This is a genomic window from Pseudomonas mercuritolerans (assembly GCF_025706525.1).
Classification (GTDB): Bacteria; Pseudomonadota; Gammaproteobacteria; order Pseudomonadales; family Pseudomonadaceae; genus Aquipseudomonas; species Aquipseudomonas mercuritolerans.
Map to the genome: position 1 here is coordinate 57,672 of NZ_JAMSHA010000012.1, position 57,671 is coordinate 115,342.

At 61.5% G+C, this 57,671-nt stretch carries 46 protein-coding genes and 1 tRNA gene (2 of these 47 cut by a window edge); 9 read left to right on the top strand and 38 right to left on the bottom strand.

Annotated features, from left to right (window positions below):
• On the top strand, positions 1-88 hold the final stretch of the coding sequence (locus ND528_RS26985; RefSeq protein WP_137215025.1) for an AraC family transcriptional regulator. It extends 917 nt beyond the left edge of the window; the window shows 88 of its 1,005 coding nt (coding positions 918-1,005); its start codon lies beyond the left edge, outside the window; the stop codon is at positions 86-88.
• 103 nt (positions 89-191) lie between these two features.
• Here the strand turns inward: ND528_RS26985 and ND528_RS26990 are convergent, their stop codons facing one another.
• Together ND528_RS26990 and ND528_RS26995 are read right to left on the bottom strand one after the other, a co-directional pair.
• Positions 192-1,577 (bottom strand): heavy metal sensor histidine kinase, encoded by a 1,386-nt coding sequence (locus ND528_RS26990; RefSeq protein WP_263471646.1) that lies wholly within the window; start codon positions 1,575-1,577, stop codon positions 192-194.
• On the bottom strand, positions 1,567-2,247 hold the full coding sequence (locus tag ND528_RS26995; protein WP_041477440.1) for a heavy metal response regulator transcription factor: 681 nt from the start codon (positions 2,245-2,247) through the stop codon (positions 1,567-1,569). The genes ND528_RS26990 and ND528_RS26995 overlap by 11 nt, the downstream gene beginning before the upstream one ends.
• Before the next feature lie 136 nt (positions 2,248-2,383).
• On the opposite strand from ND528_RS26995, the gene ND528_RS27000 reads away from it, so the two are divergent.
• Complete coding sequence (locus tag ND528_RS27000; RefSeq protein ID WP_130912254.1) at positions 2,384-2,869, top strand: GlcG/HbpS family heme-binding protein; 486 nt, start codon at positions 2,384-2,386, stop codon at positions 2,867-2,869.
• 11 nt (positions 2,870-2,880) lie between these two features.
• Complete coding sequence (gene uraH / locus ND528_RS27005) at positions 2,881-3,291, top strand: hydroxyisourate hydrolase (protein ID WP_039756340.1); 411 nt, start codon at positions 2,881-2,883, stop codon at positions 3,289-3,291.
• Positions 3,292-3,450: 159 nt separating this feature from the next.
• Here uraH and ND528_RS27010 read toward each other — a convergent pair whose 3' ends face one another.
• Positions 3,451-4,128 carry a Crp/Fnr family transcriptional regulator gene (locus ND528_RS27010; protein WP_122698853.1) on the bottom strand — a complete coding sequence of 226 codons (678 nt, stop codon included), beginning with the start codon at positions 4,126-4,128 and terminating at the stop codon, positions 3,451-3,453.
• Positions 4,129-4,212: 84 nt separating this feature from the next.
• Between ND528_RS27010 and ND528_RS27015 the strand changes: the two genes are divergently transcribed.
• On the top strand, positions 4,213-4,737 hold the full coding sequence (locus tag ND528_RS27015; RefSeq protein WP_137215021.1) for an Mpo1 family 2-hydroxy fatty acid dioxygenase: 525 nt from the start codon (positions 4,213-4,215) through the stop codon (positions 4,735-4,737).
• Between the two features lie 82 nt (positions 4,738-4,819).
• Here the strand turns inward: ND528_RS27015 and ND528_RS27020 are convergent, their stop codons facing one another.
• From ND528_RS27020 to dibA, 6 genes are all read right to left on the bottom strand, one after another.
• Positions 4,820-5,809 carry a sulfate/molybdate ABC transporter ATP-binding protein gene (locus ND528_RS27020; protein WP_024011135.1) on the bottom strand — a complete coding sequence of 330 codons (990 nt, stop codon included), beginning with the start codon at positions 5,807-5,809 and terminating at the stop codon, positions 4,820-4,822.
• Positions 5,810-5,812: 3 nt separating this feature from the next.
• The gene (gene cysW / locus ND528_RS27025; protein WP_007917679.1) at positions 5,813-6,685 is read right to left on the bottom strand and encodes a sulfate ABC transporter permease subunit CysW; all 873 of its coding nucleotides are present in this window, start codon (positions 6,683-6,685) and stop codon (positions 5,813-5,815) included.
• A 12-nt stretch (positions 6,686-6,697) separates the two neighbouring features.
• Entirely contained in the window at positions 6,698-7,516 is an 819-nt protein-coding gene (gene cysT, locus ND528_RS27030) for a sulfate ABC transporter permease subunit CysT (protein ID WP_137215019.1), read from the bottom strand.
• A gap of 126 nt (positions 7,517-7,642) precedes the next feature.
• Positions 7,643-8,656, bottom strand: a complete 1,014-nt coding sequence (locus tag ND528_RS27035; protein ID WP_024011134.1) for a sulfate ABC transporter substrate-binding protein — start codon at positions 8,654-8,656, stop codon at positions 7,643-7,645.
• Between the two features lie 139 nt (positions 8,657-8,795).
• Positions 8,796-8,978 carry a sulfur starvation response protein OscA gene (oscA, locus tag ND528_RS27040; protein WP_007917682.1) on the bottom strand — a complete coding sequence of 61 codons (183 nt, stop codon included), beginning with the start codon at positions 8,976-8,978 and terminating at the stop codon, positions 8,796-8,798.
• Positions 8,979-9,264: 286 nt separating this feature from the next.
• Positions 9,265-11,184 carry a phosphodiesterase DibA gene (gene dibA, locus ND528_RS27045; protein ID WP_263471647.1) on the bottom strand — a complete coding sequence of 640 codons (1,920 nt, stop codon included), beginning with the start codon at positions 11,182-11,184 and terminating at the stop codon, positions 9,265-9,267.
• A 147-nt stretch (positions 11,185-11,331) separates the two neighbouring features.
• Between dibA and desA the strand changes: the two genes are divergently transcribed.
• Together desA and ND528_RS27055 are read left to right on the top strand one after the other, a co-directional pair.
• Positions 11,332-12,516, top strand: a complete 1,185-nt coding sequence (gene desA, locus ND528_RS27050) for a delta-9 fatty acid desaturase DesA (RefSeq protein ID WP_039756329.1) — start codon at positions 11,332-11,334, stop codon at positions 12,514-12,516.
• Positions 12,517-12,726: 210 nt separating this feature from the next.
• The gene (locus ND528_RS27055; RefSeq protein WP_130912329.1) at positions 12,727-13,716 is read left to right on the top strand and encodes a GGDEF domain-containing protein; all 990 of its coding nucleotides are present in this window, start codon (positions 12,727-12,729) and stop codon (positions 13,714-13,716) included.
• Positions 13,717-13,851: 135 nt separating this feature from the next.
• Here the strand turns inward: ND528_RS27055 and ND528_RS27060 are convergent, their stop codons facing one another.
• The 3 genes from ND528_RS27060 to gabD form a co-directional block, all read right to left on the bottom strand.
• Positions 13,852-15,063 carry a response regulator gene (locus ND528_RS27060; RefSeq protein WP_130912326.1) on the bottom strand — a complete coding sequence of 404 codons (1,212 nt, stop codon included), beginning with the start codon at positions 15,061-15,063 and terminating at the stop codon, positions 13,852-13,854.
• Between the two features lie 134 nt (positions 15,064-15,197).
• Positions 15,198-16,475, bottom strand: a complete 1,278-nt coding sequence (gene gabT, locus ND528_RS27065) for a 4-aminobutyrate--2-oxoglutarate transaminase (RefSeq protein WP_016772251.1) — start codon at positions 16,473-16,475, stop codon at positions 15,198-15,200.
• Positions 16,476-16,660: 185 nt separating this feature from the next.
• Positions 16,661-18,103, bottom strand: a complete 1,443-nt coding sequence (gene gabD, locus ND528_RS27070) for an NADP-dependent succinate-semialdehyde dehydrogenase (protein WP_024011131.1) — start codon at positions 18,101-18,103, stop codon at positions 16,661-16,663.
• A 432-nt stretch (positions 18,104-18,535) separates the two neighbouring features.
• Here gabD and ND528_RS27075 point away from each other — a divergent pair.
• Positions 18,536-18,612, top strand: a tRNA-Arg gene (locus ND528_RS27075).
• A 77-nt stretch (positions 18,613-18,689) separates the two neighbouring features.
• On the opposite strand, the gene ND528_RS27080 is transcribed toward ND528_RS27075, so the two are convergent.
• Both ND528_RS27080 and ND528_RS27085 read right to left on the bottom strand, forming a co-directional pair.
• Positions 18,690-18,959 (bottom strand): hypothetical protein, encoded by a 270-nt coding sequence (locus tag ND528_RS27080; RefSeq protein WP_263471648.1) that lies wholly within the window; start codon positions 18,957-18,959, stop codon positions 18,690-18,692.
• A 46-nt stretch (positions 18,960-19,005) separates the two neighbouring features.
• Positions 19,006-19,566 (bottom strand): YbhB/YbcL family Raf kinase inhibitor-like protein, encoded by a 561-nt coding sequence (locus tag ND528_RS27085; protein WP_263471649.1) that lies wholly within the window; start codon positions 19,564-19,566, stop codon positions 19,006-19,008.
• Between the two features lie 138 nt (positions 19,567-19,704).
• Here ND528_RS27085 and ND528_RS27090 point away from each other — a divergent pair, with 138 nt between their 5' ends.
• On the top strand, positions 19,705-21,228 hold the full coding sequence (locus tag ND528_RS27090; protein WP_263471650.1) for an FAD-dependent oxidoreductase: 1,524 nt from the start codon (positions 19,705-19,707) through the stop codon (positions 21,226-21,228).
• A 118-nt stretch (positions 21,229-21,346) separates the two neighbouring features.
• Here ND528_RS27090 and pgaD read toward each other — a convergent pair whose 3' ends face one another.
• The 24 genes from pgaD to ND528_RS27210 form a co-directional block, all read right to left on the bottom strand.
• Positions 21,347-21,877, bottom strand: coding sequence for a poly-beta-1,6-N-acetyl-D-glucosamine biosynthesis protein PgaD (pgaD, locus tag ND528_RS27095; protein ID WP_123444120.1), 531 nt, complete (start codon positions 21,875-21,877; stop codon positions 21,347-21,349).
• Entirely contained in the window at positions 21,874-23,229 is a 1,356-nt protein-coding gene (pgaC, locus tag ND528_RS27100; RefSeq protein WP_056786973.1) for a poly-beta-1,6-N-acetyl-D-glucosamine synthase, read from the bottom strand. Before pgaC ends, pgaD begins: the two co-directional genes overlap by 4 nt.
• Position 23,230: 1 nt before the next feature.
• Complete coding sequence (gene pgaB / locus ND528_RS27105; RefSeq protein WP_263471651.1) at positions 23,231-25,228, bottom strand: poly-beta-1,6-N-acetyl-D-glucosamine N-deacetylase PgaB; 1,998 nt, start codon at positions 25,226-25,228, stop codon at positions 23,231-23,233.
• Positions 25,229-25,240: 12 nt separating this feature from the next.
• The gene (gene pgaA, locus ND528_RS27110; RefSeq protein ID WP_263471652.1) at positions 25,241-27,721 is read right to left on the bottom strand and encodes a poly-beta-1,6 N-acetyl-D-glucosamine export porin PgaA; all 2,481 of its coding nucleotides are present in this window, start codon (positions 27,719-27,721) and stop codon (positions 25,241-25,243) included.
• Between the two features lie 236 nt (positions 27,722-27,957).
• Entirely contained in the window at positions 27,958-29,463 is a 1,506-nt protein-coding gene (locus ND528_RS27115; RefSeq protein ID WP_016772258.1) for a YdgA family protein, read from the bottom strand.
• 249 nt (positions 29,464-29,712) lie between these two features.
• Positions 29,713-30,348 carry a hypothetical protein gene (locus ND528_RS27120; protein ID WP_024011125.1) on the bottom strand — a complete coding sequence of 212 codons (636 nt, stop codon included), beginning with the start codon at positions 30,346-30,348 and terminating at the stop codon, positions 29,713-29,715.
• Between the two features lie 93 nt (positions 30,349-30,441).
• Positions 30,442-31,884 carry an efflux transporter outer membrane subunit gene (locus tag ND528_RS27125; RefSeq protein WP_263471653.1) on the bottom strand — a complete coding sequence of 481 codons (1,443 nt, stop codon included), beginning with the start codon at positions 31,882-31,884 and terminating at the stop codon, positions 30,442-30,444.
• Positions 31,881-32,768 carry an efflux RND transporter periplasmic adaptor subunit gene (locus tag ND528_RS27130; RefSeq protein ID WP_076564936.1) on the bottom strand — a complete coding sequence of 296 codons (888 nt, stop codon included), beginning with the start codon at positions 32,766-32,768 and terminating at the stop codon, positions 31,881-31,883. The genes ND528_RS27125 and ND528_RS27130 overlap by 4 nt, the downstream gene beginning before the upstream one ends.
• On the bottom strand, positions 32,765-32,974 hold the full coding sequence (locus ND528_RS27135; protein WP_016772264.1) for a DUF1656 domain-containing protein: 210 nt from the start codon (positions 32,972-32,974) through the stop codon (positions 32,765-32,767). The genes ND528_RS27130 and ND528_RS27135 overlap by 4 nt, the downstream gene beginning before the upstream one ends.
• Positions 32,971-35,034 carry an FUSC family protein gene (locus ND528_RS27140; protein ID WP_263471654.1) on the bottom strand — a complete coding sequence of 688 codons (2,064 nt, stop codon included), beginning with the start codon at positions 35,032-35,034 and terminating at the stop codon, positions 32,971-32,973. Before ND528_RS27140 ends, ND528_RS27135 begins: the two co-directional genes overlap by 4 nt.
• Positions 35,031-35,459: a MarR family winged helix-turn-helix transcriptional regulator gene (locus tag ND528_RS27145; protein WP_016772266.1), complete on the bottom strand. Its 429-nt coding sequence runs from the start codon at positions 35,457-35,459 to the stop codon at positions 35,031-35,033. Before ND528_RS27145 ends, ND528_RS27140 begins: the two co-directional genes overlap by 4 nt.
• Before the next feature lie 363 nt (positions 35,460-35,822).
• Positions 35,823-36,104, bottom strand: coding sequence for a type II toxin-antitoxin system RelE family toxin (locus ND528_RS27150; RefSeq protein ID WP_130912319.1), 282 nt, complete (start codon positions 36,102-36,104; stop codon positions 35,823-35,825).
• On the bottom strand, positions 36,094-36,339 hold the full coding sequence (locus ND528_RS27155; RefSeq protein ID WP_041477418.1) for a type II toxin-antitoxin system Phd/YefM family antitoxin: 246 nt from the start codon (positions 36,337-36,339) through the stop codon (positions 36,094-36,096). The genes ND528_RS27150 and ND528_RS27155 overlap by 11 nt, the downstream gene beginning before the upstream one ends.
• Positions 36,340-36,428: 89 nt before the next feature.
• Positions 36,429-36,674 (bottom strand): DUF2789 domain-containing protein, encoded by a 246-nt coding sequence (locus ND528_RS27160; protein WP_263471655.1) that lies wholly within the window; start codon positions 36,672-36,674, stop codon positions 36,429-36,431.
• 78 nt (positions 36,675-36,752) lie between these two features.
• On the bottom strand, positions 36,753-38,321 hold the full coding sequence (locus ND528_RS27165; protein WP_263471656.1) for an efflux transporter outer membrane subunit: 1,569 nt from the start codon (positions 38,319-38,321) through the stop codon (positions 36,753-36,755).
• The gene (locus ND528_RS27170; RefSeq protein WP_110602297.1) at positions 38,318-39,385 is read right to left on the bottom strand and encodes an HlyD family secretion protein; all 1,068 of its coding nucleotides are present in this window, start codon (positions 39,383-39,385) and stop codon (positions 38,318-38,320) included. Before ND528_RS27170 ends, ND528_RS27165 begins: the two co-directional genes overlap by 4 nt.
• Before the next feature lie 27 nt (positions 39,386-39,412).
• Positions 39,413-40,951, bottom strand: coding sequence for an MFS transporter (locus ND528_RS27175; protein WP_263471657.1), 1,539 nt, complete (start codon positions 40,949-40,951; stop codon positions 39,413-39,415).
• Between the two features lie 222 nt (positions 40,952-41,173).
• Positions 41,174-42,091: a LysR family transcriptional regulator gene (locus tag ND528_RS27180; RefSeq protein ID WP_263471658.1), complete on the bottom strand. Its 918-nt coding sequence runs from the start codon at positions 42,089-42,091 to the stop codon at positions 41,174-41,176.
• A gap of 174 nt (positions 42,092-42,265) precedes the next feature.
• A complete protein-coding gene (locus ND528_RS27185; RefSeq protein WP_263471659.1) occupies positions 42,266-43,132 on the bottom strand; it encodes an ABC transporter permease in 867 nt (288 codons plus the stop codon).
• 20 nt (positions 43,133-43,152) lie between these two features.
• A complete protein-coding gene (locus ND528_RS27190; protein WP_263471660.1) occupies positions 43,153-44,013 on the bottom strand; it encodes an ABC transporter ATP-binding protein in 861 nt (286 codons plus the stop codon).
• Positions 44,014-44,030: 17 nt separating this feature from the next.
• The gene (locus ND528_RS27195) at positions 44,031-44,927 is read right to left on the bottom strand and encodes a TauD/TfdA dioxygenase family protein (protein WP_263471661.1); all 897 of its coding nucleotides are present in this window, start codon (positions 44,925-44,927) and stop codon (positions 44,031-44,033) included.
• Between the two features lie 334 nt (positions 44,928-45,261).
• Positions 45,262-46,629: an HlyD family type I secretion periplasmic adaptor subunit gene (locus ND528_RS27200; RefSeq protein WP_024011116.1), complete on the bottom strand. Its 1,368-nt coding sequence runs from the start codon at positions 46,627-46,629 to the stop codon at positions 45,262-45,264.
• Positions 46,619-48,775 (bottom strand): type I secretion system permease/ATPase, encoded by a 2,157-nt coding sequence (locus ND528_RS27205; protein WP_137215001.1) that lies wholly within the window; start codon positions 48,773-48,775, stop codon positions 46,619-46,621. The genes ND528_RS27200 and ND528_RS27205 overlap by 11 nt, the downstream gene beginning before the upstream one ends.
• 33 nt (positions 48,776-48,808) lie before the next feature.
• Positions 48,809-50,161, bottom strand: coding sequence for a TolC family outer membrane protein (locus ND528_RS27210; RefSeq protein WP_016772278.1), 1,353 nt, complete (start codon positions 50,159-50,161; stop codon positions 48,809-48,811).
• Positions 50,162-50,522: 361 nt separating this feature from the next.
• Here ND528_RS27210 and ND528_RS27215 point away from each other — a divergent pair, with 361 nt between their 5' ends.
• Positions 50,523-57,671 carry the 5' portion of a retention module-containing protein gene (locus ND528_RS27215; RefSeq protein ID WP_263471662.1) on the top strand. It continues 6,690 nt past the right edge of the window, so 7,149 of the gene's 13,839 nt are visible here — the first part of the coding sequence; the start codon lies at positions 50,523-50,525; its stop codon lies off the right edge, out of view.

Consider the following 57,671-nt stretch of genomic DNA (forward strand, 5'->3'; position numbering starts at 1 on the left):
GGGATTCGCTGACACCAGCAGCTTCAGCCGCGCCTTCAAGCGCTGGACCGGGATGACGCCGGGGCAGTTTCGGGATCAGTTGCGCTGATCCGAAATCATCACTGTGTGATCCAGCGCCTTCGCGAGCAGGCTCGCTCCCACAGTTGGAATGCGTTTCCTTGTGGGAGCGAGCCTGCTCGCGAAGAGGCCTGTCAATTCACCACAAACCCCAACTCAAACACCATTCCCGACACATCACTACTCACCCGCACCCGCCCGCCATGCAATTGCATGATCGACTGCACGATCGCCAAACCCAGGCCACCCGAATCTCCCGGTTCCGCACGTGAAGGATCGACGCGGTAGAAACGGTCGAACAGTTTGCCCAGATGCTCAGGCGCGATGACCGGGCCGTGGTTGTGCACTTGCAGCCAGCACATACCCGGTTCATCGAACCGTTGCAGGCTGATCAGGGTGCCGGGGTCGGCGTGGCGTACGGCATTGGCCAGCAGATTGCCGAGGGCGCGTTGCAGCAGTTGCTGGTCGGCGAGCAATTCGCCGTGCATGCGGTTTTGCAGTTTAAGGTCGCGGTCATCGGCCAGCGCTTCGAAGTAATCGCAGAGTTCGTCGCCGACGTTGCGCAAGTCCAGCGTGTGCAGATTGAGCGCACGTTCGGCCTGTTCGGCGCGGGCGAGGAACATCAGGTTCTCGGCCATGCGCTTGAGCCGTTCGAACTCTTCCATGTTCGAGGCCAGCACTTCCTGATATTCGGCCGTGCTGCGCGGATGGTTCAGCGCCTGGCCGTTGCTGGCGAGCAAGGTGTGCAGCGGCGTGCGGATTTCGTGGGCGAGGTCGGCGGAGAATTGCGACAGGCGCTGCACGCTGTCGTCCAGCCGCGCCAGCATGGTGTTGAGCGCGTGCACCGGCTCGCGCAGTTCGGTCGGTGTGCCCTCGGTGGGCAGGCGTCGATCGAGGCTGCGCAGATCGATGCTGCGCACCGCTTCGCTCAACTGATGCAAAGGCCGCAAGCCACGCCGCAGCAATAACAGGCCCAGAGCAAACGCGAGCACCGCGCCGAGGCCGACGGACAGATACAGACGCAGGCGATAACTGCCGAGCATCTGCTCGCGCTCGCTGAGCACTTTGCCGGCGATCACCGTCAGGGTTTCACCATTGGGGCCTTGGGCCAGGCCGGACAGCAAGGCCAGCTCGGCGCCGTCACTGGCCTGCCAGGTGAGCACGTCACGGCGCTGCGGAATTTGTTCTCGCGGTAATGCATTGAGCGCCGGCAATTCACGTTGGCGCGGGTTGATCGCGATCACGCTGGAACCGTCGGCCCGGCGCACCAGCAACAGACTGTCGAGATTGCCGAGCATGTTCTGATACAGCCGTGGCCGTGCCTGCAAGGCGTCGAGGCTGTCGCTGTCGGCGAGCAAGGCGCGTACTTGCTCGAGGCGACCGAGCAGGGCCATGTCGTCACGAAAGGCCAATTCCGAGGCCAGCGAGCGGTAGAGAAACACGCCGATTGCGCTCAGCACCAGCGCGCAGATCATGGCGAAGGCCAGCGCCAATCGCCAGGCGATCGACTTACTCCACATCGTCCGGCGCTTCCAGTTGATAACCGACGCCGCGCACGGTGTGGATAAGTTTCGGCATGTACGGGTCATCGACCTTGGCACGCAGACGCCGCACAGCGACTTCGACCATGTTGGTGTCGCTGTCGAAATTCAGGTTCCACACCTGCGAGGCGATCAGCGTGCGCGAGAGCACTTCGCCCTGGCGACTGGCGAGCAGTTGCAACAAGGCGAATTCCTTGTTGGTCAGGGCAATGCGCTGGCCGCCGCGACTGACCCGGCGGCGCAGCACGTCGATTTCCAGGTCGGCGATGCTGTACGACTCGGCTTCGCGCATCGGCCCGCGTCGCAGCAGCGTGCGTACGCGCGCGAGCAACTCGGCGAAGGCGAAGGGTTTGAGCAGGTAGTCATCGGCGCCCAGCTCAAGACCACGGACGCGGTCTTCAATGGCGTCCTTGGCGGTGAGAAACAGCACCGGTGTGGCGCCGCGCTGGCGGATCAGTTGCAGCAATTGCCAGCCGTTGAGGCCGGGCAGCATCACGTCGAGGATGATCAGGTCGTATTCCTGCTGCTCGATAAAATAGCGGCCGTCGAGGCCATTGAGCGCCACATCCACGGCGAAACCCGACTCGCCCAGGCCCTTGGCGAGGAAATTCGCGGTTTTGGCTTCATCTTCTACGACCAGCAAACGCATGGCACACCTCGATTGATCAGGTACACAGGCTAGGCGTGTTCGCCGCCGTTGCCCATTACAAACTTGTAATCCGCCTGACGGGGTTCTGACGAAGTGCGCCGGTTAAGGTGCTGACCTTCCCAACCGGAGCCTGCACATGACCGTCAAATACGTTGTCGCCAGCCTGATCCTCGGCCTCAGTGGCGCCGCGAGCGCCACGCCAGAACTGCCGCGCCACGCCGATCTCGACCTGAAAACCGCACGCTGGCTGGCGGACAAGGCGATGAGCAGTTGCCCCGGCACGGTGTCGGTGCTCGACCGTGGCGGCAACCTGCTGGTGACTCTGCGTGGTGACGGCGTTGGCCCGCACAACACCGCCGCCAGCCAGCGCAAGGCCTACACCGCGCTGTCGACCAAGACGCCGACGCGGCTGTTCGCCGAGCGCGCCCGCAGCAACCCGGAAACCGCCAACCTCAACACCCTCGATGATTTGCTATTGCTCGGCGGCGGCATTCCGTTGTTCGCCGGCAGCGAACTGGTCGGCGCGATGGGCGTGGCCGGTTCCGGCGGCGGTGAACAAGACGAAAACTGCGCCCGCGCCGCCGCCGACAAAGCCGGCCTGACCATCACCCGTTCCCAATAAGGAGATCCACCATGACCACCCTGCGCATGACCCTCGCCGTGCTCGGCCTGAGCGCTGTTTCCAGCCTGGCGCTGGCCGCCGGCAATCCGCTGAGCGTGCACGTGCTCAACCTGGAAAACGGCCTACCGTCACCGGGCATCAACGTCACTCTGGAAAAACACGTCGGCGAAAACTGGCAGCCACTGGCCCAAGGCACCACCAACGAACAAGGGCGGATTGCCGAACTGTTCCCGGCCAAACAGCCTTTTGAAGCAGGTGAATACCGCGTGGTGTTCAAGACCGGCGAGTACTACCAGAAGATCAAGCACGAGACGTTCTTCCCGGAAATTCCGGTGATCTTCCAGGTCAAGCAGACTGATCAGCACTACCACATCCCGCTGCTGCTGAGCCCGTACGGTTTCTCGACCTATCGCGGCTCGTAATCCAAACGCAGATCCTTCGTAGGAGTGAGCCTTTGTGGTGAGGGGATTTATCCCCGCTGGAGTGCGCAGCAGTCCCTTTTTCAGGGCCGCTGCGCGCCCCAGCGGGGATAAATCCCCTCGCCACAGGTGCCAGTTCCGACATTGGATCGGCGTGAGTTTTTAGATCGTGGCCAGGGCACGCAGTCTTGCGGCATCGAGGATTTCGATCTCGCCGTAGGCCAACCCGATAATCCCCTGCCCCTGCAGATCCTTGAGGATCTGATTGGTGGTCTGCCGCGACAGTGACAGCATTGCGGCCAATTGCTCCTGCGGCAGTTGCAGCACCCGACGCGGTGCGTCGAGTTCGCCGTAGCCTTCGGCGATCATTAACAAGCGATGAGCCAAGCGCGCCGGGGCCGGCAGCAGGCTCAGTTGTTCAAGATTGATGAACGCCAGGCGCAACTTGTGGCTCATCAACAGCGCCAGATGCCGCCAGTACTGCGGCTGTTCGTCGAGCAGTTTGAGCAACGCCGCCTGGGGAATATTCAGCAAGGTACACGGCCCGACCGCATAGGCATCGTGCGTACGTGGCTGGCCATCGAACAGGCAGATTTCGCCGAACCAGTGCGGCGCCTCCACCAGACTCAGCAACGCCTCCTTGCCCTGCTCGCTGACCGCCCCGATGCGTACGGCGCCATCGAGCACCGCGTACAGACCGCACGGCGCATCGCCACGCTGGAACAGCCGTTGTCCCGCCGTCAGCCGCCGCTCTCGGGCCAACGCCAGCAGGCTATCCTGAAAAGATGCAGGCAGATGACTGAACCACTGGCCACTGAGCAACCGTGCACGAATTTGCATAACCACTCCTGGAGTGTCGCCTGCCCGACAGAGCGAGCGCGGATCCCGAGGGATGATGCCTTCAACCCCACTGGAGGAACAACAATGAAAAGCCTCGTCGACCATCTCAGTCAATACGCCGCCTATCACCGCGACCCGCGCAACATCGCCAGCCACTTTATCGGCATTCCGCTGATCGTGGTGGCGGTGGCTGTCCTGCTGTCTCGGCCGCAGTGGGCGCTGGGCGGGTTGTGGATATCTCCGGCGGTTTTTTTAGCGCTGGCCTCGGCGTGGTTTTACCTGCGCCTGGAATTGAAACTCGGCGTATTGATGACCGTACTGATGGGCCTGTCAGTCTGGGCCGGGCATGCACTGGCGCAGCAGAGCACCATGGTCTGGCTGAGCAGCGGCCTGGCGATGTTCGTGATCGGCTGGGTGATCCAGTTTGTCGGGCATCACTATGAAGGGCGCAAACCGGCGTTTGTCGATGACATCAGCGGGCTGATTGTCGGGCCGTTGTTTGTCGTGGCCGAGCTGGCGTTTTTGCTCGGGCTGCGGCAGGAATTGAAACAAGAGATCGAGTTGCGGGCGGGGGTGGTGCGGGTCAATCCGAATCGCGCTGCTGTCTAAATCGTATTCGCGAGCAGGCTTGCTCCCACATTTGGAATGAGTTTTCCCTGTGGGAGCGAGCCTGCTCGCGAAGCTTTTGCCTTTAAATATTGGCGACTTTCTGCCAGACCTTCGGCTTGAAGAACAAGGTCTCACCCTTGGCCAACCCGATCAGGCTGTCGTGATCCTTGACCACTTCCGCTTCGATCAGATCGGTCTGCCCCTCCACTTTCAAGGTCACCCGCGTAGTCGCGCCCAGCGGGCGGATATCGCGCACTTCAGCGGCATGGTGATCTTCCAGCTCATGCCTGGATAATGACACTTCGTGCGGGCGGAACAGCACGTGATTGTCGTCGCTCAGCAGCAAGCGGTTCGAGTCGCCGAGGAAGTGATAAACGAAGTCGCTGGCCGGGTTTTCGTAGACGTCGCCCGGTGAGCCGATCTGCTCGATCACACCCTTGTTCATCACCACGATGCGGTCGGCGACTTCCATCGCTTCTTCCTGGTCGTGGGTCACAAACACTGAAGTCAGGTTGATGTCTTCGTGCAGCCGCGCCAGCCAGCGCCGCAGTTCCTTGCGCACCTTGGCGTCGAGCGCGCCGAAAGGCTCGTCGAGCAGCAGCACTTTCGGCTCCACCGCCAAGGCACGGGCCAAGGCGATACGCTGACGCTGGCCACCGGACAACTGCTCCGGGTAGCGATCCGACAGCCAGTCCAGTTGCACCATGTTCAGCAGTTCGTGAACCTTGGTGGCGATCTGGCTTTCGCTCGGGCGCTGGTTTTTCGGTTTCATGCGCAGGCCGAACGCGACGTTGTCAAACACCGTCATGTGGCGGAACAAGGCGTAATGCTGGAACACGAAACCGACGTTGCGATCACGCACATCGTGGCCGGAAACGTCCTCGCCGTGAAAAACGATGTTGCCCTGATCCGGGGTTTCCAGACCGGCAATAATGCGCAGCAAGGTGGTTTTGCCGCAGCCCGACGGACCAAGCAGCGCGACCAGCTCACCGCTGTGGATATCCAGGCTGATGTTGTCCAGCGCCTTGAACGCGTTGAAATTCTTGCTGACGTTACGCACTTCGATCGACATGAATTATTCCTCCGCGGCGCTGGCGCGCAGGCGGTTGATACGGTTTTCGCTCCACTGCTTGAGCAGCAGGATGAAGAGCGCCAGGATCAGCAACAGGCTCGCCACGGCGAACGCGGCCACGTGGTTGTATTCGTTGTAGAGGATCTCGACGTGCAGCGGCAAGGTGTTGGTCACCCCGCGAATGTGCCCGGAAACCACCGACACCGCACCGAACTCGCCCATGGCCCGCGCGGTACACAGCACCACGCCGTAAATCAGCCCCCACTTGATGTTCGGCACGGTGACGTGCCAGAACATCTGCCAGCCGTTGGCCCCGAGCAGGCGCGCGGCTTCTTCCTCCTGGGTGCCTTGTTCCTGCATCAGCGGAATCAGTTCACGGGCCACGAACGGCACGGTGACGAAAATCGTCGCCAGCACAATGCCCGGCAGGGCGAAGACGATCTGGATGTCGTGATCCTGCAGCCATGGCCCGAACAGGCCCTGAGCGCCGAACATCAATACGTAGACCAGACCGGCGATCACCGGCGATACCGAGAACGGCAGGTCGATCAGCGTGACCAGCATGCTCTTGCCACGGAACGAGTATTTGCTCACGCACCATGCCGCACTGACGCCGAACACCAGGTTCAGCGGCACCGAAATCAGCACCGCGAACACGGTGAGTTTCAATGCCGAAAGCGCGTCCGGCTCAAAGATCGCGGTGAAGAATGCGCCAAGGCCATTCTTCAAACCCTGCGACACCACTATGAACAACGGCAGCAGCAGAAACAGGAAAAAGATCAGCCAGCCAAGACCGATCAGGATTCTGCGCGAAGTGGCACTGCCACGGCGCGCAGCGTTGGCCGAAGAGGCGGCCGCAATGGACGATTGGGACATGTTCGCGCCTCCTTAGGGGGTTTCGATGCGCCGCTGCAGCAAGTTGATCAGCAGCAACAGGATGAAGGAAACCACCAGCATCAGTACGCCGATGGCGGTAGCGCCGGTGTAATCGTACTGGTCGAGTTTGACCATGATCAGCAGCGGCAGGATCTCGGTTTTCATCGGCATGTTGCCGGCAATGAAAATCACCGAACCGTACTCACCGACGCCACGCGCGAACGCCAGCGCAAAACCGGTCAGCCAGGCGGGCAGCAAGGCCGGAACCAGAATGTGGCGAAATACCTGCCATGGCTTGGCACCTAGGCACGCGGCTGCTTCTTCGACCTCACGGGGAATATCGGCCAGCACCGGTTGCACCGTGCGCACCACGAACGGCAAGGTCACGAAGGTCAGCGCGAGGGTGATGCCAAGCGGCGTGTAGGCGATCTTGAAACCAAGGTCGGCGGCGAACTGGCCGACCAGACCGGTAGGCGTATACAGCGCCGTCAGCGCGATACCTGCCACGGCGGTGGGCAAGGCGAACGGCAGATCGATCATCGCGTCGATCACCTTGCGCCCCGGGAACGTGTAGCGCACCAGCACCCACGCCAGTAGCGTGCCGATGATGCCATTGATGATCGCCGCACACAGTGCGGTGCCGAAGCTCAGCTTCAATGCCGCCAGTACCCGCGGTGCGGAGATGATCGTCCAGAACTGATCCCAGGTCAGCTGGGCGGCGTGGACGAACATCGCCGCCAGCGGGATAAGCACAATCAGGCTGAGGTACACCAAGGTGTAACCCAGCGTCAGCCCGAAGCCGGGTATGACGGGGGAGATACGACGCGACATAAAAGTCCCTGGTTGAAAACGCATCAATGTGGGAGTGAGCCCTGTGGTGAGGGGATTTATCCCCTCACCACAAAAGCTCAGTCCCACATGTCATGTGCCCAGACATCAGGCCGGTTGAAGGCGAGATTACTGCGCCTGATAAATCTGGTCGAACACGCCGCCGTCGTTGAAGAATTTCGGCTGCGCGGATTTCCAGCCGCCGAAGTCCTTGTCGATGGTCACCAATTCCAGTTTCGGGAACTGCTGGGCGTACTTGGCCGCTACGTCCTTGTCACGTGGACGATAGAAGTTTTTCGCGGCGATTTCCTGGCCGGCCGGGCTGTACAGATGCTTGAGGTAGGCTTCGGCGATCTGCGCGTTGCCCTTCTTCTCGGCATTCTTGTCGACCACCGCCACGGGTGGTTCGGCAAGAATCGACAGCGACGGCACGACGATGTCGAACTTGTCTGCGCCGCCGTCTTCTTTCAGCGCCAGGAATGCTTCGTTCTCCCAGGCCAGCAACACATCGCCCTGACCGTTGTTGACGAAGGTGATGGTCGAACCACGGGCGCCAGTGTCGAGGATCGGCACATGCTTGAACAGGGTTTGTACATATTCCTTGGCCTTGGCTTCATCTCCGCCGTTGGCTTTCAGGCCATAGGCCCACGCGGCGAGAAAGTTCCAGCGCGCACCGCCCGAGGTTTTCGGGTTTGGCGTGATCACCGAGACATCGTTCTTGACCAGATCGCCCCAGTCCTTGATGCCTTTCGGGTTGCCCTTGCGCACCAGGAACACGATGGTCGAGGTGTACGGCGTGCTCGCCTCCGGCAGACGCTTCTGCCAGTCGGCCGGCAGGCTCTTGCCGAGCTTGGCGATTTCATCGATGTCGCCAGCCAGGGCCAGGGTCACCACGTCAGCACGCAGACCGTCGATCACCGCACGGCCCTGCTTGCCCGAACCGCCATGGGACTGCTGGATTTTCACCGTGTCGCCGGCATGATCCTGCTGCCAGAACTTGATGAATTCGGCGTTGTATTCCTGATACAGCTCCCGCGTCGGGTCATACGACACGTTGAGCAGCTCGTAATCCTTGGCAACGGCGGAACCGGCAAACACGGCACTGGCCAGCGCGGCCAAAGCATAACGGCGAATCGACGACATGGTGAAAGCTCCTGGAATTCCTGGTGGTGGCTTTTTCTTATGTATTGCTGGAATCGGTCCCGTTTCAAAGATCGCCGCCTTCGCCAGCTCCTGCACACAGCCCCCTGTAGGAGCCGCCGAAGGCTGCGATCTTTTGATCTCAGCCCGGTTGCTTACCGGGTTGCTGCAAACGGAATTTCTCTTTGCGTTCGATCTGTACGACTTGCGCGTTGTGCACAGTGATCTCCACCGCGCCGAACCGCAGATCGCGCAGGGCGCTCTGGATTTCACGCAAGATGGTGCTTTCGTCCTGACCGTCAACGCTGCGAAGGGATGCGCTCATGGTGCTGCTCCTTTGAAGGGGATTTGCCTGGCAGTGGGCGGCACTGCGTTCGGCGTGGGAGCAATATAAGAGAGGCATGGATATTCTTAAAAAGACTATTTAAGAATGTTTATATAACCAGAAAATAATATGAGCGAGGGCAAGGGGTTTGCGCTGATTTGAAATCGTCAAGAGAACTCGTGGAGAGGGGATTTATCCCCGTTGGGTCGCGAAGCGACCCCAAAAAATGGGACTGCTACGCAGTCCAACGGGGATAAATCCCCTCGCCACAAGCCATATGGCCTATTCAGCCAATCAATGGCGTTTTCGCCCAATCAAGCCGATCCGCAGACACCGGCCGCCCAAACCAGTAGCCCTGCCCCAGATCGCATTCCTGCGCCAACAGAAATGCCGCCTGCTCAGCCTGTTCGATCCCTTCGGCATGGACCTGCATGCCCATGCTGCGGGCCAGCGCGATTATCACCCGGACAATCGCCACGTCATCCTCATCCCACGGCAACCCTGCGACGAAGCCCTGATCGATCTTGAGCTTCTGTACCGGCAAGCGCTTGAGCCGCAGCAACGACGAATAGCCGGTCCCGAAATCATCGATGGCCAGACGCACACCCAGCTCGCGCAAGCGATGCATCTGTTCCAGCGCCACTTCCGGATCATCCATCACCGCACTTTCGGTAACTTCCAGTTCCAGATACGCCGGATCCAGCCCCGTGTCGTGCAGCACCTGCGCTACCTGCTGATAAAGCTCACGCCGGGCAAACAGCCGCGAGGAGACATTAACCGCGACGAACGCCAGCACCACACCGCTCTGCTGCCATTGGCACATCTGCCGGCAGGCCTGCTGCATCACCCAGGCATCGATCTCGGCGATCAGCCCGGTGCGCTCGGCAATCGGAATGAACTCCGCCGGCGACACCAGGCCGCGCTGCGGATGCTGCCAACGCACCAGTGCCTCAACGCCGATCAGACGGCCGCTTTGCAGGTCATGCACCGGTTGGTAGTAGACACGCAGTTCCTCCTGCTCCAGTGCGCGGCGCAGTTCGAAGGCGATTTCGACCCTTTGCTGGGCATGTGCGGTCAGCTCTTCGGTGTACAGCGCGTAGCCGTTGCGCCCGGCGCTTTTGGCCTTGAACAGCGCGCTGTCGGCGTTGCGCAACAACTGCTCGGCGCTCAGGGCATCGCTGGGAAACAGGCTGATGCCGATGCTGGCGTTGATGAACAGTTGATTGCCATCTACCAGCATCGGCTCCTTCAAGGCGTCCAGAGCCCGTTGCGCCAGCCCAGCGGCCTGAGCCGGCTGTGGACAACTTTCCGCGAGCACCGCGAACTCGTCACCACCCAGCCGTGCCAGGGTGATGCCGGCGCCGAACAGATCCTGCAAACGCGTCGCCACCGCTTTCAGCAAGCGGTCGCCGACGTTATGCCCGAGGCTGTCGTTGATCATCTTGAAGTGATCCAGATCGAGCATCAGTAGCGCGCAGCCACGCTTGTGCGCCTGCGCCGATGCCAACGCCTGCTCGGCGCGGTCGCTGAACAGCAGGCGATTGGGCAGATCGGTCAAAGGATCGTGATGCGCCAGGTGTTTGAGCTCGGACTCGGAATCCTTGATCGCACTGATGTCGGAGAACACTGCCACGTAATGGCTGAGCCGGCCGAAATCATCGTGAATCACCCGGATGGTCTGCCACTGTGGATAAATCTCGCCGGTCTTGCGCCGGTTCCAGATCTCGCCGCTCCATTCACCTGCGGCTTCAAGGGTTGCGAACATTGCCTGATAGAAGCCCGGCGGATGATGACCGGACTTGAACAGACTGGGCTGCTGACCGATCACCTCATCGCGCCGATAACCGGTGATCTCGATAAAGGCGCGGTTGACGTGAACGATCAGGCCCCGATGATCGGTGACCAGTACGCCTTCACGGGTGCAGTCGAACACGGCCGCCGCCTGACGAAGACGCTCACGGTCGCTGTGGCGCTCGCGCAGGCGGGCCCCGATGCCGAGAAACCGACACAGCCGCGCCCGGGCGAGGAAAATCAGCCCGGCGCTGACGGCTGCCAGCAGATAACCGTTGATCAGTTGCCAGTGGGCCAGCGCACTGGAGTCATCGAAGAATCTGCTTAATAAATGATCGGAAACCTGCAGCCATACGGCGGCGAGGACGATGTAGAGCAGCGCTGCACGCAAGGCATCGCGGTAAGTCGCAGACATTCGGTCGTCCATGTCCCTACAAAAAGGTTGGAATTATAGGTGAAGAAACATTCAGCGACTTCTTATCTGAAAGGGCGACTGGTTTTATCTGTGTGCTTAGTGATAATGCAACGGCTGTTTTTATCTTTATCGAGGGCCCTATAGCCTATGTGGTACGAAGGTTTTCTTGGCTTGTCGGCCTGGTCACTGGTCGCGGTCACCCTGCTGATGACCCATGTGACGATTGTTGCCGTCACGGTCTATCTGCACCGTTACTCGGCCCACCGCTCGCTCGAGCTGAATGCGGGTCTCAAGCACTTTTTCCGTTTCTGGCTGTGGCTGACCACGGCGCAGAACACCCGCGAGTGGACCGCCATCCACCGTAAACACCACGCCAAATGCGAAACCGAAGATGACCCGCACAGCCCGGTCATCAAGGGCCTGTCCACGGTGCTGCGCACCGGCGCCGAGCTGTATCGCAGCGAAGCGCAGAACCCGGAAACCCTGCGCATCTACGGCAAGAACTGCCCGGAAGACTGGATCGAACGCAACGTCTACAGCCGCTATCCGCTGCTGGGCGTGGCGATCATGGGCGTAATCGACCTGCTGCTGTTCGGCACCATCGGCATCACCATCTGGGCGATCCAGATGATGTGGATTCCAGTGTGGGCCGCTGGCGTGATCAACGGCTTGGGCCATGCCGTCGGCTACCGCAATTTCGAATGCCGTGACGCGGCGACCAATCTGGTGCCGTGGGGCATCCTGATCGGCGGCGAAGAGCTGCACAACAACCATCACACCTACCCCAACTCGGCCAAGCTGTCGGTAAAGAAGTGGGAATTCGACCTCGGCTGGGCGTGGATCAAGGTCTTCTGCTTCCTGCGTCTGGCCAAGGTGCAGCGGGTCGCACCGATTGCCCACCGCGTCGAAGGCAAGGGCAGCCTGGACATGGACACCGCCATGGCGATCCTCAACAACCGCTTCCAGATCATGGCCCAGTACCGCAAATTGGTGATCGGCCCGCTGGTCAAGCAAGAGCTGGCCAAGGTCGATCATTCGGTGCGCCACCAGTTCCACCGGGCCAAACGCCTGCTGTCGCGGGAAACCAGCCTGCTGGAAGACCGTCATCACCTGCGCATCCAGACCATGCTCGAACACAGCCAGGCGCTGAAAGTCATTTACGAAAAGCGCCTGGCTTTGCAGCAGATCTGGGTCAAGACCAGTTCCAATGGCCACGACATGCTGGCCGCCATCAAGGAATGGATTCACGAGGCCGAGGCCAGTGGCATCCAGTCGTTGCGTGACTTTGCTGATCAGCTGAAAACCTACTCGCTGCGTCCTGCGGCGGTTTGATCCGACACTGGCTGCGATCTTCTGATTCTGAAGATCAAGAGATCGCAGCCTCGTTGCACTCGTCAGCTCCTACAGCTCGCCGCTTGGCGGGACTCGGTAATGGCCGGGAACTTCGCCGAAAATCCTCTATCTCAATGACACTTCGCCATCCCGGCGGGCTGTCCTGTGGCCGTTGTCGACATTGCGGCGCGCCCTTTGAGATTTGTGCCGATGGTCAACAACAACCAGAAAGACACAACCTTCACCCAATGGCCCGAGGCCGCGCAAACGCTGATGGCGCTGATGCACGCGCAAGGCGAAGTCGCGCGCCTGAGCGAGCGCGAACAGTTAATCAGTTCGCTGCTGGTCAGCGTCAACGCCGTGCTCTGGGCTTTCAACTGGGAAACCCGGCAGGTGCTGTACGTCAGTCCGGCATATGAACGGATCTTCGGCCGTTCCGCCGCGCTTGTGCTGGCTGACTACAACCAGTGGCGTGACAGCATTTACCCCGATGATCTGGAGTACGCTGAACAAAGCCTTGCCGAAGTCCTGCACCGAGGTGCGGTGGAAGATCGCGAGTACCGCATCATCGCCGCCGATGGCCAGGTGCGCTGGCTCAGCGACAAATGCTTTATCAATCGCCAGGACGAGCCAGGGCAGCCGGTGATCATCGTCGGCATCGCCGAAGACATCACCGACAAAAAACACATGGAAACCGAGCTGCAACGCTTGGCCACCACCGACGTGCTGACGCAAAGCAGCAATCGCCGCCACTTCTTCGAATGCGCCCACCGCGAGTTCGCCGAGGCGCGGCGCCAGGGCACACCGCTGGCCTTCCTGCTGCTGGACATCGACGATTTCAAAGTGATCAACGACAGCTATGGCCACCCAGAGGGCGACAACGTGCTGCAACGAATCGCCGAATGCGGGCGCGGCTCATTGCGCCGTGGCGACCTGTTTGGGCGAATTGGCGGTGAGGAGTTCGCCGCGGTGTTCCCCGGTTGTGCGCCGGAGATGGCCGTGCAAGTGGCGGAGCGCCTGCAACAGGAGATCCAGCGACTGCGCTTCAACCACGAAGGGCAAGCATTCAGCATCACCGTTAGCCAGGGCCTGACCAACCTCACCGACGAAGACAAGAGCCTGGACAGCCTGTTCGCCCGCGCGGATGCCGCGATGTACGAGGCGAAACGGCAGGGCAAAAACCGGATCATTGCGGTCTGACCCGTATTTTGTGGCTGCCGCAATTCCTGTGAGAGCGGGCTTGCCCGCGATGAGGCCCGCACCTTCAACAAAAATGTTGCCTGCGCTGGCGCCTTCGCGAGCAGGCTCTCTCCCACATCGGAATGTGGTGATCTGTCATTTGCGCATCCGCAGCAACTCCGGCAGCCCGATCTTGAGCAACCGCGCCGTCCGGCTCTTCGCCAGTTCCTCAACGCCTTCATGCTCGGTGAGCCGCGCCATCTGCGCGGCCATGTGCATCACCAGCGCCTCGCGACTGTAAACGCCACCACCGAGCTGGTAGACCGCAGCAATCAACTCGCGCAACTCCAGCGGCAGACGCCAGCGGGTGCGCAATGCCGAGCCATAAGAAGCACCAAACTGCGCCAACGCTTCGCCGACCTCTTCCAGTTCGTCCAGCTCGCCGCCGGCTTGCTGCCATTCCTGCAAGCAGCGCAGCAGTGCCAGATCGCCGAGCCGATGCAACATGCCGGCGCAATAGCAGCGCTCCTGATCCAGATCGAGCAGGCGCGCCAGCGTGCGGGCGTATTCCGCCGTGTGCAGTGACAGCCCCCAATAGCGCTCGGCGTAATCCGCCAGGCATGGATCGCTGAGCCGCGCGCTGCGTTTGAGCGCCAGGCCGAGAATCAGGTTCATGCTCTGCCCGGTGCCGAGTCGGTGCAGCGCTTGGGCCAGGGTTTGCACCGGCGCGCCGTAGTGTTGCGCGGCACTGTTGGCGGCTGCGATCAGCACGGCAGTAATCTGCGGATCGGTGCGGACCTCTTCTTCCAGCAGCTTGAGGTCCAGCCCCTCGGGATTGAGGCTGCGCTTGACCGCCACTTGCACGTCGGTCATCAACGGCGCGCCATCGGCCTGCTCGCGACGCCGCTCAAGGAACACCGACAGGGTCATGCCCGGCGCCAGTGCCGGCACTTCGCAAACCACTGCTTCGCCAGCGTTGAGCAGCAAGCCCTGCAAGCGCTCGGTCAGGCCTTCCATGTTCAACGGTTTGGTCAGGTACGCCGTCGGCGCCAGCGGAATCGCTTCGCGCACGCTGGCGCTGTCGTTGCGGCTGCTCATCAGAATGAACGGCAGCGGCGGATTGCGTTTGCGCTGGCGGACGCTGCGCAGCACATGCAATCCGTCGATGCCAGGCAGCTCCCAATCAACGATGGCCAGGTCATAGGGCACCTCGCTGAGCAACGACATTGCCTGCTGACCGTCGGCACACAAATCCAGCCGCGCATCGCAGCGCACATTGAGCAGCACTTGTTTGAGCAGGTCGCGGGACCAGGGATCAGCCTCGGCAATCAGCACCCGGGGTACGGCGGGTAAATCAACGGCAGTCATGCGCGCTCTCCTTGCAATGCCTGAACCTTAGCCAATGCTGGCGATCCGATACAGCGCTAACAGGTCCGATATGTTTCAAGGGGCAAAAAAAACCCGCCGAAGCGGGTTTTTGTCGAGCGGGTCACACGAGCGGATCAGAGTTCAGAGAAGCACTCTTCGATGATCGCCAGGCCTTTGTCCAGTTGCTCGTCTGGCGACGTCAGCGGAACCAGCACACGCAGCACGTTACCGTAAGTGCCGCAGGACAGCAGGATCAGGCCCTTGTCACGCGCCTTGGCCACCACAGCAGCCACGGCAGTCGGGTTCGGCTTGTGGCTGTCGCCGTTTTCGAACAGCTCGACCGCGATCATTGCGCCCAGCGCACGCACTTCACCGATCACCGGGTACTTGGCCTGAATCGCCTTCAAACCGGTGACCAGGCGCTCGCCGACAGCCTTGCAGCGGTCCAGCAGTTGCTCTTCTTCAAACACTTCCATGACTGCCAGCGCAGCGGCGCAAGCGATCGGGCTACCGGCGTAGGTGCCGCCCAGGCCGCCCGGAGCAATGGCGTCCATGTATTCGGCTTTGCCGCATACGCCGGCCAGCGGGAAGCCGCCAGCGATGGACTTGGCGAAGGTGGTCAGGTCGGCGGCAACGCCCATTTGTTCCATGGCGAAGAAGGTGCCAGTGCGGCCAGCGCCGGTCTGCACTTCGTCAGCGATCAGCAGAATGCCGTGCTGGTCGCACAAAGCGCGCAGACGCTTCATGAATTCTTTCGGCGCGACGTAGAAACCACCTTCGCCCTGCACCGGCTCGATGATGATCGCAGCGATGTCTTTCGGCTCGGCGTCGTTCTTGAAGATGCGCTCGATGGAAGCGATCGAGTCGTCGATGCTCACGCCGTGCAGTTCGTTCGGGTACAGCGCGCGGAAGATGCCGCCTGGCATCAGGCCCATGCCGGCCGAGTACGGCACGACTTTACCGGTCAGACCCAAAGTCATCATGGTACGACCGTGGTAAGCGCCGGTGAACGCGATCACGCCGGCACGGCCAGTAGCGGCACGGGCGATCTTCACGGCGTTTTCCACCGCTTCGGAACCGGTGGTAACCAGCAGGGTTTTCTTGGCGAAGTCACCCGGAACCTTGGCGTTGATTTTTTCGCACAGCTCAACGTACGGTTCGTAAGCCAGCACCTGGAAGCAGGTGTGGGTCAGCTTGTTCAGCTGTTCAGTCACGGCGGCGATGATTTTCGGGTGCACGTGGCCGGTGTTCAGTACGGCGATGCCGCCGGCGAAGTCGATGAACTCGCGACCTTCAACGTCGGTCACGGTGGCGTTCTTCGCCGACTCGGCGAAGATCGGGTGAATCTGGCCAACACCACGAGGTACGGCATTGGTGCGGCGGGCCATCAGTTCAGCGTTAGTCTTGCTCATTACAGTCCTCATTCGCCGCTCATCGGGCGGCGTGGTTCAAGGATGAAGCGGGAGGAATCAGCGGTGGCAGCATGCGATGATCGACTGCCACGGCGTTCCTGGCCGCAGAGAAAATTCCTGTTTGAAACGACGCAAAGGGACAGCGCTCTCGTGCCCTTTGCGTTTGCAGCGATCCCTTTCCCGGCTTAGATGCCCAGGCAGAGGTATTTGATTTCCAGATAATCTTCGATGCCGTACTTGGAGCCTTCACGGCCCAGGCCCGAAGCCTTGATGCCGCCGAACGGCGCGACTTCGTTGGAGATCAGCCCGGTGTTGACGCCGACCATGCCGTATTCCAGCGCTTCGGCGACACGGAACACACGGCCGAGGTCACGCGCGTAGAAGTAAGAAGCCAGACCGAATTCGGTGTCGTTGGACATGGCGATCACTTCGGCTTCGTCCTTGAAGCGGAACAGCGGCGCCAGCGGACCAAAGGTTTCTTCCTTGGCCACGGCCGCGTTTTTCGGCACGTTGGTCAGGATGGTCGGCTCGAAGAAGTTGCCTTCCATCGCCTTGCCGCCCGCCAATACGGTGGCGCCTTTGCTCACGGCATCAGCGATGTGTTCCTGAACCTTGGCCACAGCCTTTTCGTCGATCAGCGGGCCGGTGGTGGTGCCATCTTCCAGACCGTTGCCGATCTTCAGTTTGGCCACAGCCACTTTCAGCTTCTCGGCGAACGCATCGTAGACCGCGTCCTGAATGTACAGACGGTTGGCGCAGACGCAGGTCTGACCGTTGTTGCGGTACTTGGAAATGATCGCGCCTTCGACGGCCTTATCCAGATCGGCGTCGTCGAACACGATGAACGGCGCGTTGCCACCCAGTTCCAGCGAGACTTTTTTGATGTCCTTGGCGCATTCGGCCATCAACTGGCGACCGATTTCGGTCGAGCCGGTGAAGGACAGTTTGCGCACGATCGGGTTGCTGGTCAGCTCGCTGCCGATGTCGCCGGCGCTGCCGGACACCACGCTGAACACGCCCGCAGGAATGCCCGCGCGCTGAGCCAGTTCGGCCAGGGCGAAAGCGGAAAAGGGAGTTTGCGAAGCCGGCTTGAGCACCATGGTGCAACCGGCGGCCAGTGCTGGGCCGGCCTTGCGAGTGATCATTGCTGCCGGGAAGTTCCACGGAGTGATCGCAGCGGTGACGCCGATCGGTTGCTTGATCACGATCAGGCGCTTGTCCGGCTGATGGCCCGGAATCACATCACCGTAGATGCGCTTGGCTTCTTCGGCGAACCACTCGATGAACGATGCGGCGTAAACGATTTCGCCCTTGGCTTCGGCCAGCGGCTTGCCCTGCTCGAGGGTCATCAGGCGCGCGAGGTCGTCCTGGTTCTCGATCATCAGTTCGAACCAGCGACGCAGCTTGCCGGCACGCTCCTTGGCGGTCAGTGCACGCCAGGCCGGCAGCGCCTTGTCGGCGGCTTCAATGGCACGGCGGGTTTCAGCGGCGCCCATCTTCGGCACGGTGCCGAGGATTTCGCCGGTGGCCGGGTTGTTGACCTTGATCGTCTGACCGTTGTCGGCATCGACCCAAGCGCCATCGATGAAGGCTTGCTGGCGGAACAACTGGGTGTCTTTAAGCTGCATGTCGGCTTTCCTTAACAGCACCGCGGCCTGCGCGGAGCAAATTATGATTGTAGAAAGGCGCCTCGCAAGGCTGCCGTCAGGGAAATCAGTGAACGGATTGTGGCGCATCAACAGTGCACGACCGGGCGCACCTGCGCTGCAAAACCCGCCAAAGAGCGTTTGAAATCTCAAACGGATCGTAGGTTCAAAGGGGGTAAAGGACAATAGGTCGTTCGAAAAAAAGAACAAAAATGCCGCTTTTCAGATCAACGCACCGAAAACCCGTGCCGCAGGAAAAACCTTAGATCAACCCCGGCAAAGCGCCAAGCGAGGGTTTTGCAGGACGTTACCGCTTTAAGGAATGCAGCGATTTTGCGCCGACACGCACACTGACAAAACCCGCCAAACCCGGCATGGACGCCCTGAGCCGACCTAGGTATGATGTCGCCCGCTGCACCAGTAGCTCAGCTGGATAGAGTACTGCCCTCCGAAGGCAGGGGTCGTGGGTTCGAATCCCGCCTGGTGCACCATGAATCAAACGAGAAAGCCCCGGACTGTGATGGTCCGGGGCTTTTTTGTGGGCGATGACAAGATCGCTGGAACGCCGTCACTCCGTCGTCCAGTCAAACTCGTCATATTCATCGTCGTCATCCCCCTCCTCCTCAACCTCGTCAAACACCTCGTCTTCTTCAACGAGGTCTTCTTCCGGCTGATTCAGCAGAAATTCCTTACGTGTCTCGGTTACTGCACGCCGCATTTGTTCGCCCTTTTCCGGGCAGTTGAGTAGCTGGGCGATGCGGTCGATTTTTGCTGCCACGGTGTCCTCCAGCGCATTGGCAATGGCTCGATAGTGCGCGTTTTCGCGGGGCAATGCCAAATGGCTGGAGAATCAGGGCAGTCAGCCGCCCGAGAGCGGCCGAACCTCAGCGGTGATAACGGCGCACCGCGCTGCTGTTGCGCAGCACATGGCCTTTGATTTTTTCCATCAGCTCGGCGCGGGTCAGGCCAGCCGGCATGGCGTCCGGGGCGAGGTCGAGGGCGTAGATCTGGATGATGTAGTGGTGCGCGCTATCGCCCACTGGCGGGCATGGGCCCATGTAATGGGTGTTGCCTTTGCTGTTGGTGCCGCCGACGCCTTCGAGGGCGGATTTGGCACCGACGCCGGCCGCGATCTGGTGGGTGGTGGGTTTGATGCCGTAGTGAATCCAGTGATCGACGCCCAGGCCTTTCTGGCCATCCGGGTCGTGCATGACGATGGCGTAGCTCTGGGTCCCGGCCGGGCCGGCGTTCCAGCTCAGCGCCGGCGACTGGTTCTTGCCGCCGCAACCGGGTGCGTCACTTGCCGCTGCCGAGGTGAACAGACGGTTATCCGACACGCCGGGGATGCTCAGGGTGAAGCGCTCCTGGGCCTGTGCCGGGAACTGCACGCAAAGGGTCACGGCGATGGCCGCCAGCCATGGGTTGAGAGAGGTCAATCGGGTCATTCCGGGAGCACCTTGTGCAGTGAGGCCGTCGTCGGCCCGCAAACTATAGCTGTACCGTTCGTGCCTTGGCAGTAGCAAATGGCTGAACCTCGCGCCGCAGCGCCAACTCACAAGAAAAAGCCTGCGAGGAAGCCGAAGATGTCCCTGCACCGTGTCGCCCGTTTCGCCGATGTCCCGCAAGACCGTGGCCTGCAAGTCGAAATCGGCGACTGCAAGATCGTCCTGCTGCGTGCCAACGGCGAGTTGCGGGCGTTTCAGGGCCTGTGTCCACATGCCAGCGCACCGTTGGCCGAGGGGGCGTTGTGTCACGGCAGGTTGATCTGCCCCTGGCACAAGGCCGCGTACCGCGCCGAGGACGGTGGCCTGTGCGAGCCGCCATCGCTGGACAGTCTCAAGCGCTATCCGCTGGAGTTGCGCGGCGATGAAGTCTGGGTCGATGACCAGCCCCTGCCCGATCCGCACACCCCGCCCGCTGACGACCCAAGAACGTTCGTGGTGGTCGGCGCCGGGGCGGCGGGCACGGCTTGCGCGGCGGCGCTACGGGAGAAGGGTTTCGGCGGACGCATCGTGCTGGTCGACGGCGAACCGGATGCCGGCTACGACCGCACGGTGCTGAGCAAATTTGTTCTCGCCGGGGAGATGTCGCCGAAAGAAGTGCCGCCGCTGCGCGATGAGGCGTTCTATCAAGCGCAACGGATTGAGCGCGTGCAAGGCGAAGTGACTTCACTCGACGCCCCAGGCAAAACGCTTCATCTGCACAACGGCGGCATCCTGCGCTACGACGCCGCTGTACTCGCCACCGGTGGCGCGCCCAATCCGTTGAAGCTGCCTGGTGCCGGGCTGGCCAACGTCTTCGTCCTGCGTTCGAAAGCACAGGCTGAACAGATCATCAACGCCGCTCAACCGGGCCAGCGCGCGGTGATCATCGGCGACAGTTTTATTGCTCTCGAATGCGCGTCAGCCCTGCGCGAGTTCGGCCTCGACGTCACCGTGCTGGCACGCCACCCAGTCCCGTTTGCCAAACAATTCGGCGAGGCCGTGGGCAAGGCGATTCGCGCCCTGCACGAAGAGCACGGGGTGAAGTTCATCAGCGAACACGAGGCTACGCAGATCCTTGGTGAGGACAAGGTCGAGGGCGTGCTGCTCGACAACGGTCTGCGCTTGGCAGCGGATCTGGTTCTCGCCGGCGTCGGCGTTCACCCGGCCACTGAACCTTTCGAATCATTGCCCAAGGAAGAAGACCAATCGTTGCGTGTCGATGACGGCATGCGCGTCAGCGATGGCTTGTGGGCCATCGGTGATATCGCCACGTTCCCGTTGAGCGGCCAGCCAACCCGTATCGAGCATTGGCGCCTGGCCCAGCAACACGCGCGCATCGCTGCGGCCAACATGCTCGGTGACGAGGAACATTATCTGGATGTGCCGTTTTTCTGGACCTACCACTTCGGCAAGAACTACGACTATCTCGGTCACGCGCAGGAGTGGGACGAGGTCGAGTTCAGCGGTGAGCCGGAACAGCCGCCGTTCATTGGCCTGTTCGCAAAAGACGGCATCGTCGTTGCGGCGGTGGCCTGCGACAAGCAACGCGCAATGGCGCTGCTGGCCGAGCGAATGAAGCAACCTTTGCGGATGAAAGAGGCCTGGACGCTGATCCAGGCCTGACACCGGTCCTGTAGGAGCTGACGAGTGCAACGAGGCTGCGATCTCTTGATCTTGTTTTTACATAAGCAAAATCAAAAGATCGCAGCCCTCGGCAGCTCCTACACAGGCCGCGTGGAGATCAGGTCAGGCGCTTCACCGGCTCGCGACTGTCGTCTTCTTCGGCATGCAGAAAGATCACCCGTGGATGCTCCAGGGGTGCCAGCGGCGCCGGTAGTGCTTGCTGCTGAAGCGGCCAGAAATGCGTTTCCACATGGCTGATGTCGCCATCCTGGTCGTTGTGAATGGTCATCACCCCCGGCGTGCGCAGTTTCTGGAAACGCTCATCGCACAGCTTGAAACTCTTGCTCAGACCTTCATCGCCAATCACCGGTGACGGCAAACGGCGCTGGGCGAAGCTGCGGCTTTTGCGTTGTTGATAACGTGCCCAGCCGATCAGGATCACCGCGTTGACCAGCGCCACCCACATATAAACTTGCAAGGTGCCCAGGGCATCGAACGCCGAATGATCGATACGCGGGCCGCCGCTGGTTTCGATCAATGGCCATAGTCCGCGCACCAGCAGGAACAGCAGGCCAACCCAGGCCAGGACGGTGAGGATCACGTCGATCACCACCAGAAAGGGCCGTTGGCGAGTCCGGATAATTTTCATTTGATGACTTCCTCCTGGTCGTCGCCCAGCGGTTTGATACCCCGATCAGGACTGACCCAGCGCGCGCGTTTTTTGTGTTGGCTGAACAACACCTTGGGGAAACTGACCAGGGTGGTCAGCAGACTGACGAGCCAGAACACCAACGGATACCAGACCACCCAGAACATGGTCTTGCCCAGACCCGGTTCATAGCGTCGATCGATGATGATGCTGACAGCGAACTGCACCAGGCAGACGAACGCCAGCAACAGACCGGTGAAGGCCGGCGGCATCAGGTGATCGACGGCGATCGCGTCGGGCATGACCATGAACTTGCCCATGCCCCAGAAAATCACCGACAGCAGGAAAGTGAACGCCCAACCGGTGGACAGGCAGTATTCGAACAACAGCGGCCACAGGTAGCGATGGCGGTACTGCCAGATGCCGCGAATGTTCTTGAACAGCACTTCGGCACCGCCCTGAGCCCAGCGCAGACGCTGCTTCCACAGGCCACCGAGGGTTTCCGGCATGAGGATCCAGCACAGGGCGCGCGGTTCGTAGAAGATGCTCCAGTGATCGAGTTGCAGCTTCCAGCTGATGTCGATGTCTTCGGTGATCATGTCCGGGCTCCAGTAGCCGACCCGGTTCAGCGCGGTGCGGCGGAACGCGACGATCACACCGGAGACGGTGAAGATGCGTCCGAACACCCGCTGCGTACGTTTGATCAGGCCGATGATCGAGGAGAACTCGCCGACCTGCACCCGCCCGATCAAGGTCGAACGCGTGCGGATGCGCGGGTTGCCGGTCACGGCGCCAAGGCGTGCGTTATCCAGCATCGGCGCGACCAGATAAGCCGCAGTGTTCGGGGCCAGCAAGGCGTCGCCGTCGATGCACACCAGATACTCGCTGCGCGCAGCGATCGCGCCCATGCGCAGAGCCACAGCCTTGCCCTGGTTTTCCGCCAGATGCAGAACCCGCAGTCGCGGATCTTCCTTGGCCAGCGCATCGAGCACTTCGGCGGTGTTGTCCTTGGAGCCGTCGTTGATCGCGATCACTTCGATGTTCGGGTAGTGCTGGGCCAGTGCCGCGTAAATGGTATCGGCAGCGTTATCGCCTTCGTTGTAGCAAGGAATCAGGATCGAAATCAGCGGCTCGCCTTCCAGCGGCGGCGGCAGCGTGTCGTCCTGCCATGGCCAGTGACGCTCCCAGTGCAGCCAGAAATACAGGCCGCCAGCGATCCACAACCCGGACATGAACAGTGGGTAGAAGAACACGAACGACATCAGGAACTGGCCGGTCACCAGGAAGATCAGCCCCAGCGGAACGCCAAGGACAATCGCCAGAACAAGCAGGGCTAACAGTCTATCCAGCATGTTATGGATTCCATTTGTTGGAGAGTGCAGGCCTTACGGTTTTCAGGTCTGGCAGGTTGTCGAGGAAGTTGTCCGGGTAGTAACCGAAACTGGTCGCGCCCTGACGCTTGAGCCGGCCCATCCAGTCCGCCAGATGCACGGCGTCGATATCGGCCTGATCCTTCTGGTTCCAGTCACGCGCCTGCAATTCGAACACGGTGCGGTTGAGTGCGCCGGGGCGTTTCTTCACCGTGGCGACCAGTTCTTCCAGCCATGGGCCGGACTCGGCCAGCGTCTGTTTTTCCATCAATGGCATGGCCATCGGCGCCGTCCAGTCGTAGGTGGCGAGGAAGTCATCGAGGTTCTGCGCGAACCACGCTTCGCTGTCGGGATTGAGCATCGGCTCAGCGAAGATGTTGCGCGCGGTCAGCACTTGCGGGCCGCGAATCGCACGGACCTTCGCGGTCAGTTCGTTGGTGAAGTCGATCAGGTAGCGGCTCTTGAAACGCGTCCAGCGTTGCATCGCTGCCGGATCGTCGCGCAGCGCGGCAATCGAACCCGGCAGACCTTGAGCGGCGTAGGCCTTCAGGGCATCCGGGCTGGCGTCTTCGAAATCCGAAAGCACCGCATCGTCGTGGTAGAGAATGCCGTCGACCGAGGTCAGCCGCGCCACGTCTTCATAGATTTCACCGATGATCTTGCGTACTTCAGGATTGAACGGCGAGAGACGTTTGTACTGCTTCGGGTCGACCGACGTTGTGGCGGTTTTCGGGTCCCAGCGAGTCACCCGCGGCAGCTTCGAATCCAGCTCGAAACTCAGCACCGGCATCCACGCAAAGACCTTCACATGAGCACGGGTGCGCAACTGCCAGGCGACGCGGTCGAACAGGTCGGCGCGCATCGGCAGGTGGCGGTTGGGGAAGTACAGCGAATGCACCAGACCATCGCCCTTGGGATCGGCGAAGGCTTGCAGGAACACCGTACTGGCGCCGAGGTCAGCCATGCGCTGCACCAGTTTGCCGAGGTTGATGTCCTGCTGGGCCGGGTCCGGGTCGTAGACGTTGTCGAGATCGACATGCACCACGCGCATCGGCCCTTCGGCCTGCACCGAAACGATGCTGTTGGCGAAATGCTCGCCGTCAGGATCGGACGCGACGAGGAAGCGCGGCCCGCTCATCAGGTTATCGAGGGTGTCGAGGCCGTCGTCCAGCGTCAGGGCCATTTCATAGCCCTCCTCGCCGACCACGGCCAGCGATGTACCGTCGGCGGTGCCGTACGGCCAGACCCAGACGCGTGGTTTGTAACCAGTGGCCTTGCGGATCTTCTCGGAAATGTTCTTCACGTCGGTACGAATGCGTGCCTGGAAATCGGCTTCGGATTCATAGCGCTTGGTCACCGGGTCATAACGCCGGGTCGCGGCGGCCGGCTGCAGGTTGCCCTGCGGGTTGGCAAGGATGCCTTTGTGGTTGGCATCGGTGTGAGCGGCGATCTCTACCAACCCGGACTTGGAGATTTCGCGGATCTGCTGCCAGGTCAGGAAGTTGTCACGGTTACGCGGCGTGCCGGCAAAATCCACCGGTTGATTGAGCGGCGTGTCGATCCAGGTACCCACCGGCGCCAGCAAGGCTGGCCAGTTGTAGGCGCGCAGCACCGGCAGCACGCGGGTATAGAAGCTGGCGTAACCGTCGTCGAAACTGAGCAGCACCGCTTTCGCCGGCAGCTCCGGGCCACCGTTACGCGCGGCCATGATCTGGTCGACGGTCACTGGTTTGTAGCCGTTCTCGCGCAGCCAGGCGAGCTGCTCGATCATGCGCTCGGTGCGCACCGCCACCACGGCCTGATCGGGATCACGGTCTTCGACATCGTGGTAGGCAATGCCGAGCACATGGTTTTTTGGCCACGGTTGTTCACTGGCCGCGGCCGGGCGCTCGGAGGGCGGCGCGAAGGCCGGGGCTTGCTGGGCGCAGGCGCTGATCAGCAGCGCTCCCAGCAGAAGGATGAAACGCGAGATAAAAGGCATCTTCAAACTCTTCTAGAAGCGGAAAGTGAGGTCGACGAGCAGACGCAGATCAGTTTCCCGATCACCGTCGTAAGGCCGGTTGATCACACTGAACATGCCGCCCACATCGAACACGTCGTTCCAGGCGTACCGTTGGCCGTAACCGAGCAACGCCATGCCGCCGGTGCCGTGGTCGCGCTGGCTGTAAGTGCCCGCGCCGGCCTGGAATTGCTGGCTCCAGGAAGTCTCGTAGCGGTGGTAGAGCACGTGGTTGACGTTGACCAGCGGCATCACGCTGAAGTCCGACTTGGGGTTGAAGTACGGCACGTCGTCGGATTTCGAGTTGTGGCTGGTGCCAACTTCCAGGCCGGCGTCGACCTGAATGTTCGGCGCGGTGTAGATGCCCTCGCGCCCGGTCACCAAGGCTTCGACGCGGTTGTTGCCATCGCTGAAGTGCGATGGGCTGACCGACACGCGCCACTCGCGGCTTTCGTTGGCGCGCCAGCGCAGGAACGCACTGCCGCCGTTGGCCTTGATGTCGCTGTTGAGCGCGCGCAGCGGGGTTTCCGCCGAGAGGTATTCGAGGCTGCCGCCGTATTGCCAGTGATCGTTGATGTCGCGGGCAATCGCCAGGCGCGCGCCCTGTTTGTCACCGAAGCCGTAATCGTGATTCGACACCTCGGCTTCGAGGGTCATGTCACGGGTGCGCCGTTCCAGGCCGACACGCTGGAAGCGATGGTGGCCGGTGCCTTCGGCGAAATCACCGGTGGCATAACCGGCGCCGGCAAACACGCGCCAGTCTTCGTTGATCGGTGGGCTGTACAACGTGCTCTGGATACCGAAATCACGGCTGCCGCTGACCGCACCGGCATCGCCGCTGCCGCCACCGTTGGCCTTGCCGCCGTAGGCTTCGACGCGCAGTTCGGCCATGTCATGCACTTCCCGTTCGCGGGCCAGGCGCTGCACCTGGCGGTTGTCCGGATAACGCGCGACCACATCGTCGACCAGCGCATCGTTCTGCCGCCACTCCTGCAACTCCATCGCGGTGCGCGCCTGAGCGACCTCCAGGCCGGCATCGCGCGGGGCCATGCTCTCGGTTTCCTTGAGCTGGCTTTCCGCGCGGCGCGGCATCTGGCGGGCGAGGTAGAGATCGGCCTGGGCCAGACGCAAGCCAAGGTTGCCCGGTGCCTGCTCGACCAGAGTCTGCAGGCGCTCCTCGCCGTGGGGCAGGTCGGAACCGTAGGTGCCGGCCTGCGCCGCGAGCTGCTGGGCGTCCATCCATTCGTCGTTAGGGTTGCCGATCGGCAAGCCCTTGAGCTCGACGCGCGGTCGCTGGGCTTTCGCTGCGTCTTCGGCGACCTTGCGCGCCTCATCGGCGCGGTCGCTTTCCAGCAGCGAGTAGTACAGCGCAGTGGTGTCTTCGAGGCGATCACCGACATCGGCGTCCGGCGCCGAAAGCACCTGGCGATACAGATCGGTAGCAATCTCAGGCTCGCGCTGATCCAGATAAGACGCCGCTACCCAGCGCAGGGCGTAGGTCGGAATCTCCACGCCTTCGGCTTGCAGTTTCTGGTATTCGCTGATCACGTCGGCGGTGCGCGCACGGGCCTTGAGCGCGCCCATACGGTCGATGCGCCAGCGCGTCACGTCATCGTGGGCAGTGGCGTCGGGCGTCCAGGTTGCGAGCAGTTTGTCGTAATCGGCCAGCGCGCGGTCGGCGATGACATAGCGTTCCTTTTCGCTGCGGGTGGCCAGTTCGGCAAGGCGCACGCGTTCGGCGGCGAGATCGCCTTCGAGCCGGCGCAAGGTCACCGGATCAATCAGGCCGGGACGTTGACTGGCCAGACGCAGCGCCGGTTCAGGCAGACGGGCCTTTTGCAGCGCGACCACGTACTCACGGGCGACTTCCGGTTTGTTGCCGGCACGGATAAACGCCTGATCAAATTCAAACAATGCGTCGTACTGTTTGCCGGCGCGACCGAGGGCGTAGCCCAAGGCGAGGCGGCGGGAAGGATCATCGGGTTTGGCGGCAACCAGCGCCTGGGCGCGGGTGACGGCCTGATCGGGCTTGCCGGCATCGGCCTGAGTCAGCGCGAGGCCCAGTTGCAGGTCGGCGTTGTCCGGCTCCAGCGCCAGCGCTTTGTTGTAGACCTGGGTGGCCTGATCCCAGCGCTTGAGGTTGCGATAGGCACGCGCGGCGGCGGTCAGTGCCTGCACCGGCAGGACGCGGTCGCGACCCTGGGTTTCATAGACCTTGACCACTTCGGCATCGAGCCCGGCCCAACTGGCGATTTGCAGGTGATCGCTGACCTGGCCGTCGCTGGCCTGGCCCGGCGGCACCTGACGCAAAACCGTCAGCGCAGGCGTGTAGTGCCCGGCGCGGGCATCGCGCACCATCTCGTCGTAGGGTGTGTCGGCCAACGCCAGCACTGGCCAGAGCAACTGGCTGCACAGGGCGAATCGGAACAAAGGGCGCAAACCACGATGTAATACAGGGCCATCAATACGCGGCATTTGTCAGCATCCTTACATGGCCAGCCGGGTCGCAATGCCCTCCTTGCCCATTCGTAACGGTGGCCGACGATGACAGCCCTCGGCCAAGCTTGGTGAGGCAGTCTGCACGCAAGCGTAGTCGAATTTTCACAACGCAATAATTGTTCAGAATCGGCCTGTCTGTACAAAACCCGCACAGCAAAACGCCCGGCGCCTGTTTACACAGGGGCCGGGCGTCTGGAGGGCGCGCGGTGGGCTTATTGCTCTTGGGTGACGCCGGCAAACTTGCTCATGAGAAAGCCGATGAACTGCTCGACGGTCATCTTCTGGCCGTTGAATTCGACCTGATTGGCCGCGTAATGCAGTTTGGTCACCACGTTGGTGCCGTCGGCGACAGCCAATTGCGAGCCGACCGCCATGCCGGCGAACATGTCCGCCGCTTCCTTGGACTGATCGACGATGGCTTTGGCGTCAGTCTGGCCATCGAGCTGCGCCTGCACGCTGAGCAGATCGACGAGCATCGGCTTGGACACCTGAATGTTCAGGTCGAGCAGCGCGATCAGCTGCTTGCCGAGTTGATCCGGCGGCAGATCCATCGATTGCGGTTTGGTCAGGTCGATCACCAGATTGGCGCGGCTTTCACCGTTGGCGGTGTTGAACGACAGGTTCTCCAGCGCCAGTTGCGGGCCGGCAGCCAGCAGCTTCTGCAGATCGGCTTTGACCTGGGCGTTTTCCGCTTCGGTCAGATTCAGCTCCGGTGCCGGCAACCCCTGCGCAGCGGCCTCGGCGGCAGCTTTTTCATACGGCTGCAATTTGGTCTGGTAGATCTGCATCAGCGACATGGTCGACGGAATGTCGAGGTTCTTCAGGCTCATGGCCATGGCCGCCGAACCGACTTTCTTGTCGTTGAGCGTCACTTCGCCGATTTTGTAGTCGGCACGCCCCGAGGCGTTGCTGCCGCTTTCTTCGGTGCGGTTCTTCATTTCGAAGTTCTTCACGCCCAGCACCATCGGCTTGGCGCCGAAGGTGGTTTTGCTGCTGGTCACTTCCAGGGTGTTTTCCCCGGTGTAGTAGCCGTAGCTGCTCTTGGCGAGGTTGCTGGCCAGGGTCAGGCCGTTGAGCTCGACCTGCACCGGCGCCTGGTCTTCCGACACGGTGACCAGTTTCAGATTGTCCATGTAACCGTCGGCCTTGACCTTCTGCGCCTGGGCGCTGGCGGCGATGTCCATGCTCAGACCGGAAAACTTCAGGCTCGATTGCTCATCCAGCGCGGTTTCGAACGGCACCAGATTCAAAGTGCTGGTGGTCGATTCGTCGTAGCCGATGTTGGTCACGCCCTTGAGCGGCGCGGCGCCGTTGGTGGCGGCGAACCATTTTTCCGTGGACGGGCTCTTTTCCAGCTCGTAGTTGCTGGTGGCCATGACCGGCAGCCACTTCAGCGAAACCAGACGCGAAAACGGCAGCGGGCCGTGTTCGATGTGGTCGACGAACAGCAGCTCGACCGGCGCATCGCCGAACATCTCGCCTTCGCCCTTGAGGCGATAGTGCGCGGTGCTGGTGAAGGTGTGGCGTTCCAGCGATACCAGTTCCAGCGACGCGGTGCCGTTGGAGCCGGCCATGGCGGTCTGCAACTCTTTGTTGGCGTTGGTCACGGCGTTGTTCAGTACGCCTTCGATCTTGGTCCCGGTGTACCAGGCCCCGCCTGCGCTGATCGCGCCAATGGCAACAACAATTCCGAGAAGCACGCCTGCTGATTTATTCATGAATGACCTGATCGGTTTCCGTGGCTGTGGGTGAAGTCGTCTTCCTTGAACCCGGGATCGGGTCGCGGCTCGACTGTGCGCAATTAAGCGGTGGAGATTAGCACCGGGCGCGGGCGACGGCCCAATGTTTAAAGGTTAAAGAGTGTCTATGGACACTTGGGAGAGCAAAAAGATCGCGGCCTTCGGCAGCTCCTACATTTGGAATGCGATTCTCCTGTAGGAGCTGCCGAAGGCTGCGATCTTTTGATTTCAGGAATACTGGACTTCGATTTCATCCAGTTGATGATCAAAACTCTTCAGCCGCGCCGTCCAGGTATACACCAGCACTTCGAAGTCACGATCGATCACCGCTCCGCCGGTGGTATCCGCCCGGACATCGCAGAAATCCAGCTGATAGCGTTCGCGGGCCATGGCCGTGGCGACGTCGGACAGCTCGCGGGCGTTGTTCAGCCAGTGCCAGCCGTCATCGGCGATCTGCTTGTCGAGTTCCAGGCATTGCTTCTTCAGGGCTTCGAGGCTTTTTTCCAGCGGCGTGCCGGTGAGCTCGCCCATGACTTCGGCGAAGGTTCGCCCGGGCTGCCAGTAACTGCCCCAGAAGTAGCGGTCGAACACGGTTTCAACCCGGCGCAGGGCGACTTTGGTGTCCCAGATCAGCACGAGCATCTTGCCCCGTTCGAGCTGGCGCTTCTTGACCCGTTGCAGCTGAATCGAGGTCCACGCGACGACGACGATCGCCATCACCGCGATCAGCGCAACGGCGCTGTCGAGGAAGATCATCGCCGTGTCGATCTGGTGGGCCAGCATGATCCCGTAGAAATACGTGGCCGAGAGCAGCACCAGTGCGACCAGAGCGCACCAGAAGCCGAGAGCGTAAGGGTTTTTCATTATTGGTTTCCCCTGGGCCAGCACGAGCAATGTGCATTGCAGGAGCGCTTGGCATGGGGCGCCCCTCCAACACTTCAAAGCATAGCAACGGCCTCAGGGTTTGCTGGCGCCCGAGGTGTGCGTTCGTCCGCTTTCCCAGCCACCGCCCAGGGCGAGGAACAAATCGATCTGACTCATCGCGACCTGGGTGTTGGCGGCGGCCAGTTGCGCGGTGACATCGGTGTAGGTGCGGGTTGCTTGCAGGTCGGCAAGGAACGACTCGCGGCCGGCCTGGAAGAAGCGGTGCGTCTGCTCGGCGGCGAGCTTGGCCGACTGCTCGGCTTCAGCCAGCGCATCGCGGCGTTGCAGCAGCGCGCTGTACTGGGCCAGACCGGTCTGCGTTTCGCGGATGGCGTTGAGCACCACGCCGTCGAAATGCGCCAGCGCGCCTTGAGTGTTGGCCTCGGCTTCACGAATGCGCGCACGGGCGCCGTTGGTCGGTACTTTCCAGCTCAGCGACGGGCCAAAGCCCCAGCGGTTGGTCGACGGGTCGCCAAGGTCATCAATGATGCCGACGGTGCCGATGGTCGCACCGATGCTGATGTCCGGGTACAGCTCGCCGGTGGCGATGCCGATGCCGGCGGTTGCCGCTGCAAGACGCCGCTCGGCCTGACGAATATCCGGGCGGCGCTTGAGCAGCGCAGCGCCGTCACCGACCGGCACCAGTTGCGCGATCTTCGGCAACTCAGCGCAACTGGCCGTGCCCGCTGGCAATTGCTCGACCGGTTTGGCCAGCAGCATCGACAGACGGAACAGCCCGGCCTGACGCGCTGCTTCATAGCGCGGCAAGTCGGCGCGCAGGGATTTGAATTGGGTCTGCGAACGGGTGACCTGAGTCTCGTCGCCCCGTCCGGCGTCACGCAGACGCTGGATCAGCGTGGTGCTCTGCGATTGCAGGTCGAGAGAGTGCTCGGCGATTTCCCGCTCTTCGTTGGCAGCGCAGACCTGGGTGTAAGCACGAACCACGTCCGCCACCAAAGTGATGCGTGCGGTATCGGCAGCAGCCTGAGTCGCATCGGCATTGGCTTTGGCCGCTTCGATGCCGCGTTGCAGAGTGCCCCACAGGTCGAACTGGTACGAAGCGCTGATGCCGATATCGGCAATGTTGGCCACCGGGACTTTCTCCGGCAGCAGGAACGCCTGACCGGATTCCTGCAAACGTTGCGCGCCCATTTTCACCCCGCCGCTCCAGCCGCCAGCGGCCTCGGCTTCATCCACCTGAGCACGTGCCCGCGACAGGTTCGCCGCCGCTACACGCAAATCGGTGTTGGACGCCATGGCCTGCTGCACCAGTTGATCGAGGCGCGGGTCTTTATACAGCCGCCACCAGTCCGCCGGCACCGGCGCCGAGATTACCGGTTTGCCGGCGACTGCCAGCTCGCCCTGAATGTCCTTGCGCTGCACCGCCGCGTCGGTGGGCAGCTGATAATCCGGGCCGACCATCTGACAGGCCGAGAGCATCACGCCCAACCCGGCGATCAACCAGGCCCTGCTCATGGCTGCGGCTCCTCATGCTGATCGTCGATGATCGACACAGTGGCGGTACGCCCGGCGATCATGCGGAAGTCGGCCGGCACCTCATCAAAAGCGATGCGCACCGGAATCCGCTGCGCCAGACGTACCCAACTGAACGCCGGGTTGACGTTGGGCAGCAGGTTGCTGCCGCTGGTGCGGTCGCGGTCTTCGATGCCGGCGACGATGCTTTCGACATGCCCGCGCAACCTGGCGCGGTCACCGATCACGCGAATATCCACCGATTGCCCGACGTGGATGCCGTCGAGTTTGGTTTCTTCAAAATAGCCGTCGATGTGGAAGGAGTTGCTGTCGACCACCGACAACACCGGACGGCCGGCGGTGACGAATTCCTGCGGACGCGGCGCGCGGTCGTTGACGTAACCGTCGACCGGGCTGCGGATCACCGAGCGATCAAGGTTGAGCTGCGCACTATCGACCGCCACCAAGGCTTCGGCCAATGCCGACTGTGCACGGGCGACGCGCGACTGGCTTTCTTCCAGCTGTTCGGCCGGCACCAGATTGCCGAGGCCACGGTTACGCTTGGCTTCACGCTGGGCCTGGGCGAGGGTTTCCTGGCGATCGGCAACGGCGGCCTTGGCCTGACGCAGGGCCAGTTTGAAGCGATCCTGGTCAATGCTGAACAGCACCTGGCCACGCTTGATCAACTGGTTGTCCTTTACCTCGACCTGCTGGATCAGCCCGGACACGTCCGGGGCGATCTGGATGATGTCGGCGCGAATGTGGCCGTCGCGGGTCCACGGCGCGAACATGTAATACATCACCATGCGCCAGACGAGGACAACGGCAAAAGTCACGATCAGCAGGGTCAGGACCACGCGACCGATGGTCAGAAACGGTTTTTTCATGTCATCAGGTATCGACTGAGTGAGTCCACGCCGTACAGCAGCACGGCGTAGAGCGCCACGTTGAACAATGCCCGGTGCCAGACCAGACGGTAAAAGTGCAGGCGTTGCAGCACGCCATGCACCAACAAAAACAGCACGTAAGTGATGCCCATCAGCACCAGCAGGGTCGGCAGGAAGATGCCGCTGATATCCAGATCACCGATCATAGGGGCGCTCCATCGGGCAGCGGTTCTTCGGGCTCGGCGCTGGAGACGAACTCGACGCCGGGCAGCAAGGCCAGACGCAGACCGCTCAAGGCGTGCAACAGGTGTCGACGGGTTTCATCGTCGCCCTGGCCGTTCAGCGCTCGGCGGGTACGATCGAGTGTCATCAGCAGACCGCTCGGTGCCGGCAGGCGTTTGTCGGCTTTGAGGCACGCGCGAAAATACTCGCCGACCTCGCTCACCACTTGTCGCAGCAGGGCGTTTGGCACGCCAGTGACGCGCGGGGTGTAGGCAAGCAGATCGAGCATATTCAGACCGACACGCACTTCGCGCATGGCGATGCCGGTGTCCTGACCGGTCAGGGCCAGACGCGGCAGGTGCTGCATCAACCGATCGAGCAACTGCACACCCAACTGCCGATGCTCGGCGAGGCTGGCCGGCTCGGTCATGCTGACGATGTCTTTCCAGCTGAATCGGGTCAGGCGTTTGGCCGCCAGTTCGGCGCCGAACGGTCGCGCCACCAGCGTCCAGATGAAAGCGAACAACAGCCCCAGCGGCCCGGCGAGGTTGGAGTTGGCAAAGGCGAAAAAGTCCGCGTCGTATGCACCCTGAATACTGATGAACGACGAGGTATTGACCAGCGTCAGCAGCATGCCGAGGTAGAAACGCGGCTGCACCGTCAGCGTGCCGATGCAAATGAACGGCACGGCAAACGCCAGCACCAGCATCGGGAAGTCGTGCAGGTTGGGCAGAATCAGAAACAGATAAAGGCTGGCGAACAGCACCGACATCCCGGTCCAGAAAAAGAACCGATAGATCTGCGGCGCCGGGTCGTCCATCGAGGCGAAGAAGCTGCACGCCACCGCCGCCAGGATCACCGCACTGCCGCCGTCCGGCCAGCCGAGCAGGATCCACAGCACCGAAGCAACGATGATCGCCAGAATGGTCGAGGTCACCGAGTAGAGCATCAGCCCGCGATCGATGAACGGCGTCAACCGGCCCAGGCGCCAGTGCCGATACACCGCGCGCCAGCTGTCCTGGCGCTCGCACAGAATCGCATCCTGCAGGCTGCGACAGTCCTGCCACAGATCGATGAACTCACCGAGGCGGTAGATCGCATTGGAGAACAGCAACTGTTTGCGCTCCTCCAGCGCTTCGGCGCTCGGTTGCAGCGCGTCGAGTTGATCTCTCAGTGCTTGCCAGCGCTCGAGGTTGGCGTCTGCGTGGCCCAGCCATTCACGGGTCGCGGTCAGCAACGGCTGGAATTTTTCCACCAGTTCCGGGGTGCGGCGTTCGAGGGCGTATAGGGAATCCTCAAGGGCATCGATCACTGGCAGCAGGTGAATCATCCGCCCGCGCAGTTCCTTGGTATTGCGCACGGTCTGTGGCCGCGCGCCTTCGTGGGGCAACTGGCCGATCATCAATTCGAGGCTGTTGAAGTTGGCGACCATGGCCATGCGCAGCGCGGTGACTTCTTCCGGCTGCACATCGCGGCTGAGAAACTTCAGGCTGTAGCTCGTCGCATCGGCGAACCACTTGCTCACGGCATCGTTGAACACCGGCGCCAGCCGACGCGGCCAGAACATCGCACCGACCACCGCAGCGACGGCGATGCCAAGGAAAATCTCTTCGGTACGAGCCTCGGCCACGTCCCACACCGCCAGCGGATTATCGACCACCGGCAGGGCAATCAGCGGCAAGGTGTAGCCGGCCAGCATCAGCGCATAACTGTTGGCCGTGCGCAGATGCAGGGACATGAACAACAAGATGCCGGTCCACAAAGCAATGACTACCACCAGCACATAGGGGCTCTGCACGAACATCGGCACGAACAGCACCGCCGCCGCCGCGCCGAGAAAAGTGCCCGCCGCGCGGTAGAGCGCTTTGGAACTGGTCGGGGCGAGAAACGGGCTGGAGACGATGTACACCGTGGCCATCGCCCAATACGGACGCGGCATTTGCATGAGCAAGGCGATGTACAGCGCAATCATCGACGCTGCAAAAGTACGGACCCCGTAAAACCAGTCACGGGCCGGCGGCATGCCAGTGAAAAAACCGTTCAAGAATTGACCACCACAGGCGAACTCGCCGCCTCAAAAGCCCTCAGTACCCGAAGCGTAGCTTCCAGATCGCTGCGCTCGATGCCTTCCAGCACTTCGTGGCGCAGGCGCACCAACTCGGCCTCCACCGCCTGCACCAGCTCGCGACCGGTGTCGGTCAGGCTCAGGCACTTGGCGCGCCGATCCTGGGCATCTTCGGTGCGACAGACGTAACCGGCATGGCACAGCTGATCGAGCAAGCGCACCAGCGAAGGACTCTCCATCCCCGCGGCCTGGGCGACTTGCACCTGACGCACGCCCTCGCCCAAGCGGCCGATCATCAACAAGGGCACGGCGCAGGCTTCGGAAATTCCATAGTTGACCAGCGTGGTCTGGCAGATCTTCCGCCAATGCCGGGCGGCCACCACCATGGCGCTGCTGATGTTCATCTGGAGACTGTCGAGGGAATCGGACACGGGATAACGGACACTGTTAGTTTGCTAACTATCAATATCGCATTGGAGGGGAATTTCAGTCAAGTTTTGAAACAAATCTCCCCACGCTTGGCCGAGGCGTACCACGAGTTGGATTTGTAATTTTTCGAAGAAAAAATCTAATGCGACGGACAGAACCAAATTTTTTTTACAGTAAGAAGGTTTTTTTTACATCTGAGCCTTTTCGCGCAATTTTTTTTACATGCTGCGCCTCATGCCAGACGATACATCAACTGATCCCACACGTTGGCGGCCCAGTCCGGTCACTCAAGAATCTCATCGACAAACATCGGCCATTTGAATAAAGCGGGGGCTCGTTCAACGGTTCTTGGCAGTATCGTAAACACTGCTGCGTTCGCGCTTGCCAACCGCTAGCACGGAAACCACGACTCGTTCGTCGATGACTTGGTAAACCAATCGATACCCCGAGGCTTTGAGTTTGATTTTGTAGCAGTCGGGCATGCCGTGGAGTGCGTCAGCCGGGATTCTGGGAAGCTTCAGCCTCTCACCCAGCTTCTTTTTGAATTGCTCACGCAATGTATGACCCAGCTTGTTCCACTCTTTGTGCGCAGACGGCAGAAACTCAAGCTTATAAGTCATCCAGGCTTACCGAAATGGGCGTTTCGTGGAGGCGCGAACGAACAATGTCAGCCAGCTCAAGATCATCAAGCCGCTCCATCATTGCTTCATAAACTTCGGCCGGCACCATATAGCCCATGACGCGATTGTGGTTGAGGACAGCGACGGCCCCCCCATGTGCACCGTTCAACACGGCAGTAGGATTTTTCTTTAATTCAGAGACACTGACAGCCATATCGGCGAGAACGCTTTGCATAATAAGAACCTCAAATTAGGACGTGATTTTGGTCTATTTATGCCATGCGGACAACTGTGGCGTTCAACGAGGATACAACTTCGCGATGATCACCCCACCCGCCCCTTACGCAACATCACATTCAACTGATCCACCACCTCCGCCCAATCCGCATCGTCGAGAATCTCCTCACGCAGAAACTGCGCCTGACCTGCCGTCCAGAAAAACGCGTCAGCCAGATGCAGATCCGGCTTGAGCGGCGAATGGGTAACAATGAATTGGTCGATGCCGGTCGGATCGTCGGCGAGGCCGAGTTGTTTGAACAGGGCCGGGAGGCTGTGCTGCGGATTTTCCATGATGCAACTCCTCTGCAATTCAGGTCCGGCGTCACGCCGTTTGCTGCAGTGGAGTTGAGCATAGCTGTCGCCGTGGGTTCAGGGTCTGGCGACGTCCGGCGAGCCTGCGGCCAGTTGCGCTGCCGGATAGACCGATTGCCATCCGCCGCCCAGCGCCTTGTATAAACCGACCATCGCCAGGGAAACGCCGGTCGAGCTTTCCACCCATTGTTCCTGCGTGGCGAGCAAGGCGCTCTGCACGGTGAGGACGTTGACGAAATCGACCACGCCTTCGACGTATTGCTGTTGCGCGGTGCGCAGGGCGATCTGGTTCTGGCGCACGGCTTCGGCGAGGCTGTCGCGCCGGCGCTGGCTGGCGTTGTAGGCGGTCAGTTGGTCGTCGATTTCATGCCAGGCACGCAGCACGGTCTGCTGGTAGGCGATGGCCGCTTCCTGCTGTTGGGCTTCACGCAATTGGAGCATGCCGCGCAGGCGTCCGCCGTCGAACAACGGCAGGCTGAATTGCGGGCCGATGGCAAAGGCGCGCGAGCCCCATGAACCGAAATCACTCAGTTGCATGGCCTGTGAACCGAGGTTGCCGGACAGGGTGATGCGCGGATAGAAACCACCCTTGGCCACACCGATGTTGGCGGTGGCGGCGTGCAGACGCGCCTCGGCCTGGCGGATATCCGGACGACGTTCGGCCAATTGCGACGGCAGGCCGATGGCGACTTGCAGTGGCGACTGCGGCACTGCCGCGTCTGTGGATAACGCTTGAGCGAGGGCCTGCGGCGGTTCGCCCATCAGCAGACTGATCGCGTTGATCAGTTGCGCCTGACGCTGCTCGAGTGCCGGCAGCCGTGCCTCGATGGCGGCGACTTGCGCGGCGGCTTCGGCGACGTCCAGGTCGGTCGCCACACCATCGGCCAGCCGCAGCTGCGAGAGTTTCAGGCTGTGGCGGGCGACGTCGAGGTTCTGCTCGGTGACGGCGCGGGTGTTCTGCACGCCGCGCAGCTGAATGTAGTTTTGCGCGGTGTCGGTAAGCACCGTCAGCAGCACACCGCGACGATCATTTTCTGCCACTTCGAGATTGGCATCAGCGGCTTCGGTTTCACGGCGCACGCGGCCCCAGAAATCCAGTTCCCATGACGCCGAGAAACCGGCATCCCACAGGTTAAAGGCCGAATCACCTTTATTCCCCGACGGATCGTTCAAGCCTTCGCCGCTGTTGCGTTTGCGTGCGTAGCTGCCGCTGGCGGTGCTGTTCGGATAACGTTCGGCGGTGATTACCTGGCGCGCGGCGCGGCTTTGTTGCAGACGGCTGCTGGCCAGTTGCAGGTCGAGGTTGCTGTTCAGTGCGCGCTGGGTCAGCGCGGACAGCTGCGGGTCGTGGAAGGTTTCCCACCAGCGTTCGTTCAAGGGTTCGCTGACGGCCTGGCTCGGGGCGGACCGGGCGGGTTTGGCCCAGTCGGCCGGCTGCCTGGTTTCGGGTTTCTGGAAGTCCGGGCCGACGGTGCAGGCGGTGAGACTCATTGTGAGCAAGGCACTGAAGGTTAGCTGCTGCCACTGGCTTTTTCGCGTGCAGGCTCGCTCCCACAGGGAGAACGCATTACACAATGTGGGAGCGAGCCTGCTCGCGAAGGCGGCAGCCGATTCAACACCGATCATCGCTGCGTCACCTCGCGCCCGGACGCCTTTGAGCTGGCGGTATCAATACTCGCCTCCACCGACATTCCCACCCGCAAGCGCTCAGCCAGTGGCTGGCCCGGTTCCAGCACGATCTTCACCGGAATCCGTTGCACAACCTTGGTGAAATTACCGGTGGCGTTATCCGGTTTCACCGCCGCAAAGGTCACGCCAGTTGCCGGCGCAATACTCTCGACGCGGCCGGTCAGGGCTTCGCCACCGAGACTATCCACTCGGACTTGCACATCCTGCCCGGGCTGCACATCGGTCAACTGGGTTTCCTGAAAATTGGCCACCACATAGGCCTGCTGCAACGGCACCACCGCCAACAGTTTGCTGCCCGGCGTGACGTAGGCGCCGACGCGCACCGCACGCTCTCCGATCATGCCGTCCTGCGGCGCGGTGATACGCGTGTAGGACAAGTTGAAACTGGCAATCTCCAGCGCAGCCTGCGCGTGTTTCAGATTGCCGTCGGCGGCGTTGCGCTGGGCAGTGAGGATTTCGACTTGTTTGCGTTCGGCCGCCAGTTTCGCCGTCGCGGTGTCGAGGCGCGCCGAGGCCTGATCGATGCGCGTGCGCGCCTGCTGCGCGTTCTGCACGGTGCCAGCGCCGACACCGGCGAGATGGTTGTAGCGGTTCAGTTCCTGCTGCGCAAAAGCCATTTCCGCTTTGGCCGAGACCACGGTGGCCTGCGCCTGAGCAATCAGCGAAGCCTGCCGCTCGAGAGTCGCGTTGGCGTTCTGCAATTGCGCCCGCGCGACCAGGGTTTGCGCGTCCGCCGCTTCCGCCGCTGCGCGCAAATCACGGTCATCGATCAGCGCCAACAATTGCCCGGCCTTGACCTGCTGGTTGTCTTCGACCAGCACCTGCTTGATGAACCCGGCCACGCGCGGCACCACCAGCGTGTAGTCGGCGGAGACGAAGGCGTCATTGGTGGTTTGCTCGGTGCGTTGGCCGAACAGCCCGGGCATCGCCAGGTACACCAGCACGCCCACCGCCAGCGCGGCAGCCACGGCCACCGCGAGTTTTTGCTTGGATTGAGTCATAAAAAACCTTCAGTTTCAGTACAGCGATCAGGTCGGCGCGCGCGGCGGATAAATCCGCGTTGGCAGCCAGAAAATCAGCAGAATCAACGCCACGGCAACGCCGGCCATGCATACGTAGAGATCGGACGAAGTCAGCACCAACGCCTGCTCGTGCACGCGGTGAGCGAGGCCCGGGTCGCTGTGATCGGCCAGCGGCGAATTGCCGAGGCTGTCGACCAACATGGTCGAATGGAAATGCAGGCGCGCGGTGGTCAGCGCTTCGATGACGCCGGTGGCAACCACGGCGGCAAGGCCTTTGACGGTGTTGAACCACGCCGACGCGAACGGCCCTTCCATCGGCGTGATACTGCCGGTCGACAACATCAGCAGCGGCAACACCGCCATCGGCTGGCCGAAAATCTGCAGCCATTGCAGGACGTAGAAATCGTCGCGAATCCACGCCGAAGTCAGGTGCGAACCGCCCAGGCAGGACAGCGCGAGCATGCTCAGACCAATGCCGAGCACCCAGCGGCAATCGACCCAGCGCAAATTGCACAGCGCTGCCACCAACGGCAGCGCAATCAGCTGCGGCAATGCGGCGATGAGCATGATCGGCGCGGTTTGCGCCGGGCGATAACCCTGCACCTGCGCCAGATAACTCGACGGAATCAGCACCACCGCCAGCAGCACGATCAACACCCCGGCGAGGGTGATCAAGGCGAACAACAGGTTGCGGATGCCGAGCATCTGCAGCTTGAAAAACGGAATCGGCTGCGACCATTCATTGATCATGAAAGCCACCAGCAGCAGCGAACCGGCACCGAGTAATCCACAGATCAGATTCGACTCGAACCAGTCCAGTCGATTGCCCTGCAACAAACCGATCACCAGCATGCAGATCGCCGGAAAGCCCAGCAGCAGGCCTTTCCAGTTGAACGTCTTGAGACGTTCCAGCCGCAGCGGATCCTGGGGCAATCCGTAAGCCACTGCGGCCATGGCGATCAGGCACGGCACGATGATCTGCCAGAACGTCCACTGCCAGCCGACGTATTCAGTCCACAGGCCGGCCAGCGGCGTGCCGAGTCCCGGGCCGAAAGTCGCGGTCAGTGCGTAGCCGGCCAGTCCGTACAGTTTGATGTTCGCTGGGAGAAAGCGCAGTGCGACGGTCATCAGCATCGGCGGCAATGCACCACCGGCGAGGCCTTGGAGGATGCGCATCAGCAGCAGACTTTCGTAGTTCGGGGCGAACGGGCACAGCACCCCGAGCAAGGTAAACAGACCGATGGCGCACAGCGTGAAGCGACGCAGCGAGAAGGTCACCGAGCACCACGGCGCGAAGGCCATGGCCGCGACCGACGTCGCCGTGTAGCTGGCGACCAGCCAGGTGCCTTCGTCGTAACCGATGTGCAGCGCGCCGCGAATGTCGGCGAGTGCGACTTTGGTGACCATCTCGTTGAGGCCCGAGACCAGCACGGCCAACAGCACGCCGACCAGACCAATGATGATCCGCGCCCCGAACACCGGAGGCGCAGCCGCCGTCGCCGGGCTGGTCGCGGCGAGAGGCGCCGAGACCGTCAGGGATGTCATGAATGAAAAGCTCCGGGGTGAAATACCGGAGCATTTTAGTGGGGCTTGATGCTGACGAAAATTGACTTATTGGCAGGTTATAAGTGCATCAGACACAACGATAAATGCATATGTGGGAGCGAGCCTGCTCGCGAAAGCGGTGGACCAGTCGCCATTGAGGTGACTGATTCGACGCCTTCGCGAGCAGGCTCGCTCCCACAGGATTCGATGGTGTCTGATGATTTATGGCTGTGCCGCCAGCCACGTTTCATCGCAGCAGGTCTTAAGGGTTTCACGCAGCCAGCGGTGGGCCGGGTCCTTGTCGAAGCGCGGGTGCCAGGCCTGGGTCAGCATCAGCATGGGCAGCGGAATCGGCAGGTCGAACGAACGCAGTTTCAGGCCCAGCCGCCGCACGCTGAGCAGTGCTTCTTTGGGCGCCGGCAGGATCAGGTCGGAGTCGGGCAGGGCAAACATCGCTGCATGGAAACTCGGCGCGATCACCGCCACTCGACGCTCCAGCCCCAACGCATTCAACGCCGTGTCGATCGGGCCGCGAGCGATGCCACGGCGCGACATGCTGATATGGGAAAAACCGGCGTAGCGCTCGGCCGTGATTTCGCCATCGAGCAATGGATGATTCTCGCGCACCAGGCCAACGAAATGCGTGGAGAACAGGTTCTGTACCTTAACCTCCGGGGTGAGCGGCCGGGTGTTGCTGACGCTCAGATCGATGCGCCCTTCGCGCAGCGCCTCATCGTCGCCGTCGCCTTCCGGGACGAAGCGCAATTCGCAATGCGGAGCGAGCTGGTCGAGGGTGTCGAACAGCTTGCCGCCGTATACGCCGACGAAGAAATCATTGGCGCGGATGCTGAAGCGCCGGCGCAAGGTGCCCAGCTCGACGCTGTCGGCGGAGCGAAACAGCAGCGCCGCCTGCTCGACCACATCGCGCACCTGTTCGCGCAGTTCGAGGGCTTTGGGGGTCGGCACCAGGCCACGCCCGGCGCGCACCAGAATCGGATCGCCGATGGCTTCGCGGATCCGCGTCAGCGTGCGGCTCATGGCCGCCGGGCTGAGGTTCATCCGCCGCGCCGCGCCGACCACACTGCCCTCGTCGAGCAACGCATCGAGGGCGACCAGAAGGTTCATGTCCGGGAGTTGCATGCTGAGCACTCTTGGCTGATCTGGATTGATCCGGGCGCAATGCTAACAAACATCCCTCAAGAGTGACGATGCCAGCGCTGGCCTCTTCGCGAGCAGGCTCGCTCCCACCTTGGAATGCGTGCTCATGTGGGAGCGAGCCTGCTCGCGAAGAGGCCGGCCCAGCCAACGAAGGGCTCAGCGCTGCATACCCCAGCGCTTGACGGTCACCCGCTCAAGGGTGGCAAACACCAGATTCTCCACCAGCAGACCAATCAGGATCACCACCGCCAACCCGGCGAACACCTTGTCGGTGTACAGCTCATTGCGATTCTGGAAGATGTACCAGCCCAGCCCGCCCTTGCCACTGGTCGCGCCAAACACCAGTTCGGCAGCGATCAAGGTGCGCCAGGCGAACGCCCAGCCAATCTTCAAACCGGCGAGAATCGAAGGCAGCGCCGCCGGGATCAGGATGAACAAGACCAGGCGCAATCCCCTGAGGCCATAGTTACGCCCGGCCATGCGCAGCGTCTCGGACACACCGAGAAATCCGGCATAGGTGTTCAGCGCCAGCGCCCACAGCACCGAATGCACCAGCACGAAAATCAGACTGTTCTGGCCCAATCCGAACCAGAGCAGCGCCAGCGGCAACAGGGCAATCGCCGGCAACGGGTTGAACATCGAAGTCATCGTGCTGAGCAGATCACGTCCCAACTGGGTCGAGACCGCCAATGTCGTCAGGGCGAACGCGAGGACGATGCCGATCAGATATCCCTTGATCAGCACCACCAGCGAGATCCACACCTTGGCCAGCAGCTCGCCACTGAGCAGCCCGTCGAACAAGGCATGTGCGGTTTGCAGAAAACTCGGCAGCATCAAGTCGTTGTTTTGAATCCGCGCGACCACTTCCCAGACGATGGCCAATACGATCAGGATCAGGCTTTTGCGCAGCCAGCCCTGTTGCCACAGGCGTGTGCCGAGCGGCAATTCGCGCTCGACCGGCACGGCGGTCAGCGGCTCGAGCACGGTTTCAAACTCTTCACGCACGGACGATGAATGGCTCATCGGGTAGTCCTCCTGGCCGCTCAATAGGCGATGCGAATATCGTTGAAGTCGTGGTCACGCTCGGTTTCCGGCGCCTGGCCTTCATCGAACAGCAGACGATGAATGCGCCGCGCCGATTCCTGAAATGCCACGCCACCGAGGCTGTGCAGATCGTATTGATGGCTGTGCACTTCGGCGCGCACCCGCCCCGGATGCGGCGACAGCAAGAGGATGCGATTGCCCACCACTAGTGCTTCTTCAATCGAATGAGTGACGAACAACAAGGTGAAGCGCACCTCTTCCCAGAGCAGCAGCAACTCCTCCTGCATCTTGCGGCGGGTCAACGCATCGAGTGCAGCGAAGGGTTCGTCCATTAAGAGGATTTTCGGTTGCATGGCCAACGCCCGGGCGATCGCCACCCGGGCTTTCATGCCGCCGGACAAGGTGTGCGGATAGGCGTCGGCGAACGCAGCGAGGCCGACCTTTTCCAGGTAGTGCAGCGCGCGTTCTTCCGCGTCTTTCTTGTTCAAGGTGCGCGAGGCGAGCAGCGGGAACATCACGTTCTGCTTGACGGTTTTCCATGGCGGCAACTGGTCGAATTCCTGGAACACCACAATGCGGTCCGGCCCCGGCGCATCGACGCGCTGCCCTTGCAGACGAATCTCGCCTTCACACGGCTGGATGAAGCCGGCGACCGCTTTGAGCAGAGTGGATTTGCCGCACCCGGACGGGCCGAGCAGGACGAAACGATCAGCCGGGTCGACGGCGAAACTGACTTGATGAGTGGCGCGCACCACGCGTTGCGGCGTGCGGTATTCAAGGCTGACATGATCGACGGCCAACAACGCTTCGCTGCGGGCGATCGGGTTGCTGGCCGCGTGGCCTGGCAAAGGGGCGTTCATGATCGATCTCCGGCAAATCAGAAAGGCGCGTCGCCCTGAATGGTCGTGCGATACAGCTTGCGGCGCAGATGCGCGGGGCAGCCGGCGGCGAGGTGGATCAGCGAGCGGTTGTCCCAGAACACCAGGTCATGCGGTTCCCACTGATGGCGGTAGATGTTTTGCGGCAGCACGCTGTGAGCGAAGAGTTCGCCGAGCAACTGACGACTTTCGTCTTCCGGCAGACCGACAATTCGCGTGGTGAAGCCTTCGCTGACGAACAAGGCCTTGCGGCCGTTTTCCGGATGAGTGCGCACTACCGGGTGCACCACTTCGGCGACCTGAGCCAGCTGTTCCGGGGTCAGGGTCGGGCGCCAGTTGCCTTCGAACTTGGTTTCGCTGTAGCGCGCCGTGTAGGAGTGCGCGGCAAAGCGCCCTTCAACCGCAGTGTGCAACGCAGCGGGCAAGTCGTCCCAGGCTTTGTGCATGTCGGCAAACAACGTGTCGCCGCCCTCGTTGGGCAGCTCCTGGGCGTGCAGCATCGAGCCGAGACTTGGCAGCTCTTTATAGGAGAGATCTGAATGCCAGAACTTGCCGGCGTCACCGAGACCGATGTTCTGGCCGTTCTCGATGATGTTGGAAACGATGAGGATTTCCGGGTGATTGGCCAAGAGGAATTGCTTGAGCACGTGGATCTGCAACACGCCGAAACGGCGGCTGAAATCGATTTGCTGTTGCGGGGTGATCTGCTGATCGCGGAAGACCACGACGTGGTGATCCAGGTGCGCGCGATGAATGCGCGCGAAGTCCTGATCATTGACCGGCCGGCGCAGGTCGAGGCCAACGATCTCGGCGCCGACGGCACCGCTGAAGGGGCGAATTTCGAAAACTTGTGGCGCGGCAGTTGCGGCGCTTTCGGTGGCAGTAGCGGCGGACATCAATCATCTCCCACGCACGGCGCGCTCACGGACGCGCTCGTCGATCAGACACTCACGCTGGATTGCGTGTCGGTTCAGGTCGTGCGGCGCGCCGATTGATCGGCAGGTACGCAGGAGGGTGACTTTATAGCTATAAGAATTGGAAATTAAATACCGTTAACGAATAACGATATGGCGAATGGTGAGGGGGTGGAGTGACGATTTGTGTCACTTACCGACAGCTTCGTAGCGCCTCAGCGGGCGCCTTCGCGAGCAGGCTCGCTCCCACAGTTGGAATGCAATCTCCTGTGGGAGCGAGCCTGCTCGCGAATAGGCCGTCACCAGCGCTGAAGACCTAGCGCTCGTGCAACGCCTCGGCCCGCGCGCGAATGATCGGCTTGAGCAAATAGCTCAACACCGACTTCTTGCCAGTGATGATGTCCACCGAAGCAACCATCCCCGGGATGATCAGCAGTGGCTTTTCATCCGTGCCCAGATGGCTGCGCTCGGTGCGCACTTTGATCACGTAGTAGGTGGTTTTCTTGTCTTCGTCGGTGATGGTGTCCGCACCGATCTGCTCCAGCTGCGCCTTCAGTCCGCCATAAATGGTGTAGTCATACGCAGTGAATTTGACGATCGCTTCCTGCCCCGGATGCAAGAAGGCAATGTCCTGCGGGCGAATCTTGGCTTCGACCAGCAGGGTGTCGTCCAGCGGCACGATTTCGACCATGTCGCTGCCCGGCTGGATCACGCCGCCGATGGTGTTGACCAGCAACTTGTTGACGATACCCCGCACGGGTGAGGTAACCAGCGTACGGCTGACGCGGTCTTCCAGCGCCTTGCCGGTGGCCTGGGCCTTGTTCAGATCGGTGCGCGCTTCGTTGAGCTGGGTCAGCGCTTCGCTGCGGAATTTGCCGCGGGTTTCGTCGATCTTGCGCTGCACTTCCTTGATCGCCGATTCCGCGCGCGGAATGGCCAGCGTGGTCGCATCGAGCTGGCCCCGGGTTTCCACTTCGGCACGCTTGAGGCGCAACACTTCCACTGGCGAGACCGCGCCCTGCGCCACCAGCGGCTCGGACATGTTGATTTCCTGACGCTGCAAGCCGAGTTGCTGACGGTACTGCGCCTGCTTGGAGCTGAACTCACGCAGCTCCTGCTGGCGCTGAATCAACTGCTCCTGCAAGCCGCCGATTTCATCGTGCAACTGCTGACGGCGGCTGATGTACAGCGACTCTTCGCTTTTCGCCTGGCCCGGCACGGCTTTGAGTACGTCCTCGGGGAAATTCAGCGGACGATCATCGACTTCCGCGCTCAGACGCTCGACCCGCAGCAGCATCGACAGGCGATCAGCCTCGGTTTCGCCGACGTTGGAGGCAAAACGCGTGTCGTCGAGACGAATCAGCGGCGCGCCGGCCTCGACGATCTGGCCTTCCTTGACGAACAGCTCGGAGACGATACCGCCCTCCAGGTTCTGGATTTTCTGGATCTTGGAAGACGGAATCGCCTTGCCGTCGCCCTTGGTCACTTCGTCGATTACGGCGAAGTTGGCCCAGAGCATGAGGAACACGAAGAAGCCGATGATCGCCCAGATGGTCAGGCGCACGACGCGCGGGGCGTCTTCGATCAGCGCCTTGTTGACCTCTGGCAGCGGCTGGCCCTGCAGCGAGGCAGAGCCCTTGAAGTAGCGACGGATCGACTCCTTGACACCGGACTTAAGCAACACTGATCTGCCCCTTCTTCAACGCTTCCATCACGGCGGCTTTCGGGCCGTCGGCGAGAATCTGCCCGCGATCGATCACCAGCAGGCGATCGACCAGCGACAACAGCGATGCCCGGTGCGTGACCAGCACCACGGTCTTGTTTTCAATCACTGCTGCGAGGCGTTGCTTGAGACGTTCTTCGCCGGTGTTGTCCATCGCACTGGTTGGCTCATCCATCAGCAGAATCGGCGGATTGAGCAACAGCGCCCGGGCCAGGGCGACGTTCTGCCGCTGGCCGCCAGAAAGGTTCTGCCCGCGCTCACCGACTTGCAGCTCGTAGCCTTGCGGGTGCAGACGAGCGAATTCATGGACGCCGGCCAGTTCGGCGGCTTGCAGCACCAGCTCGTCTTCGACGTAACGCGCGCCGGACACCAGGTTGTCACGCAGGGTGCCGGACAGCAGCTGGATGTCCTGCGGCACGTAGCCGATGTTGTAGCGCAGTTCGCTGACGTCGATCTGGCGGATGTCCACGCCGTCGACCAGCAAGGCACCGTCGTCCGGTTGGTACAGGCCCACCAGCAGTTTCGCCAGCGAACTCTTGCCCGAACCGCTGCGGCCGATGATGCCGATCTTCTCGCCGGGACGGATCACCAGGTTGATGTTCTTCAGCGCCGGGTTCTGCTGGTCCGGGTAGGTGAAGCTGAGCTGACGGCATTCGATCGCACCCTGCAAAACCTTGCGGCTCAGCGGGCGCTCTTCGAAATTGCGCTCCTGGGGCAGTTCCATCATCTGGTCGACCGAGGTCATGGTCACCCGCGCCTGCTGATAGCGCGTGAGCAGTCCGGACAGCGAGGCCAGCGGGCTCAGCGCACGGCCACTGAGCATGTAGCAGGCAATCAGCCCGCCCATGCTCAGGTTGCCGGCGATGATCTGGTACACGCCGAAGACGATCATGATCACCCCGGCCAGTTGCTGGATCAGCAAGGTGATGTTCATCGCCAGGCCGGAGAGCATTTTCACTCGCAGCTCGAGACGGCTGAGGGTGCCGATGGTCTGCTCCCACTGATACTGGCGCTCGCTTTCAGCGTTGTTGACCTTGACCGCATCCAGGCCGGCGAGGGTTTCGATCAGGCTCGACTGGCGCTCGGCGCCCAGCGCCATGGTGCGCTCCATGGTCGCGATCAGCGGCTTCTGCAAGGCGTAGCCGATCAACAGGGCAATCGGGAACGCCAGCACCGGGATCCACACCAGATGCCCGCCGAGAATGGCGATGACGATGAAAATCAGGATGGTGAACGGCAGGTCGATGAGACTGGTCAGGGTCAGCGAGGCGAGAAAGTCGCGCAGACTCTGAAACTCATGGATGTTCTGGGCAAAACTGCCAACCCGCGCCGGGCGGTATTTCATCGCCATGCCGACGATGCGCTCGAACAACGTGGCAGAGATGATCAGGTCGGTTTTCTTCCCGGCCAGATCCAGGCACAGACTGCGCAGGCTCTTGAGGATCAGGTCGAAGATGTACGCGCCAGTGATGCCCAGCGCCAGTACCCACAGGGTTGCTTCGGCCTGATTCGGCACCACGCGGTCGTAGACGTTCATCACGAACAGCGGCGCGGCCATGGCGATGATGTTGATCAGGAAACTCGCGGCGATCGCATCGGCGTAGAGCCAGCGCGAACGCTTGAGGGTGTCGCGAAACCACGAGCGTGCGCGCGGGATCAGCGTGCCGTGGTTGACGTCGAATTTGTGCTGCGGCTGGGCGAAGAAGACTTTGCCGGTGTAATCGTCGGTCAGCAGTTCACGGCTGACCACCGACTCGCCGCCGTCGCTTTCGCTGAGCAGCACGCGTGCTTCGTTGTCGCCCTGCCAGCCGAGCAGGACGGCGCTGCGGCCATCCTTGAGCAGCAACAGCGCGGGCATGGCGATCGCCGGAATTTCTTCGAGCTTGCGCTGCAACACCCGCCCCTGCAGGCCGGCGCGAGCTGCTGCGCGCGGCAGCAACTCGATACTCAAACGTTGTTTGGGCAGCGGCAGGCCGGTGGTCAGCATCGCCGCACTGGCAGGCTTCTGGTGCAGCATGCACAGGGCGAGCAGACCATCCAGCAACGGATCGTCGTGCAACGCGCGTGGATCATGGCTGAGTTGAACTCGACTGACTTCTGATTCCACGCTCGACACTCTTTAACAGTTGAAAGGGATAACTCAGTTCATCCCAGGCAGCTGGACCTTGGGCTTCACGTCGTTCTGCACAACGGATGCCAACGGCGCGACCACTCCCTGGCTTTTGAGCAATTGGCCCATGGTCGCCTTGATTCGGTATTGAGTAAATAACTGAATGTTCTTGATTTCAGCCAGACGCCGCGAGGCGGTGAACAGCTCGTTTTCGCTATCGAGCAAGTCCAGCAGGGTGCGTTCGCCGAGGCTGAATTGACGCTGGTAGGCAGTACGCACCGAAGTGCTGCGATCGACGTATTGCTGAGCGATCGGTACCTGTGCGTTGGCGTTGTTCAGGGCGTTCCAGGCCAGGCCGAGCTCTTCGTTCAACTGACGCAGGGCGTTGTTGCGGATGTCAAGCGCCTGGTTGGCCAGGTACGACTTGGATTCCAGATCGGCCTTGTTGCTGCCACCGGAATACAGGTTGAAGCGCATGCGCAGCATGGCCTGCCATTCATTGTTGTGGCCGTTCTGGCCGTCGATATCGTTATCGGCGGTACGGCCCAGCTCAGCGTCGAAGCGCGGGTAGAAGGTCGATTTGGCGGTGGCGAACTGCTTCTCGGCAGCCGCAATATCCGACTCGGCGGAACGCAGGATCGGGCTGTTTTCCAGCATCTGCGCGCGGGCTTCATTGAGGTTGGCGGGCATCATCGCCATGAACGGCGCCGGGCGCTCGAGCTGGTCGGGCATCTGGCCGACGGCGCTGAGGAAGTTGGTTTCCGCGTCGGCGAGGTTGGTCTGTTCGGTGATCAGGTTGTTGCGGGCCTGGGCCATGCGCGCTTCGGCCTGATCGAGGTCGGCACCGCTGCCGACGCCGCGCTGGGTGCGCAGCTGGATCTGGTCGTAGATGCGCTGGTGGCTCTTGAGGTTCTCCTCGGCCAGACGGACGAATTCGCGACGGGTGAGCACGTCCAGATACACCTGAGCGACAGTCAGTGCAGTACGCTCGGAAGTGCCAAGCAGTGAGTAAGCACGGGAGCTGACGTTGGCTTGTTGACGCGCAACTTCGTTGGACGTCGCGAAACCGTCAAAAACCATTTGCGAGAGACGTAAACTTGACTCGCTGCGGTTCAACGTCTCCCAGTGATTGCTTCCACCGTTCGCTCGAGTGGTCACACTGTCAGTGCCTTCACGGCCATAACCGCCGAGCAGATCGACCTTGGGCAGGTATCCCCCTTTCGCAGCCTTTAACTGATAATCCGCCGCCAATCGACTATTGACCCCCGCCTGAATCTCCGGATGGACATCCAGCGCCTGTTGCATGGCTTCTGGTAAGGATTGTGCTTGTACAAATGAGGCGGCGAGAGCGAAGGGAGCGGCAAGGAGCAAAAGCGAACGCATGGTTGGAATTTTCCCGGAACTTCTTGTCTTGAATCACAGCAGAAACGTGGTGCTGCGTCGGATGATGGCAACCCGAAAGACCGTATGTCGGAAAGTTCAAAAGAGGAACTGGATGACAGGCTGAAGGACAGGTCGCCGCTGAAATATCAATGTGACATTAGTGGGGCGATTGTTTAGGATGGCTCCCAGAAGGTCAATAGTTTGGCATAAAGTTAATCGCGATAATTTATAGCCAGATTATTGACGGAAATACAGCGTCAATAAGTTATCCATTTATAGAAAGTACGTCCAGACTGAAGTGGCGCCGACGCCCGTCAGGTCCATGGAAGTCAACTGAATGTGACACCCCGGAGAGTCTTCAATGAGCAGTGTTGTTGCCATCGTCAAAAGCATTGTCGGTCAGGTTTTCGTGGTGTCCCCAGAGGGCGTGCGTCGCGTACTCGTTGAAGGCGATCGCCTGTATGTCGGCGACCAGATCGATACCGGCCTGTCCGGCGCGGTGTCGCTGGAACTGGCCGATGGCCGCATGCTCGATCTGGGTCGCGACACCCAATGGAGCGCCAGCTCGCCTGACTCCAGCACTGACCTGGCCGAAGCCACGGCGCAGGCTGCGCCTTCTGTAGAAGAACTGCAGCAAGCCATCGCCGCCGGTGTCGACCCGACCACCGCACTCGAATCCACTGCGGCCGGCCCGACCGCCGCAGGTACCGGTGGCGCCGCCGGTGGTGGTCACAGCTTTGTCATGCTCGACGCCACCGCTGGCCGCGTCGATCCGACCATTGGCTTTCCGACGGCGGGCATCAATTCTGCCGGCCAAGTCGCGCAGGACACCACCGGTGGCCTGACCACCGACACCACCACCAACGCGCTGCGCGACTCGACCCTGAGCCTCAGCGCCACGCCGACCATCACCGAAGCCGGCGGCGTGCTGGTGTATACCGCGACCCTGACCCAGGCGCCGCTGACCGACCTGACCATCACTCTGTCCAATGGCGCAGTGATCGTCATCCCGGCCGGCGCCACCACCGGCACCGTCAACGTGCCGCTGGCGCCGAACGACACCGTTTATAACGACCCGAGCCAGATCGACGTTACCGTCACCGGCACCAGCGGCGGCAACGGCATCACCGTGACCCCGCCGACTATCCCGGCGACCACGCAAGTGACAGACACCGTCGATACCACTACCGTCACGTTGACGACTGGTTCGAGCGTGACCGAAGGCGGCCAGATTACCTATACGGCGACTTTGACTAATCCAGCGCAGACGCCGGTAACAGTCACTCTGTCGAACGGCTCGACCATTACCATTGGCGCTGGCCAGACTATCGGCACCGTCAACGTGCCGACCCCAGCGAATGACGTTTACAACAATGGCAGTACCGTTACGGCCACGATCACCGGCGCTACCGGCGGCAATTTCGAAAATCTGGTGCCGAACCCGACGCCAGCCGTTACCACCATTACCGACTCGGTCGACAACACCGGCCTGACCCTGACTGCGACCAACAACATTGTTGAAGGCGGTCAGATCACTTACACCGCGACGCTGACTAATCCAGCGCAGACGCCGGTAACCGTCACTCTGTCCAACGGTTCGACCATCACCATCGCGGCTGGCGAAACCGTGGGCACCGTCAACGTGCCGACTGCGGTCAATGACGTTTACAACAATGGCAGCACCGTCAGCACCACAATCACTGGCGCTACCGGCGGCAATTTCGAAAATCTGGTGCCGAACCCGACGCCAGCCGTTACCACCATTACCGACTCGGTCGACAACACCGGCCTGACTCTCACCGCGACCAACAACATTGTTGAAGGCGGCCAGATCACCTACACCGCGACCTTGACCAACCCGGCGCAAACCCCGGTGACCGTCACTCTGTCGAACGGCTCGACCATCACCATTGCGGCTGGCGAAACCGTTGGCACCGTCAACGTGCCGACTGCGGCCAACGACGTGTACAACAACGGCAGCACCGTCAGCACGACGATCACCGGGGCTACCGGCGGCAATTTCGAAAACCTGGTGCCGAACACCACGCCAGCCGTTACCACGATCACTGATTCGGTTGATAACACCGGCCTGACGCTGACCGCGACCAATAACATTGTTGAAGGCGGTCAAATCACTTACACCGCGACACTGACCAACCCGGCGCAGACGCCGGTGACCGTCACCCTGTCGAACGGTTCGACCATCACCATCGCGGCCGGCGAAACCGTGGGCACCGTCAACGTGCCGACTGCGGCCAACGACGTCTACAACAATGGCAGCACCGTCAGCACCACGATCACTGGCGCTACCGGTGGCAACTTTGAAAACCTGGTGCCGAACACCACGCCTGCCGTTACCACGATCACTGATTCGGTTGATAACACCGGCCTGACGCTGACCGCGACCAATAACATTGTTGAAGGCGGTCAAATCACTTACACCGCGACACTGACCAACCCGGCGCAGACGCCGGTGACCGTCACCCTGTCGAACGGTTCGACCATCACCATCGCGGCCGGCGAAACCGTGGGCACCGTCAACGTGCCGACTGCGGCCAACGACGTCTACAACAATGGCAGCACCGTCAGCACCACGATCACTGGCGCTACCGGCGGCAACTTCGAAAACCTGGTGCCAAACACCACACCTGCCGTTACCACGATCACCGATTCGGTCGACAACACCGGTCTGACCCTGACTGCGACGAATAACGTCGTCGAAGGCGGCCAGATCACTTACACCGCGACGTTGACCAACCCGGCACAAACCCCGGTAACCGTCACGCTGTCCAACGGCTCGACCATCACCATTGCCGCTGGCGAGACCGTCGGCACCGTCAACGTGCCGACTGCGGCCAATGATGTGTACAACAACGGCAGCACCGTCAGCACGACGATCACCGGGGCTACCGGCGGCAACTTCGAAAACCTGGTGCCAAATACCACGCCAGCCGTTACCACGATCACTGATTCGGTTGATAACACCGGTCTGACCCTGACTGCGACGAATAACATCGTCGAAGGCGGTCAGATCACCTACACCGCGACCCTGACCAACCCGGCGCAAACCCCGGTAACGGTCACCCTGTCGAACGGTTCGACCATCACCATTGCAGCCGGCGAGACCGTCGGCACCGTCAACGTGCCGACTGCGGCCAACGACGTCTACAACAATGGCAGCACCGTCAGCACCACCATCACTGGCGCTACCGGCGGCAACTTCGAAAACCTGGTGCCAAGTAACACGCCAGCGGTGACCACGATCACCGACTCGGTTGATGACACTGGCCTGAGCCTCAGCGCCACCGGCTCTGTGGCCGAGGGTGGCCAGATCACCTACACCGCGACGCTGACGAATCCGGCCGGCACCCCGGTAACCGTGACCCTGAGCAACGGCTCGGTGATCACCATTGATGCCGGCAAAACCACCGGCACCGTTACCGTTCCAGCGCCTGCCGATGACGTCTACAAAGACGCCGGCCAGGTCGAAGTCAGCATCAAGGACGCCACCGGCGGCAACTTCGAAAATCTGGTGCCGAACACTACGCCAGCAGTGACCGAAATCACTGACACCGTCGACACTTCGACAGTGAAGCTGAGCGCAGACACCTCGGTTGCCGAAGGCGGCACCGTGACTTACACCGCCACCGTCGGCGCGCCAGTCACCGGCTCGCCTGTGGTCGTGACGTTGGCCAACGGTCAGAACATCACCATCGCCGTCGGCCAGACCACCGGCTCCGTCACTTACACCGCACCGAACGATGCCTTGACCGGCAACGCTCCGCTGACCAACTCGATCACTGGCGTAAGCGGCGGCAACTTCGAAAATCTGGTGGCGGACAAAACTCCAGTCTCGACTTCTGTCACGGACGTTACCGACACCACCAACCTGTCGCTGAGTGCGACCGGTTCTGTGGCCGAAGGTGGTCAGATCACTTACACCGCGACCTTGACCAATGCTGCCGGTTCGCCAGTGACCGTGACCTTGTCGAACGGCGCCGTCATCACCATCCAGGCAGGCGAAACCAGCGGTAATGTGAGCTTCCCGGCTCCGTCCGACGACGTTTACAAAGACTCCGGCTCCGTGCAGGCGACCATCACCAGTGCCACCGGCGGCAATTTCGAGAACCTCGTTCCGAGCACCACGCCAGCGGTCACTCAAGTCACCGACACCATCGACACCTCGACGGTCAAATTGACCGCCGACACCTCGGTCGCGGAAGGCGGCACCGTCACCTACACCGCCACTGTCGGCGCGCCAGTCACCGGCTCGCCTGTGGTCGTGACCCTGGCCAACGGCCAGAACATCACCATCGCCGTCGGCCAGACCACCGGCAGCGTTACCGCCCCGGTATCGAATGACGTGCAGATCGGTCACGCACCGCTGACCAACTCGATCACCAACGTCAGCGGCGGCAACTTCGAAAATCTGGTCGCCGACAAGACCCCGGTCAGCACCACCGTGACCGACACCGTCGACACCACCAGCGTCGCGCTGACTGCCACCGGCAACGTCAATGAAGGCGGGCAGATCACCTACACCGCGACGCTGAGCAACCCGGCCGGTACGCCGGTCACCGTCAACCTGAGCAACGGTTCGGTCATCACCATTGAAGCCGGCAAGACCACCGGCACCGTGACCGTTCCGGCACCTGCCGATGACGTCTACAAAGACGCCGGCAAAGTCGAAGTCACCATCAAGGACGCCACCGGCGGCAACTTCGAAAATCTGGTGCCGAGCACTACGCCTGCGGTGACCAACGTTGCCGACACGGTCAACACCACGCACCTGACCCTCAGCGCAGAAAGCTATGTGCTCGAAGGCTCTTCGATCACTTACACCGCAACGTTGACCAACGCCGCGCAAACGCCGGTAACCGTCAACCTGAGCAACGGCCAGACCATCACTATCGAAGCCGGCAAGACCAGCGGTTCGGTGACGATTGCCGCACCGAGCGATGACGTCTACAAGGACGTCAGCAAGCTCACCGTAACCATGACCGACGCCAGCGGTGGCAACTTCGAGAAACTCGACGTCAGCAAGACTCCGGTCAGCACCACGGTCAACGACACCGTCGACACAACCGCACTGACCCTGACCGCCAGCGATACCGTCAGCGAAGGTGGCCAGATCACCTACACCGCGACCCTGAGCAACCCGGCCGGCACTGCGATGACCGTAACCCTGGCCAACGGCGCGGTGATCAACATCGCTGCCGGAGCTACCAGCGGTTCGGTGAATTTCCCGGCGCCCGCCAATACGCCGTACATCGATGGCAGCAACGTGCGGACGGCGATCGCCAGCCACAGCGGCGGCAATTTCGAGCGCGTCGAGGCCGATCGTTCGGCTGTGGTGACCAAAGTCACCGACGCCGTCGACACCACCGACATCAGCCTGAGCGCCACCGGCAGCGTTGCCGAGGGCGGCTCGATCGTCTACACGGCAACCCTGAGCAATCCGGCCGGCACCGCCATGAGCGTGACCCTGAGCAACGGCGCGGTGATCAACATTGCCAAGGGTGCGAGCACTGGCACTGCAACCGTCGCCGCGCCTGGCGATGACGTGTACAAGGACGCCGGCAAGGTCGATGCGAGCATCACCAAGACCAGCGGCGGCAACTTTGAAAATCTGGTGATCGACAAGACTCCTGCGGTAACTGATGTCACCGACACCATCGACAACAGCACTGTTGCGCTGACCGCCAGCGCCAGTGCGGTAGAAGGCGGCGTGGTTGTCTACACCGCGTCCGTGACCGCACCGGTCACCGGTTCGCCAGTGGTGATGACCCTGTCCAACGGCCAGACCATCACCATTCCGGTCGGCGCCAGCAGCGCCAGCGTCAACTTCACCGCGCCGAACGATGCACAGGCCGGCGGCAACACCCTGAGCGTGAAAATCGACGGCGCCAGTGGTGGCAATTACGAAAATCTCGTCGCCGACCAGACCCCGGCGGTGACCTCGGTAACCGACGTCGCCGACACCACCAACCTGTCGCTGTCCGCGACCGGCTCTGTGGCCGAGGGCGGTTCGATTGTCTACACCGCAACCCTGAGCAACCCGGCCGGCACGCCAGTGACCGTGAGCCTGAGCAACGGCGCGGTGATCACCATCGAGGCCGGCAAAACCAGCGGCACCGTCACCGTTCCGGCACCTGCCGATGACGTCTACAAAGACGCCGGCAAAGTCGAAGTCACGATCAAAGACGCCATCGGCGGCAACTTCGAAAACCTGGTGCCAAGCACCACGCCAGCGGTTACCGATGTCACCGACACCGTCGACACCTCGACGGTCAAACTGACCGCCACCGAAACCGCAGCCGAAGGCGGCACCGTCACCTACACCGCCACCGTCGGCGCGCCGGTCACCGGTTCGCCTGTGGTCGTCACCCTGGCCAACGGTCAGAACATCACTATCGAAGTCGGCAAGACCAGCGGCAGCGTGAGCACCACCGCGCCGAACGACGTCCTCGCCGGCCACGCGCCGCTGACCAACTCGATCACCAACGTCAGCGGCGGTAATTTCGAAAATCTTGTCGCCGACCAGACCCCGGTCAGCACCACCGTGACCGACACCGTCGACACCACCAACCTGTCGCTCAGCGCGACCGGCGCGGTGAACGAAGGCGGCCAGATTACCTACACCGCGACTTTGAGCAACGCCGCTGGCACACCGGTCACCGTGACCTTGTCGAACGGTGCGACTATCCTCATCGAGGCCGGCAAAACCACCGGCAGCGTGACCGTCGATGCACCGAAAGACGACGTCTATAAAGACGCCGGCAGCGTTGAAGCGACCATCCAGAGCGCAACCGGCGGCAATTTCGAGAACCTCGTTCCGAGCACTGCTCCGGCCGTGACGTCTGTCACCGACACCATCGACACTTCGACGGTCAAACTGACCGCCGATACTTCGGTGGCTGAAGGCGGCACCGTGACTTACACCGCTACCGTCGGCGCTCCGGTTACCGGTTCGCCTGTCGTCGTGACATTGGCTAACGGTCAGACCATCACCATCGGCGTCGGCCAGACCACTGGCACTGCAACTGCTGTTGCTGCGAACGATGCGTTGGCCGGTAATGCGCCGATCACCAACTCGATCACCAACGTCAGCGGCGGCAATTTCGAAGATCTGGTTGCGGACAAAACTCCAGTTTCGACTTCTGTCACCGACGTTACCGACACCACCAGTCTCTCGCTCAGCGCCACCAACTCTGTTGCCGAAGGTGGCCAGATCACCTACACCGCGACATTGACCAATGCTGCTGGCTCACCAGTGACCGTGACTTTGTCGAACGGCGCCGTGATCACCATCAAGGCTGGCGAAACCACTGGCACCGCAACCGTTCCTGCACCGTCCGACGACGTCTACAAAGACTCCGGTTCCGTCCAGGCGACGATCACCAGCGCTACCGGTGGCAACTTCGAAAATCTCGTGCCGAGCACCACGCCAGCGGTCACTCAGGTCACTGACACCATCGATACTTCGACCGTCAAACTGACAGCTGATACG

Bases quoted from the DNA above. Each gene is read 5' to 3' on its own strand.
- desA (WP_039756329.1), top strand. From the start codon at position 11,332: ATGTGGTACGAAGGTTTTCTTGGCTTGTCGGCCTGGTCACTGGTCGCG.
- ND528_RS27195 (WP_263471661.1), bottom strand. From the start codon at position 44,927: ATGTCCGCCGCTACTGCCACCGAAAGCGCCGCAACTGCCGCGCCACAA.
- ND528_RS27165 (WP_263471656.1), bottom strand. From the start codon at position 38,321: ATGATCGGTGTTGAATCGGCTGCCGCCTTCGCGAGCAGGCTCGCTCCC.
- uraH (WP_039756340.1), top strand. From the start codon at position 2,881: ATGACCACCCTGCGCATGACCCTCGCCGTGCTCGGCCTGAGCGCTGTT.
- ND528_RS27125 (WP_263471653.1), bottom strand. From the start codon at position 31,884: ATGAGCAGGGCCTGGTTGATCGCCGGGTTGGGCGTGATGCTCTCGGCC.
- ND528_RS27210 (WP_016772278.1), bottom strand. From the start codon at position 50,161: ATGCGTTCGCTTTTGCTCCTTGCCGCTCCCTTCGCTCTCGCCGCCTCA.
- pgaD (WP_123444120.1), bottom strand. From the start codon at position 21,877: ATGAAAATTATCCGGACTCGCCAACGGCCCTTTCTGGTGGTGATCGAC.
- dibA (WP_263471647.1), bottom strand. From the start codon at position 11,184: ATGTCTGCGACTTACCGCGATGCCTTGCGTGCAGCGCTGCTCTACATC.
- ND528_RS26995 (WP_041477440.1), bottom strand. From the start codon at position 2,247: ATGCGTTTGCTGGTCGTAGAAGATGAAGCCAAAACCGCGAATTTCCTC.
- ND528_RS27155 (WP_041477418.1), bottom strand. From the start codon at position 36,339: ATGCAAAGCGTTCTCGCCGATATGGCTGTCAGTGTCTCTGAATTAAAG.
- cysW (WP_007917679.1), bottom strand. From the start codon at position 6,685: ATGTCCCAATCGTCCATTGCGGCCGCCTCTTCGGCCAACGCTGCGCGC.
- ND528_RS27020 (WP_024011135.1), bottom strand. From the start codon at position 5,809: ATGTCGATCGAAGTGCGTAACGTCAGCAAGAATTTCAACGCGTTCAAG.
- ND528_RS27175 (WP_263471657.1), bottom strand. From the start codon at position 40,951: ATGACATCCCTGACGGTCTCGGCGCCTCTCGCCGCGACCAGCCCGGCG.
- pgaA (WP_263471652.1), bottom strand. From the start codon at position 27,721: ATGCCGCGTATTGATGGCCCTGTATTACATCGTGGTTTGCGCCCTTTG.
- gabD (WP_024011131.1), bottom strand. From the start codon at position 18,103: ATGCAGCTTAAAGACACCCAGTTGTTCCGCCAGCAAGCCTTCATCGAT.
- ND528_RS27145 (WP_016772266.1), bottom strand. From the start codon at position 35,459: ATGAACATCAGCAGCGCCATGGTGGTGGCCGCCCGGCATTGGCGGAAG.
- ND528_RS26990 (WP_263471646.1), bottom strand. From the start codon at position 1,577: ATGTGGAGTAAGTCGATCGCCTGGCGATTGGCGCTGGCCTTCGCCATG.
- cysT (WP_137215019.1), bottom strand. From the start codon at position 7,516: ATGTCGCGTCGTATCTCCCCCGTCATACCCGGCTTCGGGCTGACGCTG.
- ND528_RS27060 (WP_130912326.1), bottom strand. From the start codon at position 15,063: ATGACTGCCGTTGATTTACCCGCCGTACCCCGGGTGCTGATTGCCGAG.
- ND528_RS27115 (WP_016772258.1), bottom strand. From the start codon at position 29,463: ATGAATAAATCAGCAGGCGTGCTTCTCGGAATTGTTGTTGCCATTGGC.
- pgaC (WP_056786973.1), bottom strand. From the start codon at position 23,229: ATGCTGGATAGACTGTTAGCCCTGCTTGTTCTGGCGATTGTCCTTGGC.
- ND528_RS27120 (WP_024011125.1), bottom strand. From the start codon at position 30,348: ATGAAAAACCCTTACGCTCTCGGCTTCTGGTGCGCTCTGGTCGCACTG.
- ND528_RS27035 (WP_024011134.1), bottom strand. From the start codon at position 8,656: ATGTCGTCGATTCGCCGTTATGCTTTGGCCGCGCTGGCCAGTGCCGTG.
- gabT (WP_016772251.1), bottom strand. From the start codon at position 16,475: ATGAGCAAGACTAACGCTGAACTGATGGCCCGCCGCACCAATGCCGTA.
- ND528_RS27000 (WP_130912254.1), top strand. From the start codon at position 2,384: ATGACCGTCAAATACGTTGTCGCCAGCCTGATCCTCGGCCTCAGTGGC.
- oscA (WP_007917682.1), bottom strand. From the start codon at position 8,978: ATGAGCGCATCCCTTCGCAGCGTTGACGGTCAGGACGAAAGCACCATC.
- ND528_RS27010 (WP_122698853.1), bottom strand. From the start codon at position 4,128: ATGCAAATTCGTGCACGGTTGCTCAGTGGCCAGTGGTTCAGTCATCTG.
- pgaB (WP_263471651.1), bottom strand. From the start codon at position 25,228: ATGCCTTTTATCTCGCGTTTCATCCTTCTGCTGGGAGCGCTGCTGATC.
- ND528_RS27130 (WP_076564936.1), bottom strand. From the start codon at position 32,768: ATGAAAAAACCGTTTCTGACCATCGGTCGCGTGGTCCTGACCCTGCTG.
- ND528_RS27180 (WP_263471658.1), bottom strand. From the start codon at position 42,091: ATGCAACTCCCGGACATGAACCTTCTGGTCGCCCTCGATGCGTTGCTC.
- ND528_RS27090 (WP_263471650.1), top strand. From the start codon at position 19,705: ATGTCCCTGCACCGTGTCGCCCGTTTCGCCGATGTCCCGCAAGACCGT.
- ND528_RS27170 (WP_110602297.1), bottom strand. From the start codon at position 39,385: ATGACTCAATCCAAGCAAAAACTCGCGGTGGCCGTGGCTGCCGCGCTG.
- ND528_RS27190 (WP_263471660.1), bottom strand. From the start codon at position 44,013: ATGAACGCCCCTTTGCCAGGCCACGCGGCCAGCAACCCGATCGCCCGC.
- ND528_RS27015 (WP_137215021.1), top strand. From the start codon at position 4,213: ATGAAAAGCCTCGTCGACCATCTCAGTCAATACGCCGCCTATCACCGC.
- ND528_RS27085 (WP_263471649.1), bottom strand. From the start codon at position 19,566: ATGACCCGATTGACCTCTCTCAACCCATGGCTGGCGGCCATCGCCGTG.
- ND528_RS27055 (WP_130912329.1), top strand. From the start codon at position 12,727: ATGGTCAACAACAACCAGAAAGACACAACCTTCACCCAATGGCCCGAG.
- ND528_RS27185 (WP_263471659.1), bottom strand. From the start codon at position 43,132: ATGAGCCATTCATCGTCCGTGCGTGAAGAGTTTGAAACCGTGCTCGAG.
- ND528_RS27150 (WP_130912319.1), bottom strand. From the start codon at position 36,104: ATGACTTATAAGCTTGAGTTTCTGCCGTCTGCGCACAAAGAGTGGAAC.
- ND528_RS27160 (WP_263471655.1), bottom strand. From the start codon at position 36,674: ATGGAAAATCCGCAGCACAGCCTCCCGGCCCTGTTCAAACAACTCGGC.
- ND528_RS27135 (WP_016772264.1), bottom strand. From the start codon at position 32,974: ATGATCGGTGATCTGGATATCAGCGGCATCTTCCTGCCGACCCTGCTG.